General features: G+C 59.2%; 47 protein-coding genes and 1 tRNA gene (1 of these 48 running past the window's edge). 34 read left to right on the forward strand and 14 right to left on the reverse strand.

Features of this window, described 5'->3' with window-relative positions; all coding sequences use genetic code 11:
- The 3 genes from ACR1XY_RS08320 to ACR1XY_RS08330 all read left to right on the forward strand — a co-directional run.
- Positions 1-169, forward strand: the final stretch of a protein-coding gene (locus tag ACR1XY_RS08320; protein ID WP_480592065.1) for a tripartite tricarboxylate transporter TctB family protein. The gene continues 263 nt to the left of window position 1, outside the view; the window shows 169 of its 432 coding nt (coding positions 264-432); its start codon lies beyond the left edge, outside the window; its stop codon occupies positions 167-169.
- Between the two features lie 10 nt (positions 170-179).
- Positions 180-1,718, forward strand: coding sequence for a tripartite tricarboxylate transporter permease (locus tag ACR1XY_RS08325; RefSeq protein ID WP_480592066.1), 1,539 nt, complete (start codon positions 180-182; stop codon positions 1,716-1,718).
- Between the two features lie 113 nt (positions 1,719-1,831).
- Entirely contained in the window at positions 1,832-2,284 is a 453-nt protein-coding gene (locus ACR1XY_RS08330) for an SRPBCC family protein (protein ID WP_480592068.1), read from the forward strand.
- A 20-nt stretch (positions 2,285-2,304) separates the two neighbouring features.
- Here ACR1XY_RS08330 and ACR1XY_RS08335 read toward each other — a convergent pair whose 3' ends face one another.
- Together ACR1XY_RS08335 and ACR1XY_RS08340 are read right to left on the reverse strand one after the other, a co-directional pair.
- Positions 2,305-3,174, reverse strand: a complete 870-nt coding sequence (locus ACR1XY_RS08335; protein WP_480592071.1) for an amidohydrolase family protein — start codon at positions 3,172-3,174, stop codon at positions 2,305-2,307.
- Positions 3,171-4,172: an ester cyclase gene (locus tag ACR1XY_RS08340; protein WP_480592073.1), complete on the reverse strand. Its 1,002-nt coding sequence runs from the start codon at positions 4,170-4,172 to the stop codon at positions 3,171-3,173. Before ACR1XY_RS08340 ends, ACR1XY_RS08335 begins: the two co-directional genes overlap by 4 nt.
- Before the next feature lie 161 nt (positions 4,173-4,333).
- On the opposite strand from ACR1XY_RS08340, the gene ACR1XY_RS08345 reads away from it, so the two are divergent.
- The 15 genes from ACR1XY_RS08345 to ACR1XY_RS08415 all read left to right on the forward strand — a co-directional run bounded on the left by ACR1XY_RS08345 (position 4,334) and on the right by ACR1XY_RS08415 (position 18,993).
- Complete coding sequence (locus ACR1XY_RS08345) at positions 4,334-5,407, forward strand: ABC transporter ATP-binding protein (RefSeq protein ID WP_480592075.1); 1,074 nt, start codon at positions 4,334-4,336, stop codon at positions 5,405-5,407.
- 48 nt (positions 5,408-5,455) lie between these two features.
- Positions 5,456-6,667 (forward strand): ABC transporter substrate-binding protein, encoded by a 1,212-nt coding sequence (locus ACR1XY_RS08350; protein ID WP_480592077.1) that lies wholly within the window; start codon positions 5,456-5,458, stop codon positions 6,665-6,667.
- Between the two features lie 73 nt (positions 6,668-6,740).
- A complete protein-coding gene (locus ACR1XY_RS08355) occupies positions 6,741-7,763 on the forward strand; it encodes a carbohydrate ABC transporter permease (protein ID WP_480592079.1) in 1,023 nt (340 codons plus the stop codon).
- 1 nt (position 7,764) lies between these two features.
- Positions 7,765-8,919 (forward strand): carbohydrate ABC transporter permease, encoded by a 1,155-nt coding sequence (locus ACR1XY_RS08360; protein ID WP_480592081.1) that lies wholly within the window; start codon positions 7,765-7,767, stop codon positions 8,917-8,919.
- Between the two features lie 126 nt (positions 8,920-9,045).
- Complete coding sequence (locus tag ACR1XY_RS08365) at positions 9,046-9,573, forward strand: ester cyclase (RefSeq protein ID WP_480592083.1); 528 nt, start codon at positions 9,046-9,048, stop codon at positions 9,571-9,573.
- Between the two features lie 14 nt (positions 9,574-9,587).
- Positions 9,588-10,919: a histidinol dehydrogenase gene (hisD, locus tag ACR1XY_RS08370; RefSeq protein ID WP_480592085.1), complete on the forward strand. Its 1,332-nt coding sequence runs from the start codon at positions 9,588-9,590 to the stop codon at positions 10,917-10,919.
- Positions 10,916-11,968, forward strand: a complete 1,053-nt coding sequence (locus ACR1XY_RS08375; RefSeq protein ID WP_480592087.1) for an ester cyclase — start codon at positions 10,916-10,918, stop codon at positions 11,966-11,968. The genes hisD and ACR1XY_RS08375 overlap by 4 nt, the downstream gene beginning before the upstream one ends.
- The gene (locus tag ACR1XY_RS08380; protein ID WP_480592089.1) at positions 11,968-12,732 is read left to right on the forward strand and encodes an SDR family NAD(P)-dependent oxidoreductase; all 765 of its coding nucleotides are present in this window, start codon (positions 11,968-11,970) and stop codon (positions 12,730-12,732) included. The genes ACR1XY_RS08375 and ACR1XY_RS08380 overlap by 1 nt, the downstream gene beginning before the upstream one ends.
- A complete protein-coding gene (locus tag ACR1XY_RS08385) occupies positions 12,732-13,775 on the forward strand; it encodes a LacI family DNA-binding transcriptional regulator (RefSeq protein WP_480592091.1) in 1,044 nt (347 codons plus the stop codon). The genes ACR1XY_RS08380 and ACR1XY_RS08385 overlap by 1 nt, the downstream gene beginning before the upstream one ends.
- Positions 13,772-14,761 carry a nuclear transport factor 2 family protein gene (locus tag ACR1XY_RS08390; protein ID WP_480592093.1) on the forward strand — a complete coding sequence of 330 codons (990 nt, stop codon included), beginning with the start codon at positions 13,772-13,774 and terminating at the stop codon, positions 14,759-14,761. Before ACR1XY_RS08385 ends, ACR1XY_RS08390 begins: the two co-directional genes overlap by 4 nt.
- Positions 14,762-14,915: 154 nt before the next feature.
- Complete coding sequence (locus tag ACR1XY_RS08395) at positions 14,916-15,875, forward strand: cupin domain-containing protein (RefSeq protein WP_480592095.1); 960 nt, start codon at positions 14,916-14,918, stop codon at positions 15,873-15,875.
- Positions 15,872-16,474, forward strand: a complete 603-nt coding sequence (locus ACR1XY_RS08400) for a class I SAM-dependent methyltransferase (RefSeq protein WP_480592096.1) — start codon at positions 15,872-15,874, stop codon at positions 16,472-16,474. The genes ACR1XY_RS08395 and ACR1XY_RS08400 overlap by 4 nt, the downstream gene beginning before the upstream one ends.
- A 10-nt stretch (positions 16,475-16,484) precedes the next feature.
- A complete protein-coding gene (locus ACR1XY_RS08405; RefSeq protein WP_480592098.1) occupies positions 16,485-17,609 on the forward strand; it encodes a cobalamin-independent methionine synthase II family protein in 1,125 nt (374 codons plus the stop codon).
- Positions 17,606-18,301, forward strand: coding sequence for an alpha/beta fold hydrolase (locus ACR1XY_RS08410; RefSeq protein ID WP_480592100.1), 696 nt, complete (start codon positions 17,606-17,608; stop codon positions 18,299-18,301). Before ACR1XY_RS08405 ends, ACR1XY_RS08410 begins: the two co-directional genes overlap by 4 nt.
- Positions 18,298-18,993: an RraA family protein gene (locus ACR1XY_RS08415; protein WP_480592102.1), complete on the forward strand. Its 696-nt coding sequence runs from the start codon at positions 18,298-18,300 to the stop codon at positions 18,991-18,993. The genes ACR1XY_RS08410 and ACR1XY_RS08415 overlap by 4 nt, the downstream gene beginning before the upstream one ends.
- 52 nt (positions 18,994-19,045) lie before the next feature.
- On the opposite strand, the gene ACR1XY_RS08420 is transcribed toward ACR1XY_RS08415, so the two are convergent.
- Together ACR1XY_RS08420 and ACR1XY_RS08425 are read right to left on the reverse strand one after the other, a co-directional pair.
- A complete protein-coding gene (locus ACR1XY_RS08420) occupies positions 19,046-19,234 on the reverse strand; it encodes a hypothetical protein (RefSeq protein ID WP_480592104.1) in 189 nt (62 codons plus the stop codon).
- 446 nt (positions 19,235-19,680) lie between these two features.
- A tRNA-Leu gene (locus ACR1XY_RS08425) sits at positions 19,681-19,767 on the reverse strand.
- Positions 19,768-19,967: 200 nt separating this feature from the next.
- Here ACR1XY_RS08425 and ACR1XY_RS08430 point away from each other — a divergent pair.
- Positions 19,968-20,951, forward strand: a complete 984-nt coding sequence (locus tag ACR1XY_RS08430; RefSeq protein WP_480592106.1) for a complex I NDUFA9 subunit family protein — start codon at positions 19,968-19,970, stop codon at positions 20,949-20,951.
- On the opposite strand, the gene ACR1XY_RS08435 is transcribed toward ACR1XY_RS08430, so the two are convergent.
- Entirely contained in the window at positions 20,952-21,755 is an 804-nt protein-coding gene (locus ACR1XY_RS08435; RefSeq protein WP_480592108.1) for an undecaprenyl-diphosphate phosphatase, read from the reverse strand.
- A 230-nt stretch (positions 21,756-21,985) separates the two neighbouring features.
- On the opposite strand from ACR1XY_RS08435, the gene ACR1XY_RS08440 reads away from it, so the two are divergent.
- The 8 genes from ACR1XY_RS08440 (at position 21,986) to ACR1XY_RS08475 (ending at position 34,202) form a co-directional block, all read left to right on the forward strand.
- Positions 21,986-23,419, forward strand: a complete 1,434-nt coding sequence (locus ACR1XY_RS08440; RefSeq protein ID WP_480592110.1) for an NAD(P)-dependent oxidoreductase — start codon at positions 21,986-21,988, stop codon at positions 23,417-23,419.
- A gap of 28 nt (positions 23,420-23,447) precedes the next feature.
- Complete coding sequence (locus ACR1XY_RS08445; RefSeq protein WP_480592113.1) at positions 23,448-23,882, forward strand: GFA family protein; 435 nt, start codon at positions 23,448-23,450, stop codon at positions 23,880-23,882.
- Positions 23,879-28,411: a glutamate synthase large subunit gene (gene gltB, locus ACR1XY_RS08450; RefSeq protein ID WP_480592115.1), complete on the forward strand. Its 4,533-nt coding sequence runs from the start codon at positions 23,879-23,881 to the stop codon at positions 28,409-28,411. Before ACR1XY_RS08445 ends, gltB begins: the two co-directional genes overlap by 4 nt.
- 186 nt (positions 28,412-28,597) lie before the next feature.
- The gene (locus ACR1XY_RS08455) at positions 28,598-29,512 is read left to right on the forward strand and encodes a Hint domain-containing protein (RefSeq protein WP_480592117.1); all 915 of its coding nucleotides are present in this window, start codon (positions 28,598-28,600) and stop codon (positions 29,510-29,512) included.
- Positions 29,513-29,551: 39 nt separating this feature from the next.
- Entirely contained in the window at positions 29,552-30,286 is a 735-nt protein-coding gene (gene mtgA / locus ACR1XY_RS08460) for a monofunctional biosynthetic peptidoglycan transglycosylase (RefSeq protein WP_480592119.1), read from the forward strand.
- A gap of 60 nt (positions 30,287-30,346) precedes the next feature.
- The gene (fzlA, locus tag ACR1XY_RS08465) at positions 30,347-31,012 is read left to right on the forward strand and encodes an FtsZ-binding protein FzlA (protein WP_480592121.1); all 666 of its coding nucleotides are present in this window, start codon (positions 30,347-30,349) and stop codon (positions 31,010-31,012) included.
- Between the two features lie 76 nt (positions 31,013-31,088).
- Positions 31,089-32,126: a tRNA epoxyqueuosine(34) reductase QueG gene (gene queG / locus ACR1XY_RS08470; RefSeq protein ID WP_480592122.1), complete on the forward strand. Its 1,038-nt coding sequence runs from the start codon at positions 31,089-31,091 to the stop codon at positions 32,124-32,126.
- Between the two features lie 72 nt (positions 32,127-32,198).
- On the forward strand, positions 32,199-34,202 hold the full coding sequence (locus ACR1XY_RS08475; RefSeq protein ID WP_480592124.1) for a hydantoinase/oxoprolinase family protein: 2,004 nt from the start codon (positions 32,199-32,201) through the stop codon (positions 34,200-34,202).
- Positions 34,203-34,221: 19 nt separating this feature from the next.
- Here ACR1XY_RS08475 and msrA read toward each other — a convergent pair whose 3' ends face one another.
- Positions 34,222-34,731, reverse strand: coding sequence for a peptide-methionine (S)-S-oxide reductase MsrA (gene msrA, locus ACR1XY_RS08480; RefSeq protein ID WP_480592126.1), 510 nt, complete (start codon positions 34,729-34,731; stop codon positions 34,222-34,224).
- The gene (msrB, locus tag ACR1XY_RS08485) at positions 34,728-35,177 is read right to left on the reverse strand and encodes a peptide-methionine (R)-S-oxide reductase MsrB (RefSeq protein WP_480592127.1); all 450 of its coding nucleotides are present in this window, start codon (positions 35,175-35,177) and stop codon (positions 34,728-34,730) included. Before msrB ends, msrA begins: the two co-directional genes overlap by 4 nt.
- A gap of 142 nt (positions 35,178-35,319) precedes the next feature.
- Here msrB and ACR1XY_RS08490 point away from each other — a divergent pair, with 142 nt between their 5' ends.
- Positions 35,320-35,841, forward strand: coding sequence for a glutathione peroxidase (locus ACR1XY_RS08490; protein ID WP_480592129.1), 522 nt, complete (start codon positions 35,320-35,322; stop codon positions 35,839-35,841).
- Here the strand turns inward: ACR1XY_RS08490 and ACR1XY_RS08495 are convergent.
- Positions 35,817-36,704 (reverse strand): DMT family transporter, encoded by an 888-nt coding sequence (locus ACR1XY_RS08495; RefSeq protein ID WP_480592130.1) that lies wholly within the window; start codon positions 36,702-36,704, stop codon positions 35,817-35,819. The two genes, ACR1XY_RS08490 and ACR1XY_RS08495, sit on opposite strands and share 25 nt — an antisense overlap.
- A gap of 170 nt (positions 36,705-36,874) precedes the next feature.
- On the opposite strand from ACR1XY_RS08495, the gene ACR1XY_RS08500 reads away from it, so the two are divergent.
- Complete coding sequence (locus ACR1XY_RS08500) at positions 36,875-38,092, forward strand: BCCT family transporter (RefSeq protein WP_480592132.1); 1,218 nt, start codon at positions 36,875-36,877, stop codon at positions 38,090-38,092.
- 183 nt (positions 38,093-38,275) lie between these two features.
- Positions 38,276-39,817 carry an adenylate/guanylate cyclase domain-containing protein gene (locus ACR1XY_RS08505; protein WP_480592134.1) on the forward strand — a complete coding sequence of 514 codons (1,542 nt, stop codon included), beginning with the start codon at positions 38,276-38,278 and terminating at the stop codon, positions 39,815-39,817.
- A 121-nt stretch (positions 39,818-39,938) separates the two neighbouring features.
- Here ACR1XY_RS08505 and ACR1XY_RS08510 read toward each other — a convergent pair whose 3' ends face one another.
- From ACR1XY_RS08510 to ACR1XY_RS08525, 4 genes are all read right to left on the reverse strand, one after another.
- Positions 39,939-40,226, reverse strand: a complete 288-nt coding sequence (locus tag ACR1XY_RS08510) for an HU family DNA-binding protein (RefSeq protein WP_170349467.1) — start codon at positions 40,224-40,226, stop codon at positions 39,939-39,941.
- 130 nt (positions 40,227-40,356) lie between these two features.
- On the reverse strand, positions 40,357-41,820 hold the full coding sequence (locus ACR1XY_RS08515; protein ID WP_480592136.1) for an AMP nucleosidase: 1,464 nt from the start codon (positions 41,818-41,820) through the stop codon (positions 40,357-40,359).
- On the reverse strand, positions 41,817-43,619 hold the full coding sequence (gene ade / locus ACR1XY_RS08520; RefSeq protein WP_480592138.1) for an adenine deaminase: 1,803 nt from the start codon (positions 43,617-43,619) through the stop codon (positions 41,817-41,819). The genes ACR1XY_RS08515 and ade overlap by 4 nt, the downstream gene beginning before the upstream one ends.
- Before the next feature lie 143 nt (positions 43,620-43,762).
- Entirely contained in the window at positions 43,763-44,638 is an 876-nt protein-coding gene (locus ACR1XY_RS08525) for a LysR substrate-binding domain-containing protein (protein ID WP_480592140.1), read from the reverse strand.
- Between the two features lie 117 nt (positions 44,639-44,755).
- Between ACR1XY_RS08525 and ACR1XY_RS08530 the strand changes: the two genes are divergently transcribed.
- Positions 44,756-45,511: a class II aldolase and adducin N-terminal domain-containing protein gene (locus ACR1XY_RS08530; RefSeq protein ID WP_480592142.1), complete on the forward strand. Its 756-nt coding sequence runs from the start codon at positions 44,756-44,758 to the stop codon at positions 45,509-45,511.
- 11 nt (positions 45,512-45,522) lie between these two features.
- Complete coding sequence (locus ACR1XY_RS08535) at positions 45,523-46,512, forward strand: sterol desaturase family protein (protein WP_480592145.1); 990 nt, start codon at positions 45,523-45,525, stop codon at positions 46,510-46,512.
- Positions 46,513-46,515: 3 nt separating this feature from the next.
- On the opposite strand, the gene ACR1XY_RS08540 is transcribed toward ACR1XY_RS08535, so the two are convergent.
- On the reverse strand, positions 46,516-47,148 hold the full coding sequence (locus ACR1XY_RS08540) for a class I SAM-dependent DNA methyltransferase (protein ID WP_480592148.1): 633 nt from the start codon (positions 47,146-47,148) through the stop codon (positions 46,516-46,518).
- Between the two features lie 90 nt (positions 47,149-47,238).
- Here ACR1XY_RS08540 and ACR1XY_RS08545 point away from each other — a divergent pair, with 90 nt between their 5' ends.
- Positions 47,239-48,084, forward strand: a complete 846-nt coding sequence (locus tag ACR1XY_RS08545) for an SDR family oxidoreductase (protein WP_480592150.1) — start codon at positions 47,239-47,241, stop codon at positions 48,082-48,084.
- Positions 48,085-48,087: 3 nt separating this feature from the next.
- Here ACR1XY_RS08545 and ACR1XY_RS08550 read toward each other — a convergent pair whose 3' ends face one another.
- Entirely contained in the window at positions 48,088-49,704 is a 1,617-nt protein-coding gene (locus ACR1XY_RS08550; RefSeq protein ID WP_480592152.1) for a GMC family oxidoreductase, read from the reverse strand.
- 366 nt (positions 49,705-50,070) lie between these two features.
- Here ACR1XY_RS08550 and katG point away from each other — a divergent pair, with 366 nt between their 5' ends.
- A complete protein-coding gene (katG, locus tag ACR1XY_RS08555) occupies positions 50,071-52,272 on the forward strand; it encodes a catalase/peroxidase HPI (RefSeq protein ID WP_480592154.1) in 2,202 nt (733 codons plus the stop codon).
- Positions 52,273-52,628: the final 356 nt, after the last annotated feature.

Raw genomic sequence — 52,628 nt, forward strand, 5'->3', positions numbered from 1 at the left:
GCTTGGCTTTGTCATCGCCACCGCATTCGCCGCCACCTATCTGGCCTGGCGTCTGGGGTCCGGCCTGATCGAAAGCGTGCTTGTGGGTGTCGGCACGTCCGTCGGCATCTACGTCATTTTCCATCTGGTTCTGGGCCTTTCGCTGGCCCGCGGCCCGCTGGGGTTCTGAGGAATAGGACATGGAAACTCTTGCATCCCTCGCAGACGGTTTCGCCATCGCGCTGACATGGCAGAACCTGATGCTGGCCCTGCTGGGCTGTTTTCTGGGCACGATCATGGGCGCGCTGCCCGGTCTTGGCCCGTCGAACGGCGTGGCCATCCTGATCCCGCTGGCGTTTACGCTGGGGCTGGGCGCCACTCCCTCGCTGATCCTGCTGACCAGTGTCTATTACGGGGCAATGTACGGGGGGCGTATATCCTCGATCCTGCTAAACATCCCCGGCGACGAGCCCGCGATGATGACCTGCCTCGACGGCCATCCCATGGCCAAGAAGGGTTTGGCAGGCGAGGCTCTGTCGCTGTCCGGCATCGCCTCATTCGTTGGCGCGTTTCTGGCCACATGGGGCCTGATCCTGCTGGCACCGCAGCTGGTCAAGGTTGCCCTGCTGTTCGGCCCGGCCGAGTATTTCGCCCTGTTCGCTTTGGCCTTCATGACGTTGGGTGGCGTGTCCTCGACCAACCAGGCCAAATCGGCCTTTGCCGCCGCGCTGGGTCTTGGCTTGGCGACCATCGGCGTCGACACCCAGACCGGCGTGCCGCGCTTTACCTATGGCGAGGTGCATCTGTACGACGGGATCGATTTCCTGGTGGCCATTGTCGGTCTGTTCGCCCTGTCCGAAGTGTTCATCTTTCTTGAACATCGCCACGGAGGGTCGGATGCCGAAGGCCGCAAACTGAACATCGGTCGCCTCTATCCGCCAATGTCGATGGTCAAGAAATGCACGCCGACCATGCTGCGGACCTCTTTCCTTGGCTTCATCGCGGGTGTTCTGCCTGGGGCAGGGGCATCGCTGGGATCGTTCATTTCCTATTCGATGGAGAAACGGCTAGTCGATAAGGAAAACACCTTTGGCACCGGCGATCCCCGTGGCGTGGCCGCACCCGAGGCCGGAAACAACGCGGCCGCCGGTGGTGCCCTGGTGCCGATGCTGGCGCTGGGCGTGCCGGGGTCGGGGACAACGGCTGTTCTGCTGGCGGTGCTTCTGGCGCTGAACATCACGCCGGGACCGCTGCTGTTTACGCAGAACCCGGATGTGGTCTGGGGCCTGATCGCCGCGCTGTTCATTGCCAACTTCATGTTGCTGGCGATGAACATCCCGATGGTTGGCCTGTTCACCCGCGTGCTGATGATCCCCTCGCGCATCCTGATGCCGATCGTGGCGATGGTCAGCTTTGTCGGCATCTACGGCATCTCGGGCTCCAGCTTTGATTTGCTGGTGATGATCGGATTCGGCGTTATGGGTTGGGTTTTGCGTAAGCTGGACGTGCCTTTGGTGCCCATCATCCTTGGCACACTGCTGGGCAACTCGATGGAGAACAACCTTCGCCGTGCGGTCACCATCGACAATGGCAACTGGTGGACCCTGATCGACAGCCCGCTGTCCATCGCGTTGTGGTCCATCGCCATCATCGGCTTTGTCCTGCCCCTGATCGTGGGGGCCCGGGTCAAGGCCAAGATGCACCAGCGCCGGGATGAAGAAGGCGCGATCAGCGACTGATGAACCATGTGCCGCCGGTCAGGGATCGGCGGCGCCGAAACAGACTCTGGAAAGATGCGGTGGAACCTGTAACTTTGCTGAACAGGGCAAGTCACTGATCAAAGGAAGCGCGCATGGACCTGAGTGATGAAATCCGCATCTCGGCACCACGGGATGTCGTGTACCAGGCTTTGAACAACCCCGAGATTTTGCAGGAATGCATCCCGGGTTGCGAGGAGCTGACCCAGAACGCGCCCGATGAGCTGGCGGCCAAGGTCGTGCTGAAGATCGGGCCGGTCAAGGCAAAATTCGCCGGAGAGGTCACGCTGGACACCTCCAACGCTCCAGACGGGTTTTCCCTGTCCGGCGAAGGTAAGGGCGGGGCGGCAGGCTTTGCCAAAGGTGGGGCCGACGTGACGTTGACCGAAGACGGGGATGAGACGGTGCTGTCCTATACTGCCAAGGTTGATGTCGGCGGCAAGATCGCCCAGTTGGGCAGCCGCCTGATCGCGGGCACCGCGAAAAAGCTGTCGGGCAAGTTTTTCACCCGGTTTGGTGAGATCGTGTCCGAGCAATCGGTGCCCTGACCGTCAGAACATCCTGCCCGTTACATGTGATAAAACTGCTGCGCGGTGCGTCCGAAAACCTGATCATGATGGGCCTCAGAGATGAGTGCTTTGTGTCTGGCGATCAGGTCCGCGTAACTGGATGACAGGATGTCGACCGGAAAGTTCGACCCGAACATGCAGCGTTCAGGCCCGAATTGGTCCAGGCAGTGATCGACGATTGGCCTGACGCTGTCGGTGCTCCAATTGGGATCGAACATGCCGAGGCCCGAGAGTTTGCAGGTGACTTGCGGCAGTGCCGAAAGCGATTGCAGCGCCTTAGCCCAGCCTTCCAGTCCCTGTGCGGACCGGTCATGCGGCGACCCCGCGTGGCACAGCGCCACTTGCGTTGCCGGTGCCTGAGTCAGTACGGCGGCGGTCCGCTCCATCAACTCGGGCAACAATTGCAGGTCAAAGGACAGGCCGCGGTCGCCCAGTTGTTTCAGCCCCGCCAGAAACTTTGGATTGTCCAATAGGTCATTTGTACCCGACAGCTCATCCTCACCCGGCGCGCGGCCGATGATCTGGCGCACCCCGCGTAGCGTGGGCAGAGTTTGCAGCAGGTCCAGCTTTTCCGCTAGGTCGCCTGCGGTCAAATCACAATAGGCGACCTGCACCAGCGGCCATTCGGGATATTGATCGGCGACGGACTGCACCCATTGCGCTTCGGCCCAGGGATCGGCTGCGCCGACCTGAATATGCACTGAGGCAGTAAACCCGGCGGCCTCGGCATCTTTGCGGAATTCAGGCAGCAGATAGTCGCGCTGAATCGGAGTGGGATCACCAAAGAACCGCACCGCTCCCTTCTCCATGAGCCATGGGTATTCCACCGCTTTCAGGTTCCACAGGTGGTGATGCGCATCGATTCTCATGGCGTTTCAATCCCAGTTGTGCGGGCCAGAATGTCGACGCCCTGCTGTTTCCAGAAGTGCAGAAGGTCGATGAAAATCCAGTTCTCGGCCAGTTTGTCACCCGCGCGGCGATAGATGTCGATCACCCGGAACTCGCCGGGTTTTCCGGTGGCGGGCATGCCCATGAAACCGCCTGTCGGTACGGCGGTGAAGTTAGGCCAGCCGAAGAAGCCGCCGTAATACCCCTCGGCCAGACGGCAGATATGCCTGGTCTTGGAGCGTTCGGTGAATGACGCACGGAATGGGCCGGAATGTTGCTTGGCATACCGTTCGATCGTGTAGGTGGCACCGATCCCTTCGGGCCCCCACCAGATCATGTCGTCATGCCATGTGCGGGCCAACTCGTCTTCAAGCGACAAGCCGCTGTTCCACTGACCAAGGTCCGCGATCATCGCATTGATCGCCGCCAGTGTCTTGCGGCCTTCTTCCTCGGGCTGGTCCTCGGTCAGCAGTCCGTCATGGGTCAGCGGCCCAGGTTGGATCAGATGCGCTGCAGTTTGCGGTGGAAACGGGTTTTGTCCGGCCTGAACCATCAGATGCGGAATGTCGAAATACATCGCCGTTTCGACGATCTTGCCGCCCGTGATCCTGTGAAACTCGCAACAACGCAGAAACACCATCTTGCCGGTGGGGCGAATCCCCAACCATGGCGCATCGAACAGGCCCATCAGATGACCCATCGAAACCACCCAGACATCCGCATCCGGTTCCAGAGAGTTGGTGCCCGCGAAAAAGACATCCTGCCGGCGCTGCATCCGCTTCAGGCTGGTTTTCAGCGGCTGCCAGAACGCCCGTGCCACCGCGTCTGCACCGGTTATTTCGTCGAACGGATGGAAGCCGCGCCATAAAACATCATCAGCGCAGAACTGCCCAACAACGTCGGGCAGATTCGACCCGTTGGCTGAGTCGAGGGTTTCGAAGAACGAGGAGACGAGTGTTTTTTCTTTCTGAAAGCTCACGTTTGTACTGCTTTTCTGATGGTTAGCTTCGGATTTAAGCGATTGAGAATCGCTGGTTAGGAACTTTTTTGCATACGTATGCAAAAAAGTCTTGCCAGAAATGATTACTGAAGAATACAGTTTTGCAAACGTATGCAAAGCGAATCCTTGCAGGGGGCACCATGGCGGAAATTCAACTTCGCAACGTCGGCAAACGCTGGGGCAGCTTTGTCGGAGTCCACAATTTCGACCTGACCATCGCGGATCGCGAGTTTCTGGTGCTGCTGGGCCCGTCGGGCTGCGGCAAGACTACCACGATGCGGATGATCGCCGGTCTGGAAGACGTCACCGAGGGCGAGATTCTGGTCGATGGCAAGGTGGTCAACGATCTGGAGCCCAAGGACCGCGACGTGGCGATGGTTTTCCAGAGCTATGCGCTCTACCCGAATATGAACGTCTATGAGAATATCCGATTTCCGCTGAAAGTGCGCGGCATCGACCCATCAACGCATGACGAAAAAGTGCGTCGTGCCAGCGCGATGGTCGAACTGGACGAATTCCTGCACCGCAAGCCTGCCGAACTGTCCGGTGGTCAGCGGCAGCGCGTGGCATTGGCCCGCGCCATCGTCCGTGAACCCAACGTATTCCTGATGGATGAGCCGCTGTCGAACCTCGACGCCAAACTGCGGGTTTCAACGCGAGCACAGATCAAGAACCTAAGCCACGAACTGGCAGTCACCACCATCTATGTGACCCATGACCAGATCGAAGCGATGACCCTGGCCGATCGCGTTGTGGTCATGAAAAAAGGTGTGGTTCAGCAGGTCGGCAGCCCGACCGAGATCTATGACCGCCCGGCAAACACCTTTGTCGCCAGCTTCATCGGCTCGCCTGCGATGAACCTGATGGACGGTGAGGTTTCGGGCGGTGTGTTCCGGACAAAGCACGTGGAAATTCCGGTCGATGCCACAGATGGTCCCATGACCCTTGGCTTCCGCGCCGAGGACGCCAGCATTGCCGAAGGGCAGGGCCAGATCACGGCACCGATCTACACACTGGAACTGCTGGGCGACGCGACCATGATCTCGGTCCGGGTCGGTGGTGCGCTGGTATCGGTCAAGGCTGACAAAGCCTTCCGAGCCGAGATCGGCGAGATGGTCTCATTCTCGGTGCCAACGGAAATCTGTCACCTCTTTGAAGCTGAAAGCGGTGCGCGGATCGGGGAGCAATCCCACAAACAGCCCATTCGGGCATAACACCGGTCCGGACGTCGACGACGGACCGATCCTGACAGGGAGAAACGCATGAAACTCAAATCACTCTTCATGGCAGGCGCCATGTCCCTCGCAGCAACTGGCGCATGGGCCGAATGCGCATATGAAAACGAAGTACCGCTGAAATCGCTTTCGGCTGGTTTTGAGGCCTGGAAAGCTGTCACCGACGCGATGGCCGAATGCGGCAACTTCAGTGCTTCGCTGGACCAGGAATTCCGCGAGAAGCAGCCTGAAGCCTTTGCAGCGAGCCCTTCGCTGTATCAGATCGGTGGCGTTGCAAACGAGACAATGATCCCGCTGCTGAACGCCGGCTCGCTGCGTCCGCTGGATGATCTGGTCGAAAAGTACGGCCAGGATCTGCTGCCGAACCAGCTGATCAAGGTGGACGGTAAAGTCATGGCGATTGCCATGATGGTGAACGCGCAGCACCTGATGTACCGCAACGACGTTCTGGCCGACCTGGGTATCGAAGAGCCCATGACCTATGACGACGTTCTGGCCGCCGCCGCCAAGATCAAAGAAGCGGGCGTCATGGAGTACCCGATCGGCGGCACCTTCAAGACCGGTTGGAACTTGGCCCAGGAATTCGTCAACATGTACATGGGCGAAGGCGGTGAGTTTTTTGGCGAAGGCAACATGCCCTCGATCAACAACGAGCAGGGCGTCAAAGCGCTTGAGACCATGAAAGCGATGACCGAGTTCATGGATCCGGAATTTCTGGTCTCTGACTCGACCTACGTTCAGCAACAGTTCCAGCAGGGCAAGATCGCCATGGCCAACCTGTGGGCCAGCCGCGCCGCTGCGATGAACGACGAAGCCGAAAGCCAGGTGGTCGGCAAAGTGACCATGGCGTCGGCCCCGATGGGTGCGGCTGCGCCATCGACTACCATCTGGTGGGATGGTGTCGTTCTGGCTGCGAACATGAGCGAGGAAGAAGCGGATGCCGCATTCCGTCTGGTCATGGAAGGCATCGACGGTGACATGGTCAGCGCTAACAACGACGTCGCCGTCTGGCTGAGTCCCGCCTACACGCCGGGTGATCTGGCAGCCGGTGCCGCAGCGTCGGCAGAAAACGGTGCCAAGGCGTACCCTGCGTCGGCCCCGATGGGCGTTCTGCACAGCGCGCTGGGCAACGGGCTGGCCGACTATCTGACTGGTGCAAAAGACGCATCGACCACTCTGGCCGATATCGAAGCCGCTTATCTGACTGCTGCGAAAGAAGCAGGTCTGGTCAACAACTGATCCTCCCCGGGGGGAGGGCTCCGGCCCTCCCATCCCCTCCTGATCCCTCGAGAACCATGAGAAAGGCAGAGCCATGAATTTCCGGACATTTGCCGCCTTTGTTGGCCCCTCTGTCTTTATGATGCTTCTCTTCATCGCGTTTCCGCTGGTCAGCGTGTTCAAGCAGAGCTTTTACATCACCCAGCCGATCTATGAGACGGTCGAGGTCGAAACCTGCACCCCCGGTTTCCTGACCCAGACCTGTGTTACCGAGTTGAAGTCGCAGCCGAAGCTGGATGAACATGGCGAGGTCATCACCCAGACCCAGTACGTGGGGCTGCAAAGCTATCGCAACGTGCTGGAACCGGAACGGGCTTGGCGAGCGATCAGCGAAGGCAGCCTGAGCGTTCTGTCCACAATCAACTTCTGGAAGGCGCTGCGGTTCACCCTGACATTCACGTTGATCACTCTGCCTCTGGTGATTGTCTGCGGGTTGGGCATTGCGGTTCTGATCAACAACGCGGCGCGGTCTATCCGCGGGCCGGTGATCTTTATCTCGCTGCTGCCTTTCATCATCACGCCGGTCATTGGGGTGTTGTCGATCAACTGGCTGTTCCGGGGTGACGGTATCCTGACCGCGCTGATCGAATGGTGGCTGAACCGCGATATTGCCCTGTTTGCGCAAGCTTGGACCATTGAAATCCTGATGATGCTCTACCGCGTCTGGCACGTTGCACCCTTTGCTGCCATCGTGTTCTATGCCGGTCTGCAAACGGTTAATCAGGACAGCCTTGAAAGCGCCGTGATAGACGGGGCGACCCGCTGGCAGCGGATGAAGTACATCGTCATCCCACACCTGATGCCGCTGATCATATTCGTGGCCATGATTCACCTGATGGACGCCTACCGCGTGTTCGAAGAGATCGTCGGTTTCTCTAGCCAGGGCTATGTCATCTCGCTGCAGTGGCTGACCTATGACTTCCTGGTGCCGGACCAGGCCGGTAACCGGTCGATTAGCCGGGCTTCGGCTAGTGCCATGCTGACCATGATCGGTATCGTCATCCTGCTTATCCTTCCGCTGCGCCGGACATGGCGCGATCACAAAGGGGGTCACTGATATGTCCTCACGCGCGCTTCGCCAACCGTTCGGCCTGCGACTGACCTCGAACGTCTTCTTGGTCTTCTGGTGTCTGGTCGCTGCTTTCCCGATCTTCTGGATCGCGGTGATGAGTTTCAAATCCCCTGTGGATGCCTTTGACAGCAATGCGCTGAACGTGATCTTCGGGCCCGCGACTCTGGCCAAGGGAAACGGCCTGTCGCTGCTGGATATCATTCTGGGTATCGCGGTGATCTGGGGCACTATATTGGTGGCGACCAAGATCCTGCCTTCGATGGTGAAATCCTATTCCAAGCCGGGTCAGGAATGGATCGGCTGGATTATCGGGGTGCTGGTCGTGGCCGTGGGTTTTCTGGTGGTGTTTTTCGTGATCCTGCCCGCAATCCTTGGCGTACTGAACCCGATCCTTGGCCCGTTGGGCCGGGACGTTCTGGGTCTGACGACCGAACACTATAAGACCGTCTGGATTGATCGCGGCTTTTCCAACAACTTCCGGAACTCGCTGATTGTGACCACCGGTGTAGTGACGGTCTCGCTGACGGTTGGGACGCTGGCGGGGTATGGCCTGGCGCGCTCGGGGTCTACCTTTGCGTTCTGGATCCTGATCGTGGCACTGGTGTTCCGCGCCCTGCCGCACTCGGTTCTGGTGGCGGGCTACCTTCCGGTCTTCATCAACTCTGCGGAATGGCTCAGCCCGATCCTGGGCGAAAATGCCCCGACGCTTTACGGCAAGCCCTTCGCGGTGATTGCGGTTCTGGTTGCGATCAACCAACCCTTCACCATCTGGATGCTGCGGTCGTTTTTCCAGAATATCCCGGCCGAACTGGATGAGGCCGCCCGCGTCGATGGGTGCAGCCACTTCCAGGCCTTCCGCCGTGTCATCATGCCGGTGATGTGGCCGGGTGTGATTACCACGGGTCTGTTCAGCTTTTTGCTGGCCTATAACGACTTTCTGGTGACCTCGTTGCTGTTGGACGCGCAGAACCAGACCATGGTTCCGGCCATCGTCGGCATGTTCAACCGCGAAACCACCACAACCGATCAGGTAGTCGCCGTGGCTGCCGCCGTGTCGATCACCGCGCCGCTGATCTTCCTTGTTCTGATCTTCCAGCGCCAGATCGTCAGCGGACTGACCGCAGGGGCGGTGAAAGGCTGATGAGCAGTAGGTCGCGCACCGGCGCTGTATCGCGCCACCCGGCGCTGAACAGAATGCCGAGGGACTTTTTGTGACGGCGGGGTTTTCGCCCCCCTCACACACTCTTGCGATCTGAAAGGATAGAAAATGAAAGGTTCTCGTCCCGAACAAGCGGTTTTGACCCGCGACACGGACATGAGCAAAACCGCAGACACCCGCCGTGTCATCGAAACCATGGTTGACGGTCTGAACGACCACCGGATCGACGATATCGGCGAGTTTTTCTCGGAAGGTTTCCGTTGGCTGGGCAACCAGGGCTGTGGCACCAAAACCGGCCTGAAGGAGTTTCAGGACAACTGGCAACGCCCGTTTCAGGCGGCGTTCTCGGACAAGACCTGCATCGACGAAGCGCGCCTTTACATGGGTGAGTGGGCTGCGGCCTTTGGTCGGCAAGAGGCCACCCACTCCGGAGAGTTTCTGGGCATCGCGCCCACCGGCAAACGGGTCGAGATCCGCTACATGGATTTCTGGAAAGTGGTCGATGGCAGGATCGTCGACAACTGGGTGAACGTCGATTTTGCCCATGTCGCCGCGCAGCTGGGTGTCGATATCTTCAACGGTGAAGGCTGGGAAGCCTATGACCGTGGTGAGAAAACAGCTCCTCGTCCTGCATAAAAAAGGTTTAGACAATGGCAATTGAGTATCTCAAACGCGGTAAGTCTGACGCCGACCGGGCCGAGGATGACGCCAAGACCCGCGCCGTGGTGGAAGCCACGCTGAAAGACATCGAAACCCGTGGCGACGCCGCCGTGCGCGAGCTGAGTGAGAAGTTCGACAATTACTCGCCCGCGTCCTTCCGGCTGTCGCATCAAGAGATTGACGATCTGATCGGCCAGCTGACCGAGCGTGAACTGGCAGACATCAAATTCGCGCAGGAGCAGGTGCGCAACTTTGCGCAGGCACAGCGCGACTCGATGCTGGATATCGAGGTTGAAACCCTGCCGGGCGTGATCCTGGGTCACAAGAACATCCCCGTTCAGTCCGTTGGCTGCTATGTGCCCGGCGGCAAGTTCCCGATGGTTGCTTCGGCGCATATGTCCGTGGCGACAGCCTCGGTCGCGGGTGTTCCGCGCATCATCGCCTGCACGCCCCCTTTCAACGGCAAGCCGAACGCAGCCGTGATCGCGGCCATGCATCTGGGCGGTGCGCACGAGATTTATGTGATGGGCGGCATTCAGGCCATCGGTGCCATGGCGCTGGGAACCGAGACCATCGATCCCGTTCACATGCTGGTTGGTCCCGGCAACGCCTTTGTTGCCGAAGCCAAGCGCCAGCTGTTCGGCCGCGTGGGCATCGACCTTTTCGCAGGTCCGACCGAGACCATGGTCATCGCCGACGAGACCGCAGCGGACGCCGAGCTGTGCGCCACCGACCTGCTGGGTCAGGCCGAGCATGGCTATAACAGCCCCTGCGTTCTGCTGACCAATTCGCGCAAACTGGCCGAAGAAACCCTGTCGGAAGTAGACCGTCTTCTGGGCATTCTGCCGACCGCTGGCACTGCGAAAGTGTCCTGGGATGAGTATGGCGAAGTGATCGTCTGCGACACCTATGACGAAATGCTGCAGGTCGCCGATGATATCGCGTCCGAGCACGTCCAGGTCATGACCGACCGTGACGACTGGTTCCTTGAGAACATGACCTGCTATGGCGCGCTGTTCCTTGGTCCGCGGACCAATGTTTCGAACGGCGACAAGGTTATCGGCACCAACCACACGCTGCCGACCAAGAAAGCGGGTCGTTACACTGGTGGCCTTTGGGTCGGCAAATACCTGAAGACGCATAGCTATCAGAAGATTGTAACCGATGAGGCGGCAACGCTGATCGGTGAATATGGCTCGCGCCTGTGTCTGCTCGAAGGGTTTGTTGGCCATGCCGAGCAGTGCAACATCCGAGTGCGCCGCTATGGCGGGATCAACGTACCTTACGGTGAGCCCGCGCCTTATCGGGACGCCGCTGAATGAGTGACACACACACACATCACAAATCGCTGATCTCACCGCTTCGGACGGCAATGTACGACTTCAGCGAGGACGGTGTGCGCAGGGCGCTGGCAGAAGTCAGCGCCCCTGACGCTGTTTTCAGGCTGTGCCATCCCTTTGGCGACAGCACTGGCAGCGACGCGTATTACGATACCGCCTTCAAAGACCTGCTATCGGCCTGGCCCGATCTGGAGCGTCGCGACTATATCGTCATGGCCGGCCCGGATGAACATGGGGCTGATTGGGTCGGATGTGGCGGCTATTACACCGGCACCTTCACCGGGCCTTGGCTGGATATCCCGCCGACCGGCCATCAGGTGACGATGCGGTTCCACGAGTTCTACCGTTTCGAAGACGGCAAAGTGGTCGAGATTCAGGCCCTGTGGGACATTCCCGAGGTGATGATGCAGGCGGGTGCCTGGCCAATGGCCCCCAGCCTTGGTCGCGAATGGCATGTGCCCGGACCGGCCACGCAGGACGGTTTTGTGCCCGGCCCTTATGATGCGGCCAAGGGACAGGCGGCCTGTCAGCATATCATCGACATGCTTGAACACCTGAAGAAGCACCCCTCACAGGGCGGGCCGGAGGTGATGGAGCCAGAGCGGTTCTGGCATCCTCGGATGAATTGGTACGGCCCGGCGGGCATCGGTACTGGGCGTGGGTTTTCCGGGTTCCGGAACTGGCACCAGATTCCATTTCTGAACGGGATGCCGGATCGTGGGCAATATGTGGATGACATTACCTATCACTTCTTTGGTGATGGTGACTATGCCGCCGTGACCGGCTGGCCCAACATGATCCAGACCGTGACCCACGATGGCTGGATGGGGATCGCACCCTCGGGCAAGCGCATTACCATGCGCAGCCTCGATTTCTGGCGGGTGGAAAACGGCAAAATCCGCGAAAACTGGGTTCTGGTCGATCTTCTGGACGCGTATCACCAGCTTGGCGTTGACGTTTTCGCCCGACTGCGGGAATTCAACAAGGCCCGCAACATGGGGCGTATCAATATCCCGGATGGAATGAGCTGATGAGTGATCTGCCCCGCACCCCTTCGTTTTCTCTGGCGGGCAAGACCGCCCTTGTTACCGGCGCGTCATCTGGCATCGGGCAGGGCTGTGCCGTGGCGCTGGCCGAAGCGGGTGCGCATGTGGTTTGCGCTGCGCGTGGGGCGGATCGTTTGAACGAAACCGTCGCCGCGTTTCAGGCGCAGGGCTGGTCGGCAGAGGCAGCCGTGGTGGATCAGGGTGATCTTGAGGCGCTGCGTGGCCTGTTCGACGGTCGTGTCTTTGATGTGGTGGTGAACTCTGCCGGAACGGCGCGTCACGGCCCGGCGGTTGAAACTTCACCTGAGGATTTCGACGTGGTCACCAACGTCAACCTGCGCTCGGCCTACTTTCTGTCGTCTTATGCAGCCAAGGCGTTGATGACGGCGGGCAAGCCCGGGTCGATCATCCATATTTCAAGCCAGATGGGTCATGTGGGTGGCGTTGACCGTGCGCTCTATTGCGCCACCAAACATGGGCTGGAGGGCATGGTCAAAGCCATGGCCATTGAATGGGGCAAGCAGCGCATCCGCATCAATACGGTGTGCCCGACCTTCATCCGCACGCCGTTGACCCAATCCACATTCGACAATCCCGAGCGGGCCGCCTGGATCATGGACAAGATCAAGCTGGACCGGATCGGCGAGGTCGAGGACATCATGGGCGCGGTGACCTACCTGGCCTCGGACGCCTCGGCGTTGGTCACGGGAACATCGATGCTGATTGACGGAGGTTGGACGGCGGACTGATGGCTGAGAAAGTTACTTCTCTTCAGGTTGCGCAGCTGGCGGGTGTCAGCCAATCGGCGGTCAGCCGAGTGTTCACGCCCGGTGCCTCTGTAAGCAAGAAGACTGAAGAAAAGGTGCGCAAGGCCGCCGCCGAACTTGGTTATCGCCCCAACGTACTGGCGCGGGCGATGGTTTCGGGAAAAAGCCGGATCATCGGTTTGGTGGTCGGGTATCTGGATAACTACTTTTACCCCGAAGCGCTTGAGAAACTGTCCAATGCGCTGCAGGAAAAGGGCTATCATGTTCTGATCTTCATGGCTTCGAGGACGGCCGGGAACATCGAAGACGTGATGGCGGAGATTCTCGACTATCAGGTGGATGGGGTCATTTTGGCCTCGGTTGCCATGTCGTCGGAAATTGCAATGCGTTGCCAGCAGGCCGGTGTGCCGGTCGTGCTGTTCAACCGTAGTCAGGATATCGAGGGCATCACCTCGGTCACATCCGACAACTATGTGGGCGGGCGCAAGGTGGCCGAGTTCCTTCTGGCGGGCGGGCACGAGCGTATCGGCTATATCGCTGGCTGGCAGGGTGCCTCGACGCAGCGCGACCGCGAGGCCGGGTTCCGTGCTGTACTGTCGGAAGCCGGACAGAGCCTGTTTGCCCATGAGGTCGGTGACTTTGACACTGAAAAGACGCGGGCGGCGGCACGGCGCATGTTTGATGTCCCGCCCGAGACTCGACCGGACGCGGTTTTTGTCGCCAATGATCACATGGCGCTGGCAGTGATGGACGTGATCCGGTTTGAACTGGGTTTGCGCGTGCCCGAGGACGTTTCGGTCGTGGGGTATGACGACGTGCCGCCGGCCGGGTGGCCTGCATACAACCTGACAACGATCCGGCAGCGCGCCAATCTTATGGTGGCCGAAACCGTCATCGCATTGCTTGAACATATCGACGCCCCGGTAACGGCGAAATCGCGCAAAGTGGCCATTGATGGGCCTCTGGTCGTGCGGACATCGGCCAGGTTGCCCAGGGGCTGGTCACCACAAAGGACAGAGACATGAAAGGCTTCGATCCGAAGTTTCGGGATTTTCCCGACTATATCATCGGTATTACCAAAGAGATTTGGGAAGACCGCGGCATCTCGACCTTGCACGAGTACTACGCCGAGGACATTGTTGTCCGCTCACCGGGGTCTGTCGTGACGGGCAACCAGAATGTCATCGGCGCTACAATGGCCACGCTGGCCGAGTTCCCGGATCGCCAACTGTTGGGAGAGGACGTGATCTGGTCGGGAACACCGGAGGACGGCATGCTCAGCTCGCATCGGATCATCTCAACCGCGACGCATTTGGCCGAGGGGGTGTATGGCAAGCCCACCGGAACCAAACTGCGGTACCGAATCCTGGCCGATTGCCATGCGATCGACAACATGATCAATGACGAATGGCTGATCCGGGACCAGGGCGCCATCGTCCGCCAAATGGGCTGGGATCCCAAGGAATACGCTGCCGATCTGATTGCGCGGGAAGGTGGCGCAGAAAACTGCGTCAGGCCGCTGACCCCGGCCAACGATGTCGAAGGCCCCTACAAGGGGCGCGGAAACAACAACGAGTGGGGTCAGCGTCATGCCGATCTGCTGACCCGGATGATGAGCGCGGATATGGGTGCGGTCGAGCGTGACTATGACCGGGCCGTGCAGTCCGAATACCCGGGTGGCGTCACCGGACACGGATGGGATTCGGTGGATCGGTTCTGGATGTCGTTGCGTGCGGCGATGCCCAATGCGACCTTCACCGTTCATCACCAGATCGGACGCGATGACGCGAACATGCCTCCACGCTCGGCGATCCGGTGGAGCCTTCACGGTAAGCACGATGGCTGGGGCGCATTTGGTAAGCCAACAGGCGCTGAAATTTATGTACTGGGCATCAGCCACGCCGAATGGGGAGAACTGACCGGCGGTGATGTCAGGCTGCGCCGTGAGTGGACCCTGTTCGATGAAACATCGGTCTGGAAGCAGATTATTCTGGCAACCGGGGACGTGTGATGCCCTTGGTGCCTGCCCCTCTTGATACCAGCGAAGGGACCCGGCGGTATCACTGCCACCGGGCCTCTTTGCGGGCAAAGCGGCTTAACAACCGCCCTCCCGGGGCAACGGGCTGACCCCCCTGTTGCAACACCAAACCCGTTAGGAGACCAAAATGAGCACCATCCAGGAACGCATCGTCCGCTATGGCGAGCTGCAACCCTGCAAAACTGCCTTTATCGACGCCCACACCCCGGGCAGCGATCAGAAAGAGAACTTTACCATCGTCGGCGGTGGCGTATCGGAATCCCCGGATCAGCACGTTCACATCACCGACAAGATCGGTTTCAATATCGGCGCGGCGGGACAGCCTCCGAAATGCCGTAACTCGCTGCATAGCCACACCACGGCCGAGGTCTTCTTTGTCGCCAAAGGCCGTTGGCGTTTCTTCTGGGGCCGCTATGGCACGGCCGGAGAGTTCATCGCCGAGGAAGGCGATATTTTCAACATCCCGACTGGCATCTTCCGCGGGTTCGAGAATGTGGGCGACGACTACGGCATGATCATGTCGATGCTAGGCGGCGACGATGCCGGTGGCGGCGTGACATGGGCACCGCAGGTGATCGAAGACGCGCAGGCGCATGGTCTGATGCTGGGTGACAATGGCGTGCTGTATGACAGCAAAAAGGGTCAGGAACTGCCGCACAACGTGCGTCCGATGCCTCTGCTGACCGAGGAAGAGCTGAAAGCCTATCCAGAGGTGCCCGTCGATGCCGTGATCGGCAAGTACGTGGCGCGGTATTGGGACCTGATGGCGCTGGCGGCAGACAAACCTGCAACGGTGATCGGTGAGACCGGTATCATCAAGGATAAACCGGGCTTCGAGGTTGATTTCCTGACCCGTGGCTCGGCCGTCAACGATCCGGTCAAAGCCGAAAAGCCTGTGGTTCTGATGCCGGCCAGCGGCCATTGGCGCATCACCGTGGATGACTATTCCACCACCTTGTCCAACGGCGATACTGCGGTTGTCATGCCGGGTGAAACCTATACCGTCGCGCCGTCCATGACCGGGCAGGCGGGACTTTATCGTATCACGGCCACCGACGATCCTGCCGGTGCGACCTGGGTCGGATGACCGTCGATCCGGACGATACCCACGCCGTTTACGAACGGCAGGCTAGGGCCTATGACGAGCAACGCTCGAAGGCCCTGTTCGAAGCGCGCTGGCTGGCGCGCTTCACCGCCAGTTTGAAAGCGGGCGATCACGTTCTGGATCTGGGCTGCGGTACAGGCGAACCCATCGCCCGCTGGTTCAAGGCCGAAGGGTTCACCGTCACCGGCGTCGATTTTTCCGAAGCCATGCTTGAGATCGCCCGCGACCGCTGGCCCGATGGCAATTGGTTGCAGGCAGACATGCGGGATTTCGAACTGGATCAGAGATTTGATGGCATTATCTCCTGGAACAGCTTTTTCCACCTGACGGCTGACGAACAGAAAGATTGCATCGCCCGCATGGGGCGTCATCTGCGTTCGGGCGGGATGCTGATGCTGACGGTCGGTCCCAGCGCTGGTGAGGAACAGGGAACTGTCGGCGGAGAGCCGGTGTATCACGCATCCCTTTCGCCCGCAGCCTATGCCACCTGCCTTGAAGAAAACGACATGATCCTGACTGGGTTTCTGGCCAAAGACCCGGACACCCAAAGCCATACCGTGCTGATGGCGCGCAAAAATTAACGGAGGTTCCATGACCATAAAGACAACGCATGTCGGCTCCCTGCCGCGCTCGCAAGAGGTGGTGGATTTCATTTTTGCCCGCGAACGGGAAGAGTCTTTCGATCAGGCTGCTTTCGATGCGAGCATGGCGAATGCCGTGTCCGAAACTGTGCGCAAACAGGTTGCGGCCGGGGTGAATATCGTCAGTGATGGCGAGACCTCAAAGATTTCCTACGCAACCTATGTCAAAGATCGCTACACCGGGTTTTCGGGCGACAGCCCGCGCAATGCCCCGGCCGATCTGAAGATGTTCCCCGGTTTCCTGCAACGGCTGGCCGATGACGGTGGCACCCCCCAATACGCCCGCCCGCAATGCACCGGAGAGGTGCGCTCCAAAGGGCAGGGCGAGCTGGAGAAGGACATCGCCAACCTCAAAGCCGCGATGGCGCAGCACGAGGCTGAGCGGGGGTTCATGAATGCCGCATCTCCGGGTGTGATTTCGTTGTTTCTGCAAAACGATTTCTACCCCACGCGCGAGGCGTATCTGGCCGCGCTGGCGGATGCGATGAAGGACGAGTACGAAACCATCGTGGCCGCCGGATTGGACTTGCAACTGGATTGCCCCGACCTTGCGCTCTCGCGCCACATGCTGTTCACCGATCTGTCCGACGAAGAATTCGTCAAGATCGCCGACATGCATGTCGAGGCCCTGAACCACGCGCTGCAAAACGTTCCCCAGGACCGCGTTCGGGTGCATATCTGCTGGGGCAATTACGAAGGGCCTCATTGCTGTGATATCGCCATGGACAAGGTGTTTTCGACGCTGATGAACACAAAGTCCCGCTATGTGCTGTTCGAAACCTCGAACCCGCGCCACGCGCATGAATGGACCGTGTTCCGCGACCGCAAGTCCGAGATTCCGGACGACAAGGTTCTGGTCCCCGGCGTTGTCGACACCACGACGAATTTCGTGGAACACCCCGAGCTGGTCGCGCAGCGCATCACGCGTTTCACCGATATCGTCGGCGCGGACCGGGTGATCGCGGGCAGTGACTGCGGTTTCGGCACATTTGCGGGCTTTGGTGCGGTCGATCCCGATATCGCTTATGCCAAGCTGTCCGCGCTGTCCGAAGGCGCGAAGCTGGCCGACATATGACACCGCTGGTTCTTTTGCCCGGTATGATGTGCGATGCGCGGTTGTATCAGCCGCAGATCGCAGCTTTGTCCGGGTCCAGACCCTTGCTGACCTTCCCGTTGGCGGCGCGGGACAGCATACAGGCGATGGCCGCTGATATCCTGGGCAACGCGCCGCCGATCTTTGCACTGGCGGGGCTGTCGATGGGCGGCATCGTCGCGATGGAGGTTGTCCGGCAGGCGCCCGATCGGGTCGAAAAGCTGGCCCTGCTGGACACCAACCCGCTGGCCGAAAAACCCGAGGTCAAGGAACGGCGCGGACCGCAGATGGAGGCTGTGCGCGGGGGCAAGCTGCGGCAGGTGATGCGGGATGAAATGAAGCCCAATTATCTGGCCGATGGGCCCAATCAGGGTGCCATATTGGACCTGTGCATGGCGATGGCCGAGGATCTTGGCGCGGATGTATTCCTGCGTCAGTCCCGCGCTTTGATGGATCGCCCCGACCAATCTGAAACCTTGAAAGCTTACACCGGCAAATCGGTTGTTCTGTGCGGCCGTGAAGACGGCTTGTGTCCGGTCGAGAGGCACCAGCTCATGCATGAGCTGCTACCCAACAGTACCTTGGAAATCATCGAGCAGGCCGGGCACCTGCCCACTCTGGAACAACCCAACGACACGACAGCGGCCCTGATCCGCTGGCTGGAGGCCAAATGACACCGTCCCTTCTGACCCTGTTGCGCAAGGTCGACACGCCCACCGTCTGCAATGCCATCGAGGTGGCGCAGGGCAAGCGTGGGTTCAATGCGTTCACCCGCGGTACAATGCTGTGTTCGGCCCCGTCCGAGCCCGCGATCGTGGGATATGCCCGCACCGCAAAGATCGCCGCAGTACGGCCGCCCTCCGAGGCGCCGGAAGTCATCAAGGAACGCCGCATGGCCTATTACAAGTACATGGCCGAAGGCCCTGCGCCCTCGGTTGCGGTGATCGAGGATGTCGATTTCCCCAACTGCATCGGTGCCTATTGGGGTGAGATCAACACCACCGTGCACAAAGGTTTTGGCATGTCGGGCGCCCTGACCAATGGTGTCATGCGTGACCTCGGCGATCTGCCCGAAGGTTTCCCGGTGGTTGCCGGATCGATCGGGCCCAGCCATGGCTTTGTCCATGTGCACGAGGTCGATACACCGGTGTCTGTCTTTGGTCTGTCGGTCAACCCCGGTGATCTGATCCACGCCGATAGGCATGGTGCGCTTGTGGTGCCAGCGGGTGTTGTCGATCAGCTTGAGGCCGCGATCCAGAAACTGCTGTCCACGGAACGCGTCGTCCTTGATGCTGCCACCCAGCCGGGATTTGATTTTCAGGCTTTTCAATCGGCCTGGGAAAAGTTCGAAAAGTCGCGGATTTGAAACGGTTCCCGGTTACGCAATAATACCGGGGAGCAGGAAGGTCAGGCGCATGTTACTTGCGCCCGGCCCGAAGATCGTCGCGTTTTTCTTCCAAAACGGTTTGGAACAGCGCGGTCAGTTCGGATTTTTTGATCGGTGGAACCCTGCGGCCCGTTGCCGATGTGGGTTGCACGTCCTCAGAAACAGCGCCCTGCACCGATTTAGTCGTTTTGAAGCGATTGAGAAATGATCTGATCTGCATTGTCACTTTCCTCCAAAATTCCGGTCTTATAAACTTGCCGCTGCGGACCTGATCCGAACCCGCTGGTTTCGGGCTCAAGGATCGATGATCCGTGAGTGGCGATCCGCAGCGACAGGGGGCATTTACGCACCGTGTTTTTTCGGACAAGGGGGAAGAATTTACCCATTTGCGTCATTTTTTAACCGTTCAATCAAAAAATGATTTCAAACCTTACCTTTACGTAAAGACGTTGAAGGAGAGGTTTACGCGCCGCGACGCTACGTCACTTTTTAAGCTGCTATCCCAACCGCCTGCGCGGAGCGTCGGCCCAGTAGGATTTGCCCGGGTTCTGAGGCCGGAACCATGGCCTGACTCGGTGAAATTTCGATCTGTGAAAACAGGGGCGACTCCCGCAGACACGGTTAGCATCCGCATGTGCGAATTGGTCTTTTACGTTGTTGGGGATATGGTGCCCAGGAGAGGACTCGAACCTCCACGTCCATACGGACACTAGCACCTGAAGCTAGCGCGTCTACCAATTCCGCCACCTGGGCAGGTGTCGTGGAGGGGCGTTTAAGCCTACTGGCCGGGAGCGTCAACACGATTCGGAAAGATTTTTTGAAAGTTTTTTGACCCTTGCCTAAAACCGTCCGGAATCCGTTGGTTTTTTCCCGGACGCGCGGCGTTATTGCGCCTTGTTTGCCGGGGCTTTGGGCGGTAGATCGGATCAAGACCCATCAGCAGGAGCCCTCGCATGTCCAAACTGGTCACGATTTATGGTGGATCGGGATTTGTCGGTCGTTACATCGCACGTCGCATGGCGAACGAAGGTTGGCGTGTGCGGGTCGCGGTGCGCCGCCCGAACGAAGCGATGTTCGTCAAACCCTACGGTGTGGTCGGCCAGGTCGAACCCATTCTGTGCAACATCCGCGATGACGCCTCGGTGGCCGCGGTTATGCATGGCGCGGATGCGGTGGTGAACTGCGTCGGCGTGCTGAACGAGCTGGGCAAGAACGAATTTGACGCCGTTCAGGCCGAAGGGGCAGAGCGCATCGCGCGGATCGCCGCCGAACAGGGCGTTGCACGGATGGTGCATATCTCGGCGATCGGGGCGGACGCGGATTCCAATAGCGAGTATTCCCGCACCAAGGCGCAGGGTGAGGCCGGCGTACTGGCGCATATGCCGAACGCGGTGATCCTGCGTCCGTCGATCATTTTCGGGACAGAGGATCAGTTCTTTAACCGCTTTGCCGGAATGACCCGGATGGGGCCGTTCCTGCCTCTGGTCGGGGCCGAAACCAAGTTCCAGCCAGTTTATGTGGATGACGTAGCCAAAGCTGCCGTTCAGGGCGTATTGGGTCAGGCTGTGGCTGGTACCTACGAGCTGGGCGGGCCCGAGGTGAAATCCTTCCGCGCGCTAATGCAGCAGATGCTGGGGGTGATCCACCGCCGCCGCGTCATCATCGGGGTGCCGTTCTTTGCCGCCAGGATCATGGCTGGCGTGCTGGATATAGCGAAATTCGTCAGCTTTCAGCTGTTCCCGAACCACATCCTGACCCGCGACCAGCTGAAGAACCTGCGTCGTGACAACGTGGTGTCCGAGGCAGCCAAGGGCTTCGACGATCTGGGAATCGAACCGGCCACGCTGGAATCGATACTGCCGGATTACCTGTGGAAGTTCCGCCCGGCCGGTCAGTATGACGACATCCAGAACTCGGCCAGCAATCTGCGGACCTGATCAACTGTAGGCGATCACCAGCAGGATCGCACCCAGGATCACGCGATAGACGACATAGGGCGTGAAGCTGACGCTGCGCAGCAGGCGCATCATCAGGGTCAGCGCCAGCAGGGCCGAGACAAAGGCGAAAAAGGCGGCAATTGCGCCGTCCTTCGCCAGTTGCGCGTCCGCCTCTTGGATCACATCCGCCGATAGCAGCACGCCCGAGGCCAGAATCGTCGGGATTGACATCAGCATCGCAATCCGTGCGCCGTCTTCGCGGCTGTAACCCAGCTGTCGCGCTCCGGTGATGGTGATGCCTGACCGCGAAGTGCCGGGGATCAGCGCCAGAACCTGCCACAATCCCATGATAAAGGCGTCCCGCAGACCCCAATCTCCGGCCTGCTTGGTCTGAGGGCCTTTCTGGTCCATCCAATACAGCACCAGCCCGAAACCCAGCATAGTCCAGCCAATCACGGCCATCGAACGCAGGGACTGGCTGAGCCCGGTTTTGAACAGGATGGCGCCAACGATGACGGTGGGAATCGTTGCGATGATCAGCCCCAGTGCCAGTCGGGCCTGCGGGGTATCGACACGCCCGGTCAGGGCGCGCGGCAGACCAGCCATGACTTGCTTCACGTCGGACCAGAAATACAGAACCACGGCGCCCAAAGTACCCACATGTACGGCAACATCGATCGCCAGCCCCTGATCGTCCAAACCGGTCAAGCTGGGCAACAGGATCAGATGGCCCGAGGAGGAGATCGGCAAAAATTCGGTGATACCCTGAATAACTGCCGCGAGAATCAACTGAAAAAAACTCATTTAACCTGCCGTGCTGCCGTCACGTGTTCTTTGCGCGCAATGGGTATAAGTGTGGTGCCGAAAAGGAAAGCGTGTAAATAGGTCCGATTCGGTACTAAAAAACCGATTATTTTTTGAAGAATTGGATTTTCAGCTCGGGTTTTTTCAATTTAGGTCAGCACAATTGACTTTTCATTCGGCGCCGTATCTCTTAAAGAAGCTCGACCAAGCCAATTCATGGAGTCTGACCCGTGGCCAAGCAACCGATGCTGAAATTTGTGCAGATCGACCGCGTCATGCCTGAAAAGCGTGCCGCCGAAGCACGCAGAGAAGACTTTGACGAAATCTATGCTGAATTCGCGTCGGCCAAGGCAGAAGAGCAGGCCAGTCGCTGCAGCCAATGCGGTGTGCCCTATTGTCAGTCGCACTGCCCGCTGCACAACAATATCCCCGACTGGCTGCGCCTGACCGCGACCGGCCGTCTGGAGGAGGCCTACCAGACTAGCCAGGCCACCAACACTTTCCCCGAAATCTGTGGCCGTATCTGCCCGCAGGACCGTCTGTGTGAAGGCAATTGCGTGATCGAACAATCCGGTCACGGCACCGTTACCATTGGCACCATCGAGAAATACATCACCGACACGGCCTGGGACAAAGGTTGGGTGAAACCGGTCGCTCCGGGCGCCGAACGCAGCGAGAGCGTCGGCATCATCGGCGGTGGCCCCGGTGGTCTGGCCGCAGCCGACATGCTGCGCCGCGCTGGCATTCAGGTCACCGTCTACGATCGCTATGACCGCGCAGGTGGCCTTCTGATGTACGGCATTCCGGGCTTCAAACTGGAAAAAGACATCGTCCAGCGTCGCAACGACTTGTTGGCTGATGGCGGGGTCGAGTTCGTTTTGAGCTGCGACGTGGACGCCGCCAAGTTTGCGGAAATCCACGCCAAGCATGACGCGGTGATCATTGCGACCGGCGTCTACAAGTCGCGTGACCTATCCATGCCGGGCAGCGGTCTTGCCGGCATCGAGAAGGCCATCGACTTCCTGACCGCCTCGAACCGAAAGAGTTTTGGCGACGCAGTTGAAGACTTCGACAATGGTCGCCTGAACGCTAACGGCAAGAAGGTTGTTGTCATCGGCGGTGGTGACACCGCGATGGACTGCGTGCGCACTTCGATCCGTCAGGGGGCGACTTCGGTCAAGTGCCTGTACCGCCGCGACCGCGCGAACATGCCGGGCTCGCAGAGGGAAACGCAAAACGCTGAGGAAGAAGGCGTGATCTTCGAATGGCTCAGCGCACCCAAGGGATTTACCGGTGACGAAAAGGTCTCGGGCGTCATGGTGCAGAGGATGCGTTTGGGTCAGCCCGATGCCTCGGGCCGTCAAGCGCCCGAACTGATCGAAGGTGCCGATTACGTCGAAGAGGCCGATCTGGTGATCAAGGCGCTGGGTTTCGAGCCCGAAGACCTGCCCACCCTGTTCGACCAGCCCGATCTGCCGGTGACCCGTTGGGGAACCGTAAAGGCCGCGTTCCAGACCGGCGAGACCGAAATGGACGGTGTCTATGCGATTGGTGACATCGTACGTGGTGCCTCGCTCGTGGTCTGGGCGATCCGTGACGGCCGCGACTGCGCCGAAGCGATCATCGACCGGTTCAACACCAAGGCTGCAGTCGCAGCCGAGTAACCCAATGCCCAGCGACAGGAGGGTTCGAATGCCCGAATTGCAAGGCCAATGTATGTGTGGCGCGGTCACCGTGACCGCCACCCCGGCGGAAGACTCGCTGGGTGCATGTCATTGCGACCAATGTCGTCGCTGGACCAGCTCGATGCTGGTGACGTTTCAGGCCGAGCCCGGCTATGCCGCATTGGGCCCTGTTAAAACCTTTACCTCGTCCGACTGGGCCGAGCGTGCCTTTTGTGCCGAGTGTGGCTCGGCGCTGTGGTACCGGGTCACCCTGCCGGGCGAGATGCACGGACACACTCAAATGGCAGCGGGCCTGTTCGAAGACACAGGAAACCCGCTGAAACTGGAACTTTTTATCGACAAAAAGCCCGACGGGTACGCGTTCGTAGGCGAACGCCGGCAGATGACCAAAGCCGAGGTCGAAGCCATGTTTGCCCAACCGGAAGAAGGAGACAGCCAATGACCAAATATGATGCCGATTGGGTGCGGGCCGAGGAGGCCAAGCGCAAATTCATGGCGGAAAACGGTCTCTATTCCGAGGAAGAAGAGCATTCCTCCTGTGGCGTGGGCCTTGTTGTATCCATTGACGGTAAGCCGTCGCGCAAGGTTGTGGATGCCGGGATCGACGCGCTCAAGGCGATCTGGCATCGCGGAGCGGTGGATGCTGATGGCAAAACTGGCGACGGCGCGGGTATCCATGTGCAGATCCCGGTGCCCTTCTTCTATGATCAGATTCGTCGTACCGGCCACGAACCGAAGCTGGGTGAACTGATCGCCGTTGGTCAGGTCTTCCTGCCCCGCACCGATTTCGGCGCGCAGGAAAGCTGCCGGACCATCGTGGAAACCGAAGTCCTGCGGATGGGCTATTACATTTACGGCTGGCGCCATGTGCCGGTCGATGTGACCTGTCTGGGCGACAAGGCCAATGCGACCCGCCCCGAAATCGAGCAGATTCTGATCTCGAACTCCAAGGGCGTCGACGAAGAGACGTTCGAGCGTGAACTGTACGTCATCCGTCGCCGCATCGAAAAGGCCGCCACTGCTGCTGGTATCTCTGGATTGTATCTGGCGTCGCTGTCCTGCCGTTCGATCATTTACAAGGGCATGATGCTGGCCGAGCAGGTCGCCGTTTTCTACCCCGACTTGATGGACGAACGCTTTGAATCAGCCTTCGCCATCTATCACCAGCGCTATTCGACCAACACCTTCCCGCAATGGTGGTTGGCGCAGCCGTTCCGCATGTTGGCCCATAACGGCGAGATCAACACGCTGAAGGGCAATATCAACTGGATGAAGAGCCACGAGATCCGCATGGCCAGCGGCACCTTTGGCGACTATGCCGAAGACATCAAGCCGATCATTGCCGGTGGATCGTCAGATTCGGCCGCATTGGACTCGGTCTTCGAGGTTCTGGTGCGTGCGGGCCGTTCCGCTCCGATGGCGAAAACCATGTTGGTGCCGGAAAGCTGGTCCAAGCAGGCGGTCGAGTTGCCACAGGCATGGCGTGACATGTACTCCTACTGCAATTCGGTGATGGAGCCGTGGGACGGCCCTGCAGCCCTGGCGATGACCGATGGCCGTTGGGTCTGTGCCGGCCTGGACCGGAACGGTCTGCGCCCAATGCGCTATGTGGTGACCGGCGATGGGCTCGTCATCGCGGGTTCCGAGGCGGGTATGGTGCCGATTGACGAGGCGTCCGTGACCGAAAAGGGCGCGCTGGGGCCGGGGCAGATGCTGGCCGTTGATATGAGAAAGGGCAAGCTGTTCCGCGACAAGCAGATCAAGGACAAGCTGGCGCGGGCGCTGCCCTTTGGTGACTGGGTCGGCAAGATCAACGATCTGGATGACACGCTGGCCGAATTGGCAGAAGCGCCAATTTTCTCGGGTGAAGAGCTGCGCAAGCGGCAGATCGCGGCGGGTTATTCGATTGAGGAACTGGAGCAGATCCTCGCGCCAATGGCCGAAGACGGCAAGGAATCCATCGCTTCGATGGGCGACGACACCCCGTCGGCGGTTCTGTCCAAGCAATACCGCCCGCTGAGCCATTTCTTCCGCCAGAACTTCAGCCAAGTGACCAACCCGCCGATCGACTCTTTGCGTGAATATCGCGTGATGTCGTTGAAAACGCGGTTCGGCAACCTCAAGAACGTGCTGGACGAAGACAGCAGCCAGACCGAGATCATTGTTCTGGAAAGTCCCTTTGTCGGCAACGCGCAATGGGACAAGCTGGTCGAGAACTTCAATTCGCCGTTGGCCGAGATCGACTGCAGCTTTGAACCCGGCCGTGGCGCGCTGAGCGCCGCCTTGGCCCGTGTCAGAGCCGAAGCAGAAGAGGCCGTGCGGTCCGGTGCCGGGCATCTGGTGCTGTCCGACATGAACTCGGGCGAGGGTCGTGTGGCGATGCCGATGATCCTGGCGACCAGTGCCGTGCATTCGCATCTGACCCGTCAGGGGCTGCGCACCTTCTGCTCGTTGAATGTCCGTTCGGCAGAATGTGTCGATCCGCATTACTTTGCCGTGCTGATCGGTTGTGGTGCGACCGTGGTCAACGCCTATCTGGCCGAGGATTCGCTGGCTGACCGCATCGACCGTGGTCTGCTGGACGGCACCCTGACCGAGAACGTCGCCCGCTTCCGCGAGGCCATCGATCAGGGCTTGCTGAAAATCATGGCCAAGATGGGCATCTCGGTAATCTCGTCCTACCGTGGCGGTCTGAACTTTGAGGCCGTAGGCCTCAGCCGTGCCATGGTGGCCGAGTATTTCCCGGGTATGACCAGCCGGATTTCCGGTATCGGCGTGACCGGTATCCAGACCAAGGTCGAGGAAATCCACGCCAAAGGTTGGGACAGCGGTTTGGATGTGCTGCCCATCGGTGGATTCTACAAAGCACGTAAGTCGGGTGAGACCCACGCGTGGGAAGCGACCTCGATGCATATGATGCAAATGGCCTGTAATAGAGCCTCATATGAGCTGTGGAAGCAGTATTCGGCCAAGATGCAATCGAACCCGCCGATCCACCTGCGCGATCTGATGGATTTCAAACCGCTGGGCAAGCCGGTGCCGATTGAAGAGGTCGAATCGATCACCTCGATCCGCAAACGCTTTGTCACGCCGGGCATGTCGCTGGGCGCGCTGTCGCCCGAGGCGCACAAGACGCTGAACGTAGCGATGAACCGGATCGGCGCGAAATCCGACAGTGGTGAAGGTGGTGAAGATCCGGCGCATTTCGTGCCGGAACCCAATGGCGACAATCCGTCGGCCAAGATCAAACAGGTGGCGAGCGGCAGATTCGGCGTGACCGCCGAATACCTGAACCAGTGTGAAGAGCTGGAGATCAAGGTGGCCCAGGGTGCGAAACCCGGTGAGGGTGGTCAGCTGCCGGGCATGAAGGTCACCGATCTGATCGCGCGTCTGCGCCACTCGACCAAGGGTGTGACCCTGATCTCGCCGCCGCCGCACCACGACATCTACTCGATCGAGGATCTGGCGCAGCTGATCTATGATCTGAAACAGATCAACCCGCGCTGCAAGGTGACGGTGAAACTGGTGGCGTCTTCAGGCGTTGGCACGATTGCTGCTGGTGTGGCCAAGGCGAAAGCAGATATCATCCTGATTTCGGGTCATAATGGCGGTACGGGCGCCTCGCCCGCGACCTCGATCAAATATGCCGGTCTGCCATGGGAGATGGGCCTGACCGAGGCGCATCAGGTTCTGGCGATGAACAATCTGCGCGACCGCGTGACCCTGCGGACCGATGGAGGCCTGCGCACCGGTCGCGACATTGTCATGGCTGCGATGATGGGGGCCGAGGAATACGGCATCGGCACCGCCGCGCTGATCGCGATGGGCTGTATCATGGTACGCCAGTGCCAGTCGAACACCTGCCCGGTTGGCGTCTGTACGCAGGATGAAGACCTGCGCGCTAAATTCACCGGCAACGCGGACAAGGTGGTGAATCTGATCACCTTCTACGCACAGGAAGTGCGCGAACTGCTGGCCAGCCTTGGTGCGCGATCGGTTGATGAGATCATTGGCCGGGCCGATCTGCTGGCGCAGGTCAGCCGTGGTTCGGCGCATCTGGACGATCTGGATCTGAATCCGCTGCTGATCACCGTCGATGGTGCACATGACATCGTGTACGACCGCGACAAGGACCGCAACGCGGTGCCGGATACGCTGGATGCCGAGATCGTGCGCGATGCGGCCCGGTTCCTGAAAGACGGTGAGAAGATGCAGCTGTCTTACGCGGTGCAAAACACACACCGGACTGTGGGTACCCGCGTCTCCAGCCATATTGTGCAGAATTTCGGCATGCGGAACACGTTCCAGTCCGACCACCTGCATGTGAAACTGCAGGGCTCGGCCGGTCAGTCGCTTGGGGCGTTTGCGGCGCCCGGTCTGAAACTGGAAGTATCCGGTGACGCCAACGACTATGTCGGCAAGGGCCTGTCGGGCGGCATGATCGTCGTGCGCCCGCCGCAGGTCAGCCCGCTGAAGGCGGATGACAACACCATCATCGGCAACACCGTCCTGTACGGCGCCACCGATGGGTATCTGTTCGCTGCCGGTCGCGCCGGCGAGCGGTTTGCGGTGCGCAACTCGGGCGCCAAGGTGGTGATCGAGGGCTGTGGCTCGAACGGGTGTGAATACATGACCGGCGGTGTTGCAGTGATCCTGGGTGATATCGGGGCCAATTTCGGTGCAGGTATGACGGGCGGTATGGCCTATCTGTACGATCCGGAAGGTAGGGCCGAAAAGCTGATGAACATGGAAACCCTGGTGACCTGCCCGGTGACCGTCGACCATTGGGAAGAGCAGCTGAAAACGATGATTGAGACCCATCAGGCCGAGACCTTCAGCCGTAAGGCCGCAGACATTCTGCAGCATTGGGATGTGGAAAAAGCCAACTTCTTGCAGGTTTGCCCGAAAGAGATGCTGAACAAGCTCAGCCATCCTCTGACCAACGAGGCAGAGGCGGTTCCGGCTGAGTAAGCGACTGGCAATGCCCTGAAGAAAAAACCCGCGTGTCACCTGGAACACGCGGGTTTCTTCCGATTTGGGGTAATTAACCCGCATTTATTGCATTTTTGCGCTGTTCGCGCCTAGCTATGGCCATAGTTTCTTCGGGATTTGCAGTGACACTGCTGTCCAAGGTGACGAATAGGCAGGAGCAGGCACATGCCAACGACCTATACAGACCAGTTCTTTGACATGGACCCGGCGAACCCGCCCGCTGCGGGAACGACGCTGACGGTGCAGAAATACGATCTGGTGGACCAGAATGACGACGGCGATATCGACCGGTTCAACAACGATACCGTCAATGGTGTGGATGTCACCCGGTCGTGGCCTGGAGATACGGTGACGATCAACGTGCCCGGTCAGGGGAACGTAACCTATGTCGGTACGACGTTTTATCTTGCAGATGGAACGCGGGTTTTTACGCCAACTGATGGCAAGGTATTGCAAAGTGGTACTTTTGTATCCTCAACCTTCGTTACCTCGCAGGGCCCACTGGACGTTGATGATCTGGGTCCGCCCTGTTTCACACCTGGCACCATGATCGAAACACCGGACGGCCCGCGCCGGGTCGAAGATTTGCAGCCGGGAGATATGGTCACCACCGCCGATCACGGCGCGCAGCCTTTGCTGTGGTTGGGCAGCACCCGTGTCGAGGCGCGGGGCAAACTGGCCCCGATCCGGTTTGAGGCCGGCGTTTTGGGGCTTGATCGCCCCCTGACAGTGTCGCCGCAGCACCGGATGCTGGTGGCCGATTGGCGTGCGCCTTACCTCTTCGGTCATTCCGAGGTTCTGATCGCCGCGCATAGTCTGGTCAACGACGACACGGTGACCCGTATCGAAAGCGATGAGGTCGAATATATCCACCTTCTGTTTGCCCGGCATGAGATCGTCATTGCCAACGGGGCAAAAAGCGAAAGCTATTATCCCGGACATGCGGTGAGTCAGGCGGATCGTGACACACAGGCCGAAGTGCTGCGCCTGTTCCCGGAATTGCGCAGCCGAGATCCGGTGATGCCGGTAACCGCGCGTCCCGTCGTCCGCCCGCGCGAGGCGCGCGCGCTGGTGATTTAAACCGTTTCAAACCAGTTCGCCGCGTCGTATAGCAACATCATGGCAAAAAAAGCAGCGCGCAAGTCGAGCAGTAAGAAAAGCAAGGCGTCACAGGCAAGAAAACCAATCACATTGCGGATTCGCCGTTGGGTGACTCGGGCTGTGTTGGGGGTGGTTGTCTTTGTGGTTGGGCTGGTGGCGCTTTACTCGGTGTTGAACCCGCCGGTGACCCATACGATATGGTCCGAATGGCGTCGGCTGGGCAAGGTCGAGCGCGATTGGGTGCCGATCGAGGAAATCTCGCCTGTCATGGCTCGCTCGGTCGTGGCGGCCGAGGATGCCAATTTCTGCCTGCACTGGGGCTTTGACGTCGAAGCGATCCGCGATGCGCTGGAAAATGGTGGTACGCGCGGTGCATCGACCATCACACAGCAGGTGGTGAAGAATGTCTTCCTGTGGCAGGGCCGCAGCTGGGTGCGTAAGGCGTTGGAAACCTCGATTACGCCGGTTGTCGAGGTTTTCTGGAGCAAGCAGCGCATTCTCGAGGTCTATCTGAACGTGGCCGAAACCGGGCAGGGCGTGTTCGGAGTCGAGGCCGCGGCCCAGCGCAATTTCAGCGTGCCCGCCTCTCGGCTAAGCCCGGTACAGGCCGCGCGGATCGCGGCGATTCTGCCCTCACCCCGTAATCGGTCGGTCACTGACCCCTCAGTTCGGACGCGTCGGCGGGCTGCGTCAATCCTGGACGGGGCGGCCACCATCCGCGCAGATGGTCGCGCGGATTGTTTCGAGGATTGAAAACCATCGCCCCTCAAGGCTAAAGCTGATGGGGTATTCACTGGTTCGATTAGGAAGCCCATGGCGCGTCTGTTTCACGTTCCCCTGTCCCCTTATTGCCGTAAGGTCCGCTTGTCCCTGGCGGAGAAGAAGATCGAGGTTGAGCTGGTCGAGGAGAAATACTGGGAGAAAGACCCGGATTTCCTGCGCCGCAACCCCGCCGGGAAAGTGCCGGTGTTGCGACTGGACGGGCAGGTGATGTCGGAAAGCGCTGCCATTTGCGAATATATCGAGGAAACGCGCCCCGAACCTGCATTGATGCCGAAAACACCCGAAGCGCGCTACGAAGTCCGGCGTCTGGTGGGATGGTTCGATGACAAGTTCCATCACGAGGTCACTTCGAAACTGCTGTATGAGCGGGTGAATAAGAAAGTGACCGGCGAGGGATATCCCGACAGCAAGAACGTCAAAGAAGGCGCCCGTGCGATCAAATATCACCTGGATTACATGGCCTGGCTGCTGGATCACCGTCGCTGGCTGGCGGGGGATCAGATGACTCTGGCCGATTTTGCCGCTGCGGCCCATCTGTCGGCGCTGGATTACATCTCGGACGTGGATTGGAACCGGTCTCAGGCGGTCAAAGACTGGTATGCCAAGATAAAGTCGCGGCCAGCGTTCCGGTCGATTCTGGCTGATCAGGTGCCGGGGTTCAGGCCGCCAGTCCATTACGCTGATCTGGATTTCTGATAGAGTAATTCAGGGCTGCTGCTTCCCCCATCTTGGCCTTTTGGGCCAATTCACCGCCGAGGATTTTGTTGGCCAGATGAAGAGCGGAACGGGTTTAAAGGAAAGATTGACAGAACAGGCGCTGAGCGAAGGCTTTGTGTCCTGTCGCGTGTGTCGGCCTTGGGACGTGCCCGAGGTTCCCGCCCGGTTGGAGGCGTTTTTGCAGGCCGGGTATCATGGGCAGATGGGGTGGATGGCGGAGCGGACCCACTGGCGTGGCGATCCGGCGGCATTGTGGCCCGAGGCACGGTCGGTGATCATGCTGGCCGAGAGCTATACGCCCGACCATGATCCCACTGAGGTGCTGGATCACCCGGACAGGGCTGCGATTTCGGTTTATGCCCAGAACAAGGATTACCATGACCTGGTCAAGAAACGGCTAAAGCGCCTGGCGCGCTGGTTAATTGCCGAGGGCGGCGGAGAAGTGAAGGTCTTTGTCGATACGGCTCCGGTGCCGGAAAAGGCTTTGGGGCATGCCGCAGGATTGGGATGGCAGGGTAAGCACACCAACCTGGTCAGTCGAGATTGGGGCAATTGGGCCTTTATAGGGTCTGTTTTCACCACTTTGGACCTGCCATCAGATATGGCCGAGGTGGATCATTGCGGATCGTGTCGGGCCTGTCTGGACGCCTGTCCGACGGATGCGTTTCCGGCGCCGTACCAGTTGGATGCAACGCGCTGTATTTCATACCTGACCATCGAGCACAAAGGACCGGTGGACGAGGGCTTGCGAGCCAAGCTTGGTAACCGGATATACGGCTGCGACGATTGTCTGGCGGCTTGTCCGTGGAACAAGTTTGCCGTTGCCGCGAGCGATATGCGCTACGCCGCCCGAGATGATCTGAAAGCGCCTTCCCTCGCGGATTTGGCGACGCTGGATGATACCTCTTTTCGCGCGAAGTTTTCCGGATCGCCGGTCAAACGCATTGGGCGGGATCGGTTTGTACGCAATGTGCTGTATGCCATCGGCAACTCGGGCATGGATGACTTGCGGTCCGTTGCACAGGATCTGACAGATGATCCGGACCCAACCGTGGCCGATGCGGCGCGCTGGGCGGTGCAACGATTATCATAAGTGCCGCAAACAGGCTGGACGTGCCGGTCCAAACCGCTACACCCATCTGCAGCGAACAGAAAGGAGATCCCGATGGCGTTGGCTTTGGGGGTGGATACGGGCGGAACCTATACCGATGCGGTGTTGATCAAGGATGAGCGTGAGGTGATAGCCTCGGCCAAATCTCTGACCACTCGGGCTGACCTGGCGATTGGTGTGGGCAAGGCGATTCAGGCGGTTCTGGACACCGCGCAGGTGGCGCCCGAGCAGATTTCGATGGCGTCGTTGTCGACTACCCTGGCAACGAACGCGCTGGTCGAAGGACAGGGCGGGCGCGTGGCGCTGGTCTATATCGGGTTCAAGGACGGTGATCTGGACAAGCACGGGCTGCGGGACGCCCTGAAAGGTGATCCGGCCCTGGTTGTTGGGGGCGGTCATACCCATGCCGGAGGAGAGGCCGTGCCGTTGGACGTGGCGGCGCTTGAGGCCTTTATAGACTCTCATAAAGGCATTTCGGGCTTTGCTGTCGCGGCGCAGTTCGCAACACGGAACCCCGCGCATGAGTTGGAAGCCGCGCGGATCATTACCGATCGGACCGGTGCTCCGGTCACTTGCTCGCATCACTTGTCGGCCAAGTTGAACGGTCCGAAACGGGCAGTGACTGCGGTGCTGAATGCCCGGCTGATCGGGATGATCGACCGGTTAATCGGGCGTGCTCAGGACCGGCTGCTGGAGATGGGCATTACCGCGCCAATGATGGTAGTGCGCGGGGACGGTGCCCTGATGAGCGCCGAGCAGGCACGCGAGCGACCGATTGAAACCATCCTCAGTGGCCCGGCGGCGTCGATTGTCGGGGCAAGCTGGTTGACGGGAACAGAGAACGCCCTTGTGTCGGATATCGGCGGGACGACCACGGATGTGGCGCTGATCCGGGACGGCAAACCTGCGATTGACCCGGCGGGGGCGCAGGTTGGCGGGTTTCGCACCATGGTCGAGGCGGTCGCGATGCGCACTCATGGTCTGGGTGGTGACAGCCAGGTGCATGTGATGACCGAAGGCTTGGGCGGTGGCGTGTTTCTGGGTCCGCGCCGTGTGCTGCCGGTCTCGCTGATTGCATCCGAAGCGCCCGATGCCGTCCATGCCGCTTTGGACGCGCAATTGCGAGCGACAACGGTGGGCGAGCATGATACGCGTTTCGCTCGTCGCGTTCCCGGTATTCACGCCGAAGGCTTGGGTGCGCGGGAAGCGGACCTGCTGGAAAGGCTGGGTGCCAAAGTTCTGCCGCTCAGCGAATTGCTGCGGACCCGGATGGAGAACGGGGCTTTGGCGCGGTTGGTTGATCGGGGGATCGTACAGGTCTCGGGTGTGACACCATCAGATGCCAGCCATGTTCTGGGCCGGTTGGGCACGTGGGATGCGGATGCCGCTCTTAAGGCGCTGGAACTGGTCGCGCGCAAGCGAATTGGAACTGGTGACAGGTTGGCCAAGACGCCGGAGGAGCTGGCGCAGGTCATCGTGGATCAGTTGACTGAACAAACCATATTGACCTTATTAGAGACTGCTTTTGCAGATGAGTCCGAGCCGTTTGGCGTGCCATCGGCCGAGTTGGCACGCCATGTTCTGACGCAAAAGGGTCTTTCCAGCCATCGCGGCCTTTTGGCGCTGGATACGGCGTTGAACGTGGATGTTGTGGGGCTTGGGGCGTCGGCGTCCAGCTATTACCCGGCGGTTGGTGAGCGTCTGCGCTGTCGCATGATCCTGCCGGAGCATGCGGGCGTTGCCAATGCCATCGGTGCCGTGGTGGGCCGCCTGACCCTGCGCAGGACGGGCACGGTCACGTCTCCGTCCGAGGGCCGGTTCAGGGTGCATCTTGAAGACGGGCCGCAGGATTTCAACGAATCCGAAGCGGCGTTGGAATTACTGGAATCTGTGTTGCGGACCGAGGCAGAGGGAGCCGTGCGTCAGGCGGGCGCCGAGGATATCCGGATCGTGGTTGACCGGGATATCCGCACCGCCCGGATCGAGGCGCAGGACGTGTTCGTCGAAGCCATGATCACTGTTGAGGCCAGCGGCCGCCCGCGAGTGGCGACAGGATAGCCCCCAAAGGGCTATCCCTTTATTCAGCTGCGTCGCGTTTGGGTAGCACCCAATCGGGGCGCGGGAAGTGGCAGGTATAGCCGTTCGGGATACGCTCGAGGTAATCCTGATGTTCTGGCTCGGCCTCCCAGAAATCGCTCACGGGTTCGACCTCGGTCACCACTTTGCCGGGCCAGATGCCGCTGGCGTTGACGTCCGCGATTGTGTCCAGGGCCACCTGTTTCTGGGCATCGTCCACATAATAGATGGCCGAGCGGTAGCTCATGCCGCGGTCATTGCCCTGACGGTTCAGCGTGGTGGGATCGTGAATCTGGAAGAAGAACTCCAGCAACTCGCGATAGGTGATCTTGGCAGGGTCGAAAACGATCTCGATCCCCTCGGCATGGGTGCCGTGGTTGCGATAGGTGGCGTTGGGCACGTCACCGCCGGTATAGCCGACGCGGGTGCTGGACACGCCCGGCAGTTTGCGGATCAGGTCCTGCATACCCCAAAAACAGCCCCCGGCAAGTACGGCGCGTTCATCGGTCATTGGATGTCCTCCACGTGGATCAGGTATTCGCCATAGCCTTCGGCCTCCATCTCGTCCCGATGGATGAACCGTAGCGCGGCAGAGTTGATGCAATAACGCAGCCCGCCATGTTCACGCGGGCCGTCCGGGAACACATGCCCCAAATGGCTGTCACCGTGTTTCGAGCGGACTTCGGTGCGGATCATACCATGAGTGGTGTCGTGAAATTCCTCCACATGTTCATGGATGATCGGTTTTGTGAAACTGGGCCAGCCGCAGCCGGACTCGTACTTGTGGGTCGAGGCGAACAACGGCTCGCCCGAGACGATGTCCACATAAATGCCTGGCTCCTTGTTGCTCAGGTATTTGCCGGTGCCCGGACGCTCGGTCCCGCTGCGCTGCGTGACGTGGAATTCTTCGGGGGACAGGGCGGCGACGGCCTCGGGGTCTTTGGTATAACGGGTCATGGCTCCTCCGGTCGTTTTTCTTGTGGCATAATCTGGGGGCAGGGGCGCGGAAATCAAAGTCCTATTTCAGTGGCCTCGCGCGTTCGTGCGGGTGATCTGCAACCGGTTTTGAAACGTAGTGTAGGTAAAGGGAGTCCAAATCATGCTCAGAATTTTTCTTTTGACGGTTTTGATCCTGCTCGACCGCGCAGTGCAGGCGGCTCCGTTGGCGGGGGAGTTCGCATCGATCGATGGGGGAACCTTGTCGATCGAGGACTGGAGGGGCCAGCCGGTTCTGGTGGTGAACACCGCCTCGCATTGCGGGTTCACCGGTCAATATGCGGCTCTGCAAAAGGTATTTGAGACCTATTCGGATCAGGGCCTTGTGGTTCTGGCGGTGCCATCGGATTCGTTTAATCAGGAACTGGCCTCGGCCGATGAGGTGAAGGAGTTCTGTGAGATGAACTATGGCCTGACCCTGCCGATGACCGACATCACCCCGGTGAAAGGTGCGAATGCGCATCCCTTCTACAAGGCGGTGGCAGCGCAGACCGGGTTCGAGCCCCGGTGGAATTTCAACAAGATCCTGCTGGACCCTAATGGCGAGGTGGTGGCCACCTACGGCGCGAACACAAAACCGGACGCGCCAAAGTTGCTGCGTCAGGTCGAGGCCTTGCTGCCGTGAGCAGGTTGCCGTGCCAACTGAACCGCCAGAATCCCGAGTGTCGTGATCCCGACTCCCACCGCATCCAGCGGGCCCAGTTTTTCACCCAATAGGATGGCGGCGATGGTGACACCGAAGACCGGGTTGAGGAAATGGAAGGTTGCCGCGCGGGTGGCGCCTATCCGGTCCAGCAGCAACACCCAGATCAGTGTCGCCAACAGGCCGGGGAACAGGGTCGTGTAGGTGAAGGCCAGCGCCAGTGGCACGGTTGGATGGATGTAGATTGTTTCAAACACCGGTGCTGAGACAAACAATACGGCTGAGCCTACCAGCATCTGCAGCCCGACCACCATCATGAAGTTGCCGCCCGAAGTGGCGCCACGAATGGTCAAGGTGGCAAAGGTCAAAGCCAAAGCTCCGACACAGCATAATGCGACGCCGAACATATCAACGCCGCCGCCGATCCGTGTGCTCATGATCAGGGCCACGCCAGCAAAACCTGCAAACAAGCCCAGTACCGCGATCGGTCGTAGTTTTTCCCCCAGAAACACCCACCCCGCCAGTGCCACCAGAAGCGGCATGGTCGAAGCGATGATGGCGGCGAGCGAGGCCTCAACCGTCTGCATCGCATAGAAATTAAGACCCAAATACAGGGCATTCTGGCAAATTCCGAACAAGATGGTCGCTCGCCACTGGGGTCGGGTCAGGTTCCAGCTTTGACCCATCGCACGCGCGATGGCGACACCGATTACCCCTGAAATCAGGAATCGCAACGCCAGTGAAAACAACGGAGACGCATCTGCAACGATGATCCGGGCCGAGGAAAAGGCCGAGGACCAGATGAACGCAAATGTCAGCCCCATGGCAATGGCGCGAAGATCCATTCCGGTCCCCCTTAGAACTTTCGCGCACTGTTCATCAAATTCGCAACCGCCGCAAGAAGCGGCGTTTCTTGCGTCAAAAAAGGCACATTTGGCGCGTGTTATAGGTTGTTCGGTCGTTTTTATTGATTGACTGGCCAATAAAAGTTAACAGCATCTGCATCCGAAATATCATGGGAGGCGTTTTGGTGCTTTTGGAATACATTCTGTCGTTTGGCGTCCTGCTGGCCTTGGGCCTGGTCGCTTTCTTTGTAGTGAAGTGGTGGAACCTGCGCTGTGTCGGCGTGACCCCCGTCCATCTGTTCACTTTCATTGCGATCCTGTTCACATCCGGTCTGGATGTGGGACTGATCATGTTCCCATTGACCGAGTTCGGTGGTTATGCCGAAGATCCCGCTTATGCCTTCGCCAATCCGCTGGCAATCGAGTTCGGCTTCTGGGGCTTTCTGATCTGGGCGTTCTACTTCCTGACAGCATTTTATTTCTGCGTCATCGAGCCCCGCGTGAAGTTCTTTGAGATCCCGTTGGTCAAGCTGATCAACAACGTGGTCATCATCGGCACTTGCGCTTTCACCGCCAGCCTGTTCCTGATCTACCTGCCCGGCTACCTGCCCGAGGTCGGCGACGGAGAATCCGTGGTCGGTACCTTCTATATCATCGTGTTCGTCGTCATTCTGGCTGCGGCCTATTCGTCGACAGACCTGAAATACGTGCGCATCCTGTCGGTGGGTTCGACCTTCCTGTTTCTGGCGCTGATCCTCGGCATGTGGATGGCTGCGGGCATGGGCATGACAGGGTTCGTGGAAACCGGCAGCAATATCGGCGCCTATTTTGCGAACATCCACAAGTTCGTTCTGCCGCTGACCGATTATCACGCCTTCTACCTGTTCTGGTGGTTTGCTTGGTCAATCATGATCGGCCAGTTCACCTCGCGTTTTGTCGGCGGCCTGACCACGTGGCAGTTGCTGGCGGCACTGCTGATCTTCCCGTCGATCCCGCTGGGCATCTGGTTCTCCGTTCTCTACTACTACCACCTGAACGGCATCGACACCGCAGGTATCACCAACATCGCGATGGTGATTGTCGGCGTGACCTTCGTGATCAACTCGCTTGATTCGCTGATCCGTCTGTACACCGACAACCTGAACCTGACGGTCGAGCGTCTGGGCAAACTGGTCTATGTCGGCGGCAATGTTGCGCTGCTGTTCATCCTGACCCTGCTGTTCCAGAGCCAGTGGCTGCAGATCCAGTGGATCGGCGCCGTGGTCGTCGGCCTGTACCTGGCCTGCGTGGTCTATATCCTGATTGCCAAGCGCAAAGAGGTGATGAGCATCGACTCGATGCCCGAGGACCGCGATCTGGACTTCCACAAGGTCGAGACGGTTCACTGATAAACCTTGGCAATGAAACAAGAACGGGCGCCTCGGCGCCCATTTTTTTTTGCACAGCTTCTGGCCGCGTCTTTGCCCGCGATGCGGACATTGCCGCCGAAGAACTGAGGCCAAAAGTGACTTGTCCTGCGGCAATAGGTATTCTGTTCAATGTATCGCCACCAATCGAGTCGGGCACAATCTATGTGGGAGCAAGGCGAAAAAGACTCTCAGCAACCCAATCTGATCGCACGGAGCGTGGCAAAAGCGGCGTTATCTGTGCACGTTAAACTGCTGGTCGCTTTTTTGGGGATCACCCTGTTGCTTCTAGGCTTGGCGCTTTTTGCAATGGCGGCGTTGCAGCAATCGAACGGACGTGTCGATGCTATGATTCACGATCAGGAGAGAATTGCATATTTCAACGAAATCCATTTGGCTTTGAGCGAGTTGAACCTGATGAACTTGTCCCTGGTCATTGATCAAACGCCCGGAGACGATTCGGACGAAATTTTTGCATTTTCAACCGGCAACTTCATCGGTCAGATCGAGAATCTGCAACATAACATTGCGCAAGGGATACGTCGATTCGTGCAAACGGGCAGCGAAGAGGCTCGAGCAATAAATGAAATCCGGATAGAATTGAGTGACATCAAAACCAAGGCAGTCGCCATCCTCCGATTTCGAAGAGACGGAAACATGAAGAATGCCGCTGAATTGGGATTGAACCAGATCTTTCGCCGCATTCGTTCAATGCAAGACGACGCATATACCCTCGTGCAGACTGCTGAAGGTGAAATGCGCGACCGCGCAATCAGGAACGCTGAAGTTTTTCAGTCGACGCGTGAAATGGTCGTACTGGCGGCAACAATTGCAACGGGGACCGCCCTTTTTCTGGGTTACGCGATCTCTTCTTCTCTGATCTGGCCAATGCGCCGAATTGGTCAAACACTTAGCGTTGTCGCCAAAGGGGATTTCGGGGCGCGCGTTAAAGTACCGAATCGTGACGAGCTTGGTACATTGGCGGACAACGTGAATGCCACAAGTAAGCGTCTTGGTTATCTATATGAAAAGGTAGAGACCCAGCGAGCCGAATTGGAAGCGGAATACGCCCGGTCGGAGAAGTTGCTTTACAACCTGCTGCCAGAAGACATTGCGGCAAGACTAAAGGTCGAGCCAGACCGGACCATCGCAGACAACTTGCCCAATGTCCCAGTGCTTTTTGCGGACATCGTCGATTTCACACCCCAGGCATCGAAACTGCCGCCGGAAGATGTAGTAGGGTTTCTGAACAAGATCTTCCGCGTATTTGATGAGTTGGCCGAAAAGCACGGTTTGGAAAAGATCAAGACGATTGGTGACGCCTACATGGTAGCGGCAGGTATTCCGTCGCCGGTGGGCGACCCAGTGCATCGTGTCGCCGAAATGGCTCTGGACATGCAAAGATTGGTCGCTGAAATGTCACCTGAATTCCCGGATGGGCTCCAAGTACGGATCGGACTTCACCTGGGTCCTGCTGTCGCCGGTGTAATTGGAAACCAAAAGTTATTCTACGATGTTTGGGGAGAAACGGTAAACACCGCCAGCCGGATGGAGAGCCACGGTGAACCGGGGAAAATTCAAGTGACAGGTGCCGCAAAGGAGGAGTTAGAGGCGGGCTACGAATTTGAACCTCGAGGCGTGATCGAGATAAAGGGAATGGGTGCTGTGAACACTTGGTTCCTTACCGGCTCCAAGGCCAAAGTCTGACCGTTACACAACAACTGTTTCGGGCACTTTGCAGACAAACGCAAAAGACTCGTTTTGAGGGGGCCAAAAGAAAAAGGACCCCCAAACGGCGGCCCTCAATCGTTTGCGGTGAAGACTGAAATCAGCCGTTCACGCTGTCCTTCAGCGCCTTCGCGATGGTCATTTTGACCACCTTGTCGGCCTCTTTCTTGAACTGCTCGCCGGTGGCGGGGTTGCGCACCATGCGCTCGGGGCGCTCGCGGCAGTAGATTTTGCCAACGCCGGGCAGGGTCACCGCACCGCCCGCCGAAACTTCGCGGGTGATCAGGCCGGTCACGGCCTCCAGCGCGGCGTTTGCGGCTTTCTTGTCGGTTCCCATTTCCTCAGCGAGAGCAGCAACCAGCTGAGTCTTTGTCATAGGCTTTGCCATTTCTTGGTCTCCTTAACGTGCCCGATAGATAGGGCCTCACCGCGTAACTGTAACGGGATATTGTGGGCGAACACAACGAATAGTAGCGCGGAAAACCCTAAAAATATGGGGAAATCGTTGCTTTTTTGCGTCATAGAAAGGCTGTTTCGTCAAACGAACGCAATTTCCGGCTGTGCAAACGCTCCAACGGCATGCCGCGCAAGTGTTCCATCGCGCGAATTCCGATCGCCAGATGACGGCTGACCTGTGTGGTATAAAACGCAGAAGCCATGCCGGGAAGCTTTAATTCACCGTGCAAAGGTTTGTCTGAAACACATAGCAAAGTACCGTACGGCACCCGAAACCGATAGCCGTTGGCAGCGATGGTGGCGCTTTCCATATCCAGCGCAATCGCGCGGGATTGGCTGAGGCGTTGCACCGGGCCGGACTGATCGCGCAGCTCCCAATTGCGGTTGTCGACCGAGGCGACGGTGCCGGTGCGCATGATCCGTTTCAGCTCATAGCCTTCCAGTTCGGTGACCTCGGCCACGGCCTGTTCCAAAGCCACCTGAATCTCGGCCAGCGGCGGGATCGGCACCCAAACCGGAAGATCGTCGTCCAGAACTTTGTCTTCACGCAAATAGGCATGGGCCAGTACGAAATCCCCCAGCGCCTGCGTGTTCCGCAGCCCGGCACAATGGCCAACCATCAGCCAGGCATGAGGGCGCAGTACCGCTATATGGTCGGTGGCGGTTTTCGCATTCGACGGACCGACGCCGATATTGACAAGCGTGATCCCCGCCCCATCCGCGCGTTTCAGGTGGTAAGTCGGCATCTGCGGCAGTTTCAGCGGTTGTTCCAGGGGGCCGTCAGGGGTTGTGATCTCGACATTCCCGGTCGAGACGAAACTGGTGTAGCCGCTATTCGGGTCGGCCAGCTGCTCGCGCGCGTAGTTTTCGAACTCGGACACGTAGAACTGGTAGTTGGTGAACAGAACATGGTTCTGGAAATGGCTGGGGTCGGTCGCCGTGTAATGTGACAGCCGTGCCAGCGAGTAATCCACCCGTTGTGCGGTGAACAGCGACAGCGGGCCGATCTCATTCTCGACGTCATGGATCCCGTTGACGATGTCATCATTGGTGGTGGTCAGGTCCGGCACGTCGAACACGTCACGCAGGGTGAACCCCGCTGCTCCCTGATGCGGCACCACAAGGTCGGGGTTGTTGGCCACCGCGAAATGCACCGGTATGGGCGTGTCGGATGCCTGAATCGTCACCGGCTGATCGTGGTTCCTGATCAGAAGCGCGATCTGTTGCGTCAGATAGGAGCGGAACAGATCGGGCCGCGTCACCGTTGTCGCGTGGGTGCCGGGCTCGGATACGTGGCCAAAGCTCAGGCGGCTGTCGACTTGCGCATAGGACGAGGTCTTGATCCGGATTTCCGGGTAATAGGCCCGGTACCGTTCGGCCGGTACGCCTTGTTCCATTGCGATAGCAAAGCTGTTGCACAGAAACTGCGTTGCCTTTTCGTACAGCTCTTCCAGACGGGTCACTGCGGCAGCGGGATCTGTAAACTTTTCAGGCGACGGGACGTTGGGTGTTTTAATTATTGTCATGCAAGAGGTTCCAGAAGATCGATCTTTTTGAATGTGCGCACGTCTACTAACCCCAGATCGGAGATCCGCAATTCCGGAATAACGACGAGGGCCAACAGCGAGTGCTGCATGTAAGCGTTGTTCAGCTGACAGCCGCAGGCCAGCATAGCTTCGACCATCTTGTCCGCTTTGGCAGCAACCTCGGCGGCGGGGCTGTCGGACATCAGCCCGGCAATCGGCAACTCCACCAGCGCCAGTTCCTCTCCATCGCGGAAGATCGTGATGCCACCGCCGATCTCGGCCAGCCGGTTTGCAGCCAGCGCCATCTGTTCCCGGTCGGTGCCGACTACGATCATATGGTGGCTGTCGTGGGCCACGGTCGAGGCCATGGCCATTTTGCCCTGATACCCGAAGCCCGAGACAAAAGCGTTCGTCACCCCTCCGGTTGCGCGGTGGCGTTCGACCAGCGCGATCTGGCAGACGTCGCCTTCGCCCTCGACCAGTCCGCCGATAATCGGCAATTCCGCCTTCAGCGCCTTGGTCGGGGCCTGGTTTTCGACCACGCCGATCACATTGGCCTGAACACGGTTGGCACCGGCCGGGGCCTTGATCTCAAAATCCACCTGCGAAAGATTATGGCCCAGATGCACCGTTTTGCGCGCAGGTTCGGGCCAATCCAGATGCGGGCAGTCCACCTTGATCGCGCCATCCTGGGCCACGATCTGACCGCGTGCGATAACCGTTTCGATAGGCAATTCGGTCAGGTCCGAGCTGAGAATGACATCCGCCCGTCTCCCTGGCGTGATTGAACCGATCTCACGTTCTAAACCGAAATGGGTGGCTGTGTTGATCGTCGCCATCTGTAGCGCGACCAGCGGGTCGCATCCGCACGCAATCGCGTGGCGCACCACCCGGTTCATATGGCCGTCATTGACCAGTGTTCCGGAGTGGCAATCATCCGTGCAAAGGATGAAATTGCGCGGGTCCAGCCCTTTTTCAGTCACAGCCGTGATCTGGCTTTCGACGTCATACCAGGCTGAACCCAGCCGCATCATCGACCGCATTCCCTGCCGCACGCGGGCAATGGCGTCAGCCTCACAGGTACCTTCGTGATCGTCTGCCGGGCCACCCGCAACATAAGCCGCGAAATCAGGCCCTAAATCAGGCGAAGCGTAATGCCCGCCCACGGTCTTGCCCGCCCGCTGAGTAGCTGCGATCTCGGCCAACATCTTCGGGTCACCATGAATCACACCGGGGAAATTCATCATCTCACCCAGCCCGATGATACCGGGCCAGTTCATCGCCTCAACCACGTCATTGGGCGTGATCTCATAGCCAGTGGTCTCCAACCCCGGAGCCGAGGGCGCACAGGACGGCATCTGGGTAAAGATGTTCACCGGCTGCATCAGCGCCTCGTCATGCATCATGCGTACGCCGTCCAGCCCCAGCACATTAGCAATCTCATGCGGGTCGGTGAACATCGAGGTGGTGCCATGCGGAATCACCGCGCGGGCAAATTCGGCCGGGGTCAGCATGCCCGATTCGATATGCATATGGGCATCGCACAGACCCGGCAGCATGTACCGGCCGTTCGCTTCGATGATCTGTGTGTCGGGTCCGATGCAGTGCGACGCATCCGGCCCGACAAAGGCTACGCGCCCATTGGAAATGGCGATGTCATGATCAGGCAGCGTCTCACGGCTGTGGACATTGACCCAGATCCCGCCACGAACGACCAGATCCGCGGCCTCGCGTCCTGCGGCAACTGCAATCAATTGGGGGGCGACATCGGGCCAGCTTGGGAAGGGCGTATTTTCCATGGCTCAACTTTCCCAATTGCGGGGAAAGGTGCAACCCCCAGAGCGCAGCTATCATCGATCCGTCACGCAGCGCGCTAGCGCTGCCCGGCCCAACCAGAGGAGATGTCGCGCAGCGGCATTGACGATGGGCGGGAGTGCCCCGGTCACGCCAACCGGTCCGCCTCCATCTCGCGCCGCAGCCAATCGGCAAAGGCCAGTGCCCCCGGAGTTTCTTCGGCCTGTGGGGACAACAGCAGGTAATAGGCCTCAGGCATCACCTCGCGATGGGCAAAAGGCGCTACCAATCGCCCCTGCCGGATCAGGTCGCGGGCGATGGTGTCATGGGTCAGGCAGAGCCCGCCTCCGGCCATCGCCACGGACAGGCTGACCAGATAGGTGGTCGAATAGGTTATTGGCGGGTTTTTCCAGTTCAAAGGCTGATCTTCTGCCCAACTTGCCCAGTTGGACATCAGGTTGGAACAGTCAAACAGCGGCTGCTGCTGCAACGTGTCCAGTGTCACCTCGTACCCAGGGGCGCAGACCGGATAATAGTGATCGGTCCGCAGCATTTCGGTACGCACCGTATCGGAGGGCCGCAGCGAATAGCGGATTTCCACCGCAGCGCCCTCGGCCATTTCGCGTGGTTCCCACAGTTCGGTAAAGATGTTCAGTTGCACCTCGGGGTGTTCGGATCGAAACTGGGGCAGGCGCGGGGCCAGCCAGTTGACCGCAAAACTGATGTTGCTTTGTACCTGCACCGCGTTTTGCTGCGCCCCGGTGACAGCTTGCGTGCCGCGCACCAGTGTCCGAAACGCCTCGCGCACCACTGGCAGGTAGGTGATGCCAGCTTCGGTCAGTTCGAGAGCGCGCGGGCGGCGCAGGAACAGTGGCTGACCCAGGTAGCCTTCCAGCGATTTGATCTGCTGACTGACCGCGCTTTGGGTCATGTTCAGGTCCCGGGCCGCTCCGGTAAAGGACAGATGCCGGGCCGAGGCCTCGAACGTGCGCAGCCAGCCCAGGGGAGGAAGCGAATTCTGCATGTGCATAACCCTGCCATTAGTTCAGCTAATGAGATAGGTCTGTTTTTTTCGTTGGTCAAACATTCGCGCCGCAGGCACGTTTTTCCTATGTCCGAGCTATTCCAACAGGAGCCCGCAATGACCGTCACCAACCTGCGCCCCAATATCGACCATTGGGCGGAACGCGTTGATCTTGCCGCCACTTTCCGCTGGACCGAACGGCTGAACATGCATGAAGGCGTGGCCAATCATTTCAGCCTTGCGGTGAATGAAGACGGCACGCAGTTCCTGATGAACGCCAACCAGATGCATTTCGCGCGGATCAAGGCGTCGAACCTGCTGTTGCTTGATGCCAAAGACCCGGACGTGATGTCTCAGCCCGGTGCGCCCGATCCAACCGCTTGGGGTCTGCACGGATCGATCCACCGACACTGCCCGCATGCGCGCTGCGTGATGCATGTGCATTCGATCTTTGCCACCGTGTTGGCATCTCTGGCGGACAGTTCGCTGCCGCCGATCGATCAGAACACGGCCACTTTCTACAACCGCTATGTGGTCGATCAGGAATTTAGTGGATTGGCCTTTGAAAGCGAGGGCGAGCGCTGCGCCGGGATGCTGTCGGACCCGAAAAAGAAGGTCATGATCATGGGCAATCATGGCGTGCTGGTGATCGGCAGCGACCCCGCGGATACCTTTAACCGGCTCTATTATTTCGAACGCGCGGCGGAGACCTATATCCGTGCGCTGCAAACCGGTCAGCCCCTGCGTGTGCTGTCGGACGAGATTGCCGAGAAGACTGCAGAGGAACTGGACGACTATCCTGATCAGGCCGAGGCACATCTGCGCGAGATCAAGGCTTTGCTGGATGCCGAAGGCTCCGACTACGCCACATAAAGGGTACCGCCATGACTGACACCGCTCAGGACCCCGAAGCCGCCCGCTGGCATTATCACCCCGAGGGGCCGGTGGGGCTGAATCCGCTGTTCAACTGGCCTCCGCGCCCTGCTGCCGTGTTGAAATGGTATAGCAGCGCATGGCTGCAGATCACGGCGCTGACATTATGCATGGCCCTGGCCGTCACAGCCTACGCGTTCTTTTTCCCAGCGTTGGAAACGATGCAGAGCTTTGCGCCGGGTTGGATGTTCCGTATCTGGCTGCTGAATATGGTGCCGCAAATCCTGGTCGCTGGCAGCCTGCATTGGTGGCTTTACATGCGCAAAGGCCAGGGCATGTACAAGAAATTCGACCGTCGGGACCTGACCCGCAACAATGGGAATTTCACATTCCGCAATCAGGTCTGGGACAATATCTGGTGGACGCTGGGCAGCGCGATGACCGTGGCGACCGTTTATCAGTGGGTGATCTACTGGGCGATGGCCAACGGTTATGTGCCCACTGTCACCTGGGCCAGCGCGCCGGTCTGGTGTGTGGTGTGGATGCTGTTCATTCCGATGTGGTCGGGGCTGCATTTCTACTGGGTGCACAGGCTGGAACATCACCCCAAGCTCTATAAACACGTCCACGCCGTGCATCACCGGAACGTCAATATCGGGCCGTGGTCGGGGATTTCGAACCATTGGTATGAGAACCTGCTCTACTTCACGACCTACTTCATCCACCTGATCGTGCCGTCACATCCGCTGCATGTGTTGTTCCATACCTATTTTCAGCAGATCAGCCCAGTCCTGTCGCATTCAGGCTTTGAAAAGCTGAAGGCTGGGAATACCGATGCCGCCCGTGCCGGGGATTTCTTTCACCAGCTGCATCACCGGTATTTCGAGTGCAACTATGGCACCTCTGAGATCCCCTTTGATAAGTGGTTCGGCACCTATCATGACGGTTCAGCCGAGGCGACGACGCGCACCCGGGCGTTCAAGAAACAGATGTATACGTAAGGGTCAGGTCCTCTCGAACAATGCAATCAGCGCGGTGTCGTCCTTGTTGGGACCCACGGCCAGATCGCCGTAAATCCGCACCTCGGGCAGGGTCAGGTTTTGTATCTGACCCTGTGCCAGTTTGTGCAAAGCCTCGGCAAAACCTAGTGTTTCATAGTGCTGCGCATTGATTGACAGGGCAAATTGCGCGCCAGGGCGGGCAACACGCAGAAGGGCGGGCAGGGCCTCTGGCCCCAGATGGCCATGAGTGAACGTGCCGGATGACACAATCCCCGAGTAACACTCACCCGGAACGGGGATGCCCTGATTCAGATCGGCCTCGATCGCATCACGATAAATGTCCTTGCGCATGGCCTGATCCAGCATTTCGGCGCTGATGTCGGTGGCGTCGATCGGACCAACACCCAACCCGGCCAATACTGCGCCACATAGTCCCGTGCCCGCGCCGACATCCAGAACCGGGCCTTGGCCGCCTGCCGCCACAAAGGCTCGGGCCGTGTGAATGTGTAGCTGGTAATCCTCGCGCGCGGCGAAGGTTTCGTCATAATCTCCGGCCCATTCGGCATAGAGTTCTTTGTGACCCTCAGGCGATGCCAGGGAATAAGCGGTGTGCAGGTTTGGTTTTTTCTCAGCCATGCCTAAAAGAAAGGCGCATTGAGGGATTCGAATCAAGTATTCAAGCTCAGGTGCTTGCATCTGCCGGGATTGCGGATCATCAAAGGCGACATGACAGGAACTCTTTTTTCGTTCGGCCACGGATACTCGGCGCAAGCCTTGTCCCAGCTTCTGGACCCACAAGGTTGGCGCATCATCGGCACCACCCGCGATCCCGCCCAAGCCCCCACCATTCGTGCATCCGGCGCTGAGCCATTGATCTGGCCCGGACAGACACCGGAACTGGACGGGGTGACGCATCTGCTGATCTCAACGGCACCCAGCAAGGACGGTGATCCGGTATTGTCCGCGTTGCAGGACGAGATCACCGCGCGTGCCGCGCAATTCAAATGGGTCGGCTACCTGTCGACGACCGCCGTTTATGGCGATCATCAGGGGGAATGGGTGGATGAAACCACGCCGCCCACACCCACGGCCGAGCGGGGCCGTTGGCGGGTCAAGGCGGAACAGCAATGGCAGAGCATCCCCGGATTGCCTGTCCATATCTTCCGGCTGGCCGGTATCTATGGCCCCGGTCGCGGTCCGTTTTCCAAGCTCAAGCGAGCGGGAATGCGGCGCATCATCAAGCCCGGGCAGGTGTTTTCCCGCATTCACGTAGCCGACATCGCGCAGGTTCTGGCTGCGTCGATGGCCGCACCCAATCCCGGCGCTATATACAACGTCTGCGATGATGAGCCGGTGCCGCCGCAGGACGTAATCGCTTATGCCGCCGAACTGCAGGGCCTGCCACTGCCGCCTGCAGTTCCGTTTGATCAGGCCGATCTGACACCGATGGCCCGCAGTTTCTATAATGAAAACAAGCGTGTCCGTAATGACCGGATCAAGGATGAGCTGAGTGTTCACCTTCTGTATCCGGACTATCGCGCCGGGCTTGAGGCCCTGATGGAAGACGCCTGAGGATCAGCCTGCGGCCTTGATTAGGTCGGCGGCTTTCTCGGCGATCATGATGGTCGGTGCATTGGTGTTGCCCGAGATCAGCGTCGGCATCACCGAGGCATCAATCACACGCAGTCCCTCGATCCCACGCACGCGCAGTTCCGGGTCAACCACGGCCATCTCATCCACCCCCATCTTGCAGGTTCCGACCGGGTGATAGATCGTATCGGCGCGGTCGCGGATATGCCGTTCCCAATCGGCGTCGGTGCGGGCAGTGTCGGTTCCGAACGTCTCTTTGTGCCGGTATTTTGCGAGGGCGGGGGCCTCGAGGATCTCTCGCATCATCCGCGCGCCTTTGATCAGCGTGGCCAGATCGCGGTCGTCGGACAAAAACGCCGGGTCGATGGTGGGCGCGGCAAAGGGATCGGCGCTGTTCAGGCCAACCGTCCCACGGCTTTCGGGGCGCAGTTTGCAGACATGGCAGGCGAACCCGTGGCCGTAATGCAGCTTGCGGGCGTGATCATCGACCAGCGCGATGGTGAAATGCAGCTGAATATCGGGCCGGTCCAGATTGGCTGAGGTTTTCAGAAACCCCGCCCCTTCGGCAAAGGGTGTCGCAGCCATCGACACGCCGGTCTTTCGCCAGCGCAGAAGATGTCGGGTCAGGTTTACCGATGCCGTCGGGCTGATCCCGAAATTGTCGGTGTCCCTGGTTTTGTAGGACAGGATGAAATCCAGATGGTCCTGCAGGTTCTTGCCCACACCGGGCAGGTTGTGACGGACGGCAATGCCGTGTTTGGTCAGGTCCTCTGCGGCCCCGATCCCGGACAGTTGCAGCAAGTGCGGGGATTTCAGCGCGCCGGCGCAGATCAGAACCTCACGCTTGGCCCTGACCGTGATGTCTGGCCCTTTTGCTTTCTTTTTGTAGATCACCCCGGTCGCGCGCTTGCCGTCAAAGGTCAGCTCTTTGGCATGGGCCTGAGTGATGACCGTCAGGTTGGGGCGGTCGATGACAGGAAAAACATAGGCCGCTGCGGCCGAGCACCGCTCGCCGTTTTTGGCAGGGTCGTGGAACTGTGTGACCTGATAAAGGCCGACCCCTTCATTGTCGCCGCGATTGAAATCATCAGTGCGGCGGTGCTGCATCTGCTCGGCCGCTTCGATGAATGCATGAGTGATCGGGCGCGGCTCTTTCTGGTGTGACACCTGCAGCGGGCCGCTAGCGCCATGCAGGTCATCGGCGCCGTCCTCATTGTTCTCGGACCGTTTGAAATAGGGCAGGACACTGTCCCAGCCCCAGCCGGTACAGCCCAGTTCTTCCCAGCCGTCATAGTCCTGACGATGGCCCCTTACATAAAGCATCGCATTGATTGCGCTGGACCCGCCCAGTGCCTTGCCGCGCGGTTGATATCCACGCCGCCCGTTCAGCCCCGGTTGAGGCACCGTTTCAAAAGCCCAGTTGTTGATCTTGGGACGACCGGGCAGGGCGGCAACAACGGCCGAAGGCATTCGGACCAGAATGCTGCCGCCGCGCCCGCCGGCCTCGAGCAGGCAAACGCTCTTGCTTGGGTCTTCGCTCAGACGGCTGGCAAGCACCGAACCTGCGGACCCGCCGCCGACAATGACATAGTCGAATTCCATTCCGATTTCCCCTCCTGCCCGACCGGGCGGAGCGATGCCCAGGTCAGCCTTGTCTAAGACTGTGGCCGAGCGGCGGGAAAAAACAATTGCCGTATCCGGGGTGTGACCCAAGGTTACTATTGTCTGGTAGGATTAAATCTAAAAGTATCATAACCATTTCCTATTAAACTCATCACTAAACAAAACTTTTTTGCATGGCTTTGGTTTGCTACTTCTTTAAGGGACAAGACAACAGAGTCGCCAATACCTTGCTCGGGACGCACTACGCATCCTTGGCGGGGTAAAAGTGTCATCTAGATGTGCTCTTGATCGACCGAGTTTTGACCGCGCGAACCTGCCGGAAATTAGCCAGGATTGGAGATCGATATGGACGGAAGTGATAACCCCAAAACGGGCGGTTGCCCGGTAATGCACGGCGCGGGTACCCGGTCGAACCGGGATTGGTGGCCGAACCAGCTGAACCTGTCGATCCTGCACCAGAACACGCCGGCGTCGAACCCGTTGGGTGCGGATTTTGACTATGCCGAAGAATTCAAGAAGCTGGACATGAAGGCGCTGAAAGAAGACCTCTATGCGCTGATGACAGATTCGCAGGACTGGTGGCCTGCGGATTATGGCCATTATGGCGGTCTGTTCATCCGTATGGCCTGGCACAGCGCCGGTACGTACCGGACGGCGGATGGCCGTGGCGGTGCCTCGACCGGCAACCAGCGGTTCGCGCCGCTGAACAGCTGGCCGGACAATGGCAATCTGGACAAAGCGCGCCGTCTGCTGTGGCCGATCAAGCAGAAATACGGCAACCAGCTTTCCTGGGCTGACCTGATGATCTTGGCCGGGAACTGCGCCATCGAGTCGATGGGCGGCAAGACCTTCGGCTTCGCCGGTGGCCGCGAAGATATCTGGGCGCCGGAAGAAGACATCTATTGGGGCTCGGAAACAGAATGGCTCGCCCCGACCGACAACCCGCACAGCCGCTATTCGGGTGAACGCGATCTGGAAAACCCGCTGGCAGCTGTACAGATGGGTCTGATCTACGTGAACCCCGAAGGCCCGGATGGGGAACCGAACGTTTTGGCCTCGGGTCGCGACATCCGTGACACCTTTGGTCGGATGGCGATGAATGACGAGGAAACCGTCGCCCTGGTTGCCGGTGGTCACACATTTGGCAAAGCGCATGGTGCGGGTGACCCCGATCTGGTGGGTCCCGATCCCGAGGCCGCGCCGGTTGAAGAGATGGGCTTTGGCTGGATCAATAAGTTTGGGTCCGGCAAGGGCGACGACACCACCACCAGCGGAATCGAGGGCGCATGGACCGCGAACCCGATCAAATGGGACAACGGTTATTTCGACCTGCTGTTCGGCTATGACTGGAACCTGACCAAGAGCCCTTCGGGTGCTTATATCTGGGAACCGGTCGGCGTTAAGGAAGAAGACATGGCCCCGGCGGCGCATGATCCGTCGAAAAAGGTCAAAACCATGATGACCACCGCCGACATGGCGATGCGCATGGACCCGATCTATGGCCCGATCTCAAAGCGCTTTCACGAGAACCCGGACGAGTTCGCTGATGCCTTCGCCCGCGCGTGGTTCAAACTGACCCATCGCGACATGGGTCCGCGAGCGGCCTATATCGGCCCGGAAGCTCCGACCGAAGAACTGTTGTGGCAGGACAATGTTCCCGCCGTGGATCACGATCTGGTTGACGACGCCGATGTGGCCGACCTGAAAGCCAAGATCGCTGCAAGCGGACTGTCGGTGTCCGAGCTGGTTTCGACCGCATGGGCCTCGGCCTCGACCTTCCGCGGGTCTGACAAGCGGGGCGGAGCCAACGGCGCCCGCATTCGTCTTGCTCCGCAGAAAGACTGGGATGTGAACGAGCCGATGAAACTGTCCAAGGCGCTGGATGCGCTGCAAGGCGTGCAGACGGCGTTCAACGCTGCGCAGTCGGGCAACAAGAAAGTGTCCCTGGCCGATGTGATCGTGCTGGCTGGTGCCGTCGGTGTCGAACAGGCCGCCAAAGCTGGTGGTCAGGATGTCGAAGTTCCGTTCACGCCGGGACGTACAGACGCGACGCAAGAGCAGACGGATGTGGACAGCTTCGCAGTGATGGATCCAATTGCTGACGGCTTCCGCAACTATCAGAAGGCCGACTACACGGTCTCGCCGGAAGAGCTGCTTGTCGACCGGGCGCAATTGCTGACACTGTCCGCGCCCGAGATGACGGTGCTTGTTGGTGGTCTGCGTGTGCTGGGCACCAATTTCAGCGACAGCGCGCATGGCGTGTTCACTGACCGCGTCGGAACACTCAGCAATGACTTCTTCACCAACATTCTGGACATGAGCACCGAATGGAAACCTGCAGGCAAGGGCGTCTACGAGGGTCGCGACCGCGCCAGCGGTGAGGTCAAATGGACCGGCACACGCGTTGATCTGGTCTTTGGTTCGAATTCGCAACTGCGGGCGCTGGCCGAGGTCTATGGTCAGGCAGATGCCGAGGGCAAATTCGTCTACGACTTTGTCTCGGCCTGGAACAAGGTGATGAACGCAGACCGCTTCGATCTGAAGTAAGAAGGAACAACCACTCACGAAGCGACGCCGCCCGTAGAGACTCGGGCGGCGTTTTCTTTGGCCAGGCCCCGCGTGCATACCGAGCATTGGGTACGATTCCGTCTGAAGGCCAGCACTTTTTAGCTACCTGTCGGTAACTGCACGCGCCAGCAAAGAGAATTCTAAAGCTAACTTGTTGTTTTTATTAACATGAACAAGTTTCTGCTGAGAAATGTGAAGTTTTTTCAAAATGGGGGTTGCAGGCCCCAGACCTAATCCGTAAATACCCCTTCACCGGCGCTGCTGAGGCGCTTGGGACGCACCGGTGAGACGGTGGGACGGGCCGGAGAGACGGTTGAGACGCTCAGGAGAGACTG

The organism is Ruegeria sp. AD11(2025) (assembly GCF_056542405.1).

Bases quoted from the DNA above. Each gene is read 5' to 3' on its own strand.
- ACR1XY_RS08325 (WP_480592066.1), top strand. From the start codon at position 180: ATGGAAACTCTTGCATCCCTCGCAGACGGTTTCGCCATCGCGCTGACA.
- ACR1XY_RS08330 (WP_480592068.1), top strand. From the start codon at position 1,832: ATGGACCTGAGTGATGAAATCCGCATCTCGGCACCACGGGATGTCGTG.
- ACR1XY_RS08335 (WP_480592071.1), bottom strand. From the start codon at position 3,174: ATGAGAATCGATGCGCATCACCACCTGTGGAACCTGAAAGCGGTGGAA.
- ACR1XY_RS08345 (WP_480592075.1), top strand. From the start codon at position 4,334: ATGGCGGAAATTCAACTTCGCAACGTCGGCAAACGCTGGGGCAGCTTT.
- ACR1XY_RS08350 (WP_480592077.1), top strand. From the start codon at position 5,456: ATGAAACTCAAATCACTCTTCATGGCAGGCGCCATGTCCCTCGCAGCA.
- ACR1XY_RS08355 (WP_480592079.1), top strand. From the start codon at position 6,741: ATGAATTTCCGGACATTTGCCGCCTTTGTTGGCCCCTCTGTCTTTATG.
- ACR1XY_RS08360 (WP_480592081.1), top strand. From the start codon at position 7,765: ATGTCCTCACGCGCGCTTCGCCAACCGTTCGGCCTGCGACTGACCTCG.
- ACR1XY_RS08365 (WP_480592083.1), top strand. From the start codon at position 9,046: ATGAAAGGTTCTCGTCCCGAACAAGCGGTTTTGACCCGCGACACGGAC.
- hisD (WP_480592085.1), top strand. From the start codon at position 9,588: ATGGCAATTGAGTATCTCAAACGCGGTAAGTCTGACGCCGACCGGGCC.
- ACR1XY_RS08375 (WP_480592087.1), top strand. From the start codon at position 10,916: ATGAGTGACACACACACACATCACAAATCGCTGATCTCACCGCTTCGG.
- ACR1XY_RS08380 (WP_480592089.1), top strand. From the start codon at position 11,968: ATGAGTGATCTGCCCCGCACCCCTTCGTTTTCTCTGGCGGGCAAGACC.
- ACR1XY_RS08385 (WP_480592091.1), top strand. From the start codon at position 12,732: ATGGCTGAGAAAGTTACTTCTCTTCAGGTTGCGCAGCTGGCGGGTGTC.
- ACR1XY_RS08390 (WP_480592093.1), top strand. From the start codon at position 13,772: ATGAAAGGCTTCGATCCGAAGTTTCGGGATTTTCCCGACTATATCATC.
- ACR1XY_RS08395 (WP_480592095.1), top strand. From the start codon at position 14,916: ATGAGCACCATCCAGGAACGCATCGTCCGCTATGGCGAGCTGCAACCC.
- ACR1XY_RS08400 (WP_480592096.1), top strand. From the start codon at position 15,872: ATGACCGTCGATCCGGACGATACCCACGCCGTTTACGAACGGCAGGCT.
- ACR1XY_RS08405 (WP_480592098.1), top strand. From the start codon at position 16,485: ATGACCATAAAGACAACGCATGTCGGCTCCCTGCCGCGCTCGCAAGAG.
- ACR1XY_RS08410 (WP_480592100.1), top strand. From the start codon at position 17,606: ATGACACCGCTGGTTCTTTTGCCCGGTATGATGTGCGATGCGCGGTTG.
- ACR1XY_RS08415 (WP_480592102.1), top strand. From the start codon at position 18,298: ATGACACCGTCCCTTCTGACCCTGTTGCGCAAGGTCGACACGCCCACC.
- ACR1XY_RS08420 (WP_480592104.1), bottom strand. From the start codon at position 19,234: ATGCAGATCAGATCATTTCTCAATCGCTTCAAAACGACTAAATCGGTG.
- ACR1XY_RS08430 (WP_480592106.1), top strand. From the start codon at position 19,968: ATGTCCAAACTGGTCACGATTTATGGTGGATCGGGATTTGTCGGTCGT.
- ACR1XY_RS08435 (WP_480592108.1), bottom strand. From the start codon at position 21,755: ATGAGTTTTTTTCAGTTGATTCTCGCGGCAGTTATTCAGGGTATCACC.
- ACR1XY_RS08445 (WP_480592113.1), top strand. From the start codon at position 23,448: ATGCCCGAATTGCAAGGCCAATGTATGTGTGGCGCGGTCACCGTGACC.
- gltB (WP_480592115.1), top strand. From the start codon at position 23,879: ATGACCAAATATGATGCCGATTGGGTGCGGGCCGAGGAGGCCAAGCGC.
- ACR1XY_RS08455 (WP_480592117.1), top strand. From the start codon at position 28,598: ATGCCAACGACCTATACAGACCAGTTCTTTGACATGGACCCGGCGAAC.
- mtgA (WP_480592119.1), top strand. From the start codon at position 29,552: ATGGCAAAAAAAGCAGCGCGCAAGTCGAGCAGTAAGAAAAGCAAGGCG.
- fzlA (WP_480592121.1), top strand. From the start codon at position 30,347: ATGGCGCGTCTGTTTCACGTTCCCCTGTCCCCTTATTGCCGTAAGGTC.
- queG (WP_480592122.1), top strand. From the start codon at position 31,089: ATGAAGAGCGGAACGGGTTTAAAGGAAAGATTGACAGAACAGGCGCTG.
- ACR1XY_RS08475 (WP_480592124.1), top strand. From the start codon at position 32,199: ATGGCGTTGGCTTTGGGGGTGGATACGGGCGGAACCTATACCGATGCG.
- msrA (WP_480592126.1), bottom strand. From the start codon at position 34,731: ATGACCGATGAACGCGCCGTACTTGCCGGGGGCTGTTTTTGGGGTATG.
- msrB (WP_480592127.1), bottom strand. From the start codon at position 35,177: ATGACCCGTTATACCAAAGACCCCGAGGCCGTCGCCGCCCTGTCCCCC.
- ACR1XY_RS08490 (WP_480592129.1), top strand. From the start codon at position 35,320: ATGCTCAGAATTTTTCTTTTGACGGTTTTGATCCTGCTCGACCGCGCA.
- ACR1XY_RS08495 (WP_480592130.1), bottom strand. From the start codon at position 36,704: ATGGATCTTCGCGCCATTGCCATGGGGCTGACATTTGCGTTCATCTGG.
- ACR1XY_RS08500 (WP_480592132.1), top strand. From the start codon at position 36,875: ATGGGAGGCGTTTTGGTGCTTTTGGAATACATTCTGTCGTTTGGCGTC.
- ACR1XY_RS08505 (WP_480592134.1), top strand. From the start codon at position 38,276: ATGTGGGAGCAAGGCGAAAAAGACTCTCAGCAACCCAATCTGATCGCA.
- ACR1XY_RS08510 (WP_170349467.1), bottom strand. From the start codon at position 40,226: ATGGCAAAGCCTATGACAAAGACTCAGCTGGTTGCTGCTCTCGCTGAG.
- ACR1XY_RS08515 (WP_480592136.1), bottom strand. From the start codon at position 41,820: ATGACAATAATTAAAACACCCAACGTCCCGTCGCCTGAAAAGTTTACA.
- ade (WP_480592138.1), bottom strand. From the start codon at position 43,619: ATGGAAAATACGCCCTTCCCAAGCTGGCCCGATGTCGCCCCCCAATTG.
- ACR1XY_RS08525 (WP_480592140.1), bottom strand. From the start codon at position 44,638: ATGCAGAATTCGCTTCCTCCCCTGGGCTGGCTGCGCACGTTCGAGGCC.
- ACR1XY_RS08530 (WP_480592142.1), top strand. From the start codon at position 44,756: ATGACCGTCACCAACCTGCGCCCCAATATCGACCATTGGGCGGAACGC.
- ACR1XY_RS08535 (WP_480592145.1), top strand. From the start codon at position 45,523: ATGACTGACACCGCTCAGGACCCCGAAGCCGCCCGCTGGCATTATCAC.
- ACR1XY_RS08540 (WP_480592148.1), bottom strand. From the start codon at position 47,148: ATGGCTGAGAAAAAACCAAACCTGCACACCGCTTATTCCCTGGCATCG.
- ACR1XY_RS08545 (WP_480592150.1), top strand. From the start codon at position 47,239: ATGACAGGAACTCTTTTTTCGTTCGGCCACGGATACTCGGCGCAAGCC.
- ACR1XY_RS08550 (WP_480592152.1), bottom strand. From the start codon at position 49,704: ATGGAATTCGACTATGTCATTGTCGGCGGCGGGTCCGCAGGTTCGGTG.
- katG (WP_480592154.1), top strand. From the start codon at position 50,071: ATGGACGGAAGTGATAACCCCAAAACGGGCGGTTGCCCGGTAATGCAC.